Here is a 57671-nt window from a genome sequence, read left to right on the forward strand (position 1 = left end):
GGACAGTTCCTGCCTTTTCCCCTCCGCCTGAAATCCGGCCTGCGGCTTCAGGGAAGCCCCCGTCTCCGCCGCCATGGCCGCGGCACGGTCCACGAGCGCGGAAGCGCGCACAAGATCGCGGTTGTATTCCACGGCTTTTTCCTCCAGCCGGTTCAGGGTTCCGTCGTGGAAGACGAACCACCAGTTTTTCCCTACGGGGGAAGACCGGGCCGTTCCGTCCGGAATGTCCATCGCGGGCCTTTCAAATGCAGCCGGGCCGCCGCATGCCGCCAGCAGAAGGGCTGCGGCCGCCGATACGGAAGCAAGGGAGATCAGAGTATTCATGAAGCTGTGTTTCGTTCCTTTCCGGATTTCAGGCAAAGCAGCGCAAAGAGGACTCCGGCGCCCCCCACGATCACGGTGCAAAGGTAAAAGGCATCCACGGAAAATATCTGGCTCTGCAAGGCTACGGCATGGTTCAGCATGGCGTTCACGGAGGCATGGATGTCCGCCGCCGTCCCTCCCGTTTCCGAAAAATGCCGCTGCCACATGTCGAGCGTCTGCACCGTACCGGGAGAGTCGTCCCGGACCTGTTCCGCCATGTCGAAACGGTATCCCGTCTTCATGTGGGCCAGCACGGTGCTCACGCTGCCGACATACATGGAAATGAAGACGTAGCGCACCGTGTTCAGCGTCCGGGAGGAGGCCGCGGCGGATTTAGCCTCCACCCCCCGCAACGCGAGCGGCGTGGCTACATTCAGGCAGAAGGCGTACCCGACACCGAGAAGGCCCAGGGGCCACGCCACGTCCAGCCAGGAGCGGCCGGCGTCCAGCCGGGACAGAAAGAAGGCGGAGGAACCCAGCCCCAGCAGTCCCGCCATCATGCCCACCCGCAGGGCCAGCCTGCCTTTCTGCATCAGCGGCAGGACGATGGCCGCACCGGCGCAGAACCCCGCCACCAGCACCAGGAATACCCATGCAATTCCCGCGGGCTCGTAGTTCATGACGTTGCGCATGAATTGCACCGTTCCCACGCGCACCCAGCAAATACAGAAGATGTTGCACAGGGAGGCCAGCAGCCCGAACAGAAACCGCCAGTTTCCCAGCACACGGACGTCCAGCAGAGGCGTCCGGTGGGTCATGCAGGAGATGGCGGCCAGCACCAAGGAACAGAATCCGCCATACATCCAGCACAGGACTCCGGGAGCCGTCCAGCCGTCCGTTTCCCCGTAAATGAGCACCATCAGGATGCACACGCACCCCGCCGCCAGCGCCAGGAAGGAGAACCAGTCAAATTTCCCGTTTTTGGGAATCTTCGTGTTGGGGACGTACAAGGTCGTCAAAACCGCCAGCAGGGCGGCCGCCGCGCCCACGATCACAAACAGCCCCTTCCAGTGCCAATACTGGACCAGCAGGCATCCAGCCACCGGGCTTGCACAGGAAGCCAGCCCGATGGAACACAGCTTCACTCCCATCGCCGGGCTGCGGCGCTCCGGCGGCAGCGCGGCATTGACCAGGCCCGTTCCGTAAACCAGGGCCAGGCCGCCTCCCGTCCCCTGAAGGAAACGGGCCAGAACCATGATGAAGAAATGGTCCGCCGCCAGTCCCGCCAGCGTCCCGGCCAGCATCAGGAGCAGTGCCGTCCGCAGCGATCTTCTCAATCCAAGGCGCGCCCACAGGTACGCCGCCACGGTGAAGGACAGGGCCGTTCCCAGCGGACACGCCGCTCCGGACCAGGAAACGTCCAGGGTACCCACGACAAAGGTGCCGGAGAGATCGGGCGTGGCGGCCGTGATGCACCCCATGTTCAGGAACGTGAGCATGGTGCAGACGCAGGCCATTCCCAGCAGCAGCCACCGCCGCCCTCCGGTCATTTCCTTTTCATCCGCATTTCCACCCATAACGTCCCTGATCAGAAACCGATGGAAACCGTGCCCTGCATGCCGGGCCTAAACACCACGCCGTCCCCGCTTTCCGGCAGGCTTACCTTGATGGGGAAGCGCTGCATGACCTTGGTGAAGTAGCCGCTGACGTTTTCCGTGGAGATGAGGGAGAACATGGCACAGGAGGCGGCGCCTATTTCATACACCTTTCCGTAAAACACCCGGCCGTCATAGCCGTCCAGCGTGAACCGCACTTCCTGCCCCGTTCTGATGCGGCCTATTTTCGTTTCCTCCACCCGGACATTGAGCCAGATGTCATGGCTGTCCACGATGGAAAAGAGTTTCTGACCGGCGCTGACCATTTCCCCGCCATTCACCAGCTTGCGGGCAATGATTCCGTCCACGGGGGACTTGATCACGCATTCCTCGCACAGCACTTCCAGTTCATCCTGTTCCGCCCTGGCCGCCTCCAGCTGGGCCTGGGCCGACCTTTTTTCCTCTTCGCGGTAGCCTTCCAGGCGAAGGGCCAGATTTTCCCGCTCCGCCTTTTCCACGGCCTGAGCCGCCAAATAGGAGGCCCGGACGGCATCGCGGTCTGCGGAGCTGATACCCGCCTGGTCACGCACCAGTTTTTCAATGCGCTCGTAATCACGCCGCGCGTGTTCCAGATTGGCGGCCGCCTGGGCGGTTTTTGCCCGCTGGGATTCGATTTCCTGAGGGCGGAATCCCGCCAGCATCTCATCATACCTGGCCTGCATGAGCTTGACCCTGGAACGCGCGGCCAGCAGGCGCGCCTGGACGGCCCGGCCGTCCAGATGGGCGAGCGTCTGTCCCTTCTTCACCGTGTCTCCTTCCTCCACCTCCACAGCAACCACCCGTTCCGCCAGCTTGGTGCCCACGGACACGATGCTCGCCTCCACGCGGCAGTCGTCCGTACTCATGGAACGGCTTTCCCGGATATGCCAGACTCCCCAGATGATGCCGCCCGCAGCCGCCAGAGCCATGCTTCCCAGGGAAACGGCCTTCAGATGCTTGCTCATGCAGTGACGGAATTGCCGGTTTGAGAGAATCCCTGGATGAACAGGTCTATGGTCAGCTTCATGGAAGCCACCTTGTCCCCCCATGATTTGCCGTCGTCATTCAGGCAGTACATGAGCATGTACCCGTGCAGCGTGTTGACGAAGGCGCGCACCATGAGGCGCACATCCCCCGCCCTGACCTTTCCCTTTTCCTGCATGGCGGTCATGTAGTCGCACAGGAAGGCGTGAAGCTCCCGCGGATCGCGCAGAAAATCCTCTCCGTTCGTGTCCACGGAATCCAGGGCGCTCAGATAGGCCCGGAACGCGTTCCTCTTGGCCTTCGTTTCCTGAAAGTAGAGCCGCACCGCCAGTTTCAGGTCATGCTCCAGATTCCAGGTCCTGCCGTTTTCAAATTCCCTTTTCAGTTCGCTGGCGTATGCCCTGTACCGGATGATTTCATCCAGCAGGGATTTTTTCGTCGCAAAGTAGCGAAATACGGTTTTTTCACAAATGCCTGCCTTTTTACCGACCTCCTGCACACTGACCCGGTGGAATCCCCGCTCGCTCATCAATTCAATGGCCGCCTCCACAATCCTCCGCAGCGTATTTTGCTGGATTCTTGTCATCTGTTCCATAGATGTCTGTCAGGCTAACAGACATTTTCAGCCAGTCAAGCCTTCCTTTCCCTCCTGGCGGAGGCAGGAAAACCCGTACACCAGGCCACAAAAAACGGCCGCCGCGAAAAACGCAACGGCCGTATCAAACGGGAATATGCTCCTCCGCTTAGCGGCGCAGTCCAAGACGCTGAATCAGGCTCTGGTATTGGGCCAGATCTTCACGCTTGACGTAGTCAAGAAGCTTGCGGCGCAGAGCCACCATTTTCAGCAGCCCGCGGCGGGAGGAAACGTCGTGCTTGTTTTCTCCCAGGTGGGCGGTCAGGTGGGCGATGCGCTTGGTCAGAAGGGCGATCTGGAAGCTGGAGCTACCGGAGTCCTTTTCGTGCATCTTGAATTCCTGCAGATTGATTTCGTTACTCATGAGTGTTTTTCTTGAATGTGTTTAGCTCGTGGCAGCGGCTAATCGACACTGTGAGGGCGTTAACTATGCACGATCGCCCTTTAAAGGCAATTCAAATTTCACGGCATCCGGGAATTTGTCTCCGCCCGGCCGTCCACGCGCCTGTTTCCGGCATAAAATTCGCGGTCTCTTTCCGCAATGGGCCGCAGAACGCGGCAGGGATTGCCCGCGGCCACCACGCCGGGGGGAATGTCCCGGGTCACCACGCTTCCGGCTCCTATCACGGAGTTCCTGCCGATGCGCACGCCAGGAGCCACCGCCACGTGGCCGCCTATCCAGACGCCGTCTTCAATGGCGATCGGCAGTGCGAATTCCAGGCATTCCTGCCTGAGGCCGGGGTCCACGGGATGGCCCGCAGTATAAATGCCTACATTCGGGCCTATCAGCACGTCGTTTCCAATTTCCACCCGGGCGCAATCCAGAATGACCAGATTGAAATTGGCGTAAACGCGGTCCCCCAGGCTGATGTTGGAACCGTAGTCGCACCTGAACGGAGGCTCCAGATAGCACCCCTCCCCAACGCTTCCCAGGAGTTCGCGGGCCGTTTCCCGGCGCAATTCATCATCCTCCGGGTCCGCACCGTTATAACGGGCCGTCAGCCTGCGGGCCCTGAGGCGCCGCGCGGCCAGTTCCGGATCGCGGGCGTCGTACAGACGCCCGGAGAGCATATTATTCAACTGGTTTGAGTCCATGGCCGGAAGAGGGGGATGCCGCCTCCGCCGGAGAAAAGGAAGGGAGAGCGGCTTCCGCCACGGACGAAGCGCCCGAAGACGCGGAAGTCTCTTCATTTTTTCCCGCGGATTGTCCCGATTTTAAAGGAACTTCCAGTCCGGGGGAAGAAGAATTCCCGCCAGTCCCGGCCACCGCGGTTCCTCCCGACTTGCCCGGAGAGGGCCTGTGCACCGTTTTGAAATGGGAGTCCGGTTTCTTCTGCAGGTCATGAACGTTCCAGCTGCCGTATTTGACAATGACGCGCGTCCCCACCGGGGCGACCTCAAAGAGATTTGCGGCAATCAGATGGGGAATGCGTATGCACCCGTGCGAGGAAGGATGGCCGGGCAGATACCCTTCATGAATGCCTACCGCCCCGTTCACCCTCATGAAGTAGGGCATTTTGGCCGGCTCAAACCTTTCGCCCGCCCTCGGGGATTCCTTTCTGATGTCGCCGTCCCGCTGGCTTCCGTCACTTGCGACAAAGGTCCCGTAATAGGAATGATGGTCCCTGTCCTTGGAGGAGATGCGGAAATAGCCGTCCGGCGTCATGCCGTGGCTTTTTCCGGAGCTGATGGGAGCATAGGCTATGCGGTGCGTGCCGCGGTAAACGTACATCATCTGCTTTTTCTTGTCCACCACGATCAGAAGCTTTCCGGGCAGGGAAGGATCATCCTCCCACTTGAGCAGATGGCCGGGGATGGTTCCCTTCCCCTCAAAATACCCGGTCAGTTCCTCCACAGGTGTGGAGGAAGCCGGAGGAAGAGGGGCATTCCGCCCGCCAGTACCGCAGGAGGTTACCAGAACCGGGATACAGAACAACAGGGCAGACAGGGAAAAACAGGGCAATTTCATCATCTCGTGCGGCAGCATCACTCCGTTAGACAACGGAACGCCGGAAAAAAGAACCGTTTTTTGACGAAACTGTCAACCATCAATCAAAAAAACGGTTCTTTTCCTTCCCTTCACCACATTTTGGCCCTCCTGTGGCGCGGCCGGACGTCTCCGGGTCCGTGAAGCAGTCCATGGGACCAGGCTTCCGCAAAAGTGCGGGCGGCGTCCGCCGTGTGGGAATGGGCGTCATGCACGGGACTTTCCGCCAGGGAGCCGCCCGTTCCGGGCAGTCTGGACCGGTACAATTCCAGATGCTCCACACCTCCCGGCTCCTCCTCCCCGCGCAGATTGCGCGCCCGCTCCTGGGTGCGGGCATGGAAGAAACTGCGCTCCAGCAGTTCCCGGAACGTGTTGATGCCGCGCCATACATCCGTTGTCCGGGGCACCACGCGCACGTTGGCCAGCCCCAGCCTCGCCATGTTTTCCACGTAGGAAACACCGTGGGCGTCCCGGCGTGCGGCGTCATGGGGCAGCAGGTGGGCTGTTGCCGTCAGGCCGTATTCCTTTTCCCATTCCTTTATTTTTTCCGCATAGTGGGCCAGGGGCTGCTGGTTGGCGGCGTAATGGTCCAGCCAGTGGATGCTGTCCCCCATGACCTGGACCAGCCAGATAGCCGTATGGTCGCTCAGGCCCAAGTCCCACGCCGTGAATGTGGGAGCCTCCGGATCCGCCGGGAATTCCATCCCCACGCGTCCCCGCTCCCGCAGGGCCATGATGCGGCTGCCGTAAATGCTTCCCTCCTCGCCGATGGAGAATGCCTCCTGGGGAGTTCCCGGATATTCCTGCTTCATGGCCGCGCCCATCACGCGCGCCATGCGGGCATACCACCGCTTCTGCCCCGCGTCCAGCTTCACGCCCGTTTCCCGCTCCAGGGAAAGGAAGTAGGCATCCAGTTCCCTGCTCCACCTGCCGCGCCCCGGCAGGGAGTATTCTTCCTGGTCAAACCAGCTGAAGAAGAAGAACCGGAAGTCCAGCGGGGACAGCTCGCTCTTGCCCATGTTTTCCATGGCCTGCCGCGTCAGTTCGTAGTTCACGCCATAGCGGCCGCCTTCATGGGTGCTTTCCTTCAGGATAAAACCGCCGGGCGGCACGGTATTGATGGCTCCGGAACGGATTTCCCGCGCCCGCCACGGGGCATGCACGGAGACATGCGCCAGCTCGGAAACATGCAGGAACTGCATCGTGCCGCCGCGCAGGTTGGTGCCCACCCGGACATCGCTGCCGTTGGAGAAAGCCAGCCGGGTGAGAGCCGCCGTACAGGGACGCCATTCCCCCTTTTTTTCCACGCCGGACATGCGCTTGATTCTTTCCCCCAGGCGCGCCAGCGCTACATCCATGGCGGAGGGTTCCGGCGGCAGGTAGTCCAAGTGGTCCCACGCGAAGTGGAGCTTGGCCAGCTTTGCCTGGGCGTCAGGCAGGCTTTTATCAATAATGCCGCAGTGGAAGTTGGAACGGAACAGGCTCATGTCCAGCATCAGGAGGGCCACATACGTGGAGATGCCGAGCTGGCGCGCCTTCAGAATGTCGTTCCGATACCACAGCCCTTCATGCAACCGCCTCTGGGCCTTGTTCATGGAGAAGCGCTGGAGCTGGCCCGCCTTGTTTTCTATCCAGTACAGGTGTTCCAGCCGCCAGAGCTGGCTGGACAGAACAGACTGCCACGGCAGACTCCACGATTCCGTCAAATGTTCATGGTTTTTCATATTCCTGCATCAATTCCTTCAATAACACGCCCTCCCGCGTCATCGCCCTCAGGGCATCCGTTCCCCTGTCCAGCGGCAGCCGGAATGCCAGGGGATCATTCAGCACATGGGAAACGAAGCGCAGCCCCTGCACCATCACGGGATGGAACAGGTCCAGCCTGCCGCGCAGATAGTCTTCCCTCACGCCCTGTTCCTCATACAGCCTGATTACGTCTTCCATGAAGCATCCCACGGCCTGGTCCGCATTCCACCAGTACCGTTCCTGTGCGGCGGCATCACCGAAGGTCTCCAGAATCCTGCCCAGGAAACGGCCGCGGCTTTCCCGCGCCACGGCGGCGGAAGGTTCTTCACCCGCCCCCGTAAAGCATTCCAGAGGAATGTAGGATTCCCGTTCAGAGACGGCGGGGCGGCCGTTCCCGTCCAGATAGACTCCGTTCCAGGCATGCACCACGTACGGCGCACGCGCCTCCTTCATGGGGCTTTCCGGAACGCCCGGCATCAGGCGGACGGTATGCCCCGGATCATCCGGATCACGGTAAAGAACACAGGTGGCGTACATCGCATGCGCCTCTTCCGGGTCAGGCAGGAAGGGGAGCATGCCTCCACGTACTTCCTGCTGCCTCCGGTCCAGCATGTCAATCAGCACCGCCGCTTCATCCAGCGGCACCTCCCGCGTCCATGCGGACGTCACTCCCTCCGGAGCCGCTTCCGAATCCACGCGGTATTTCCTTCCCTGCCAGACGATGCCGGATTCCGCCGCTTCCGGACGGCCGGCAAAGTCACGCCTCACTGTCTCCAGCGTCTCTACCGCCCTGGCCACATCCGGACGACCGCGCCAGGCGGCGGGGGCGGAAACGCCGCGCCGTACGGAAAAGTCATCCTCCACGTAGGAGGGAGCCTCCAGAACCGGAGTGGGCAGAGAATCGTTCACCGTCCGCGGAAAGGCGTTTTTCGCGCCTCTGAACGGTTTGCGCACCAAATGCAGGTACAGGCCGGGACGGTCCGGGTCCGGCCGCCATGAGTTCAAATCCGGGAATTCCCGCAAGACGCCGGCCAGTTCCGCCATGCGCGCCGCCGCCAGACGCTCCGCCCGGCGGAGGGAACCGCCTTCATAACCATCCAGGGAAGCCAGAGCCCTTTCCAGGTCCGTCCGCACATGGACGGGCACGGAGGACAGAACATGTCCCGCCATCAAACTGTGAGCGTACCGCTCCATCATCGGAAGGCGGACTTCCTCACCCCCGTTCCCGCTCCAGGCACGTTCCGCCCGTATCCGCCCGTTCATTCCCACGGTTTCCCGCAGCATATCCAAAAATCCGGTATCCGCACCCTTTCCATCTTTCAGCATCCTGTTCAATGCAGCCGCGCGGCGGCTCAGTTCCGCGAGGGGCTGCGGGGCCCTTTCCGGACTGGCCGCGCCGTAACGCGCCCATGCGGCCACCGTTTCCGGCACGGCTTCATGGTCCAGACTGGCAAAGAAATATTCCTTGGAAAGCTGGGACAGCTCCTCGATCAGCTCCGTTTCTCCGGGGAACGTCTTGCGGCGCGGGACACGGCCCATGCGCTTGAGCATTTCCCAGGCCGCTTCCGGGGAAAGCTGTTCCGTACGCATCAGACGGTCCCAGACGACTTCCGCCTTATCCTCAATCAGGGCCAGGGGATTGGCCGTGTTATGCAGGCGCAGGCGGTGCATGACCAAACCCTTGGCAGTGGGCACGGGCTGGTTGTCCGCATCCACGCCCAGCCTTTGCACGCCGCCCACGTATTTGCCGTGGATGTCCATGCGCTCCCGCAGGGCGTCAGGGCTCATCAACTTTTCCGCGGCCACTCGGCCTGCGCCCGTCACTTCCAGCAGGTCTCCGGACCCGGAGGCTCCGCGGAAGCCGTAGCCCGCCCTCAGCATGTCGGAGACAGCCAGGGCCGTCAGACCGTCATACAGGTAGGGGAGACGCTCGCCGCGCGCATTTTCCAGACCGCCGGACAGCCTCAAATGCGTGGGGTCCCATTCCGGATGTCCGTTGACGGCATGCCACCGCCACCCGCGGATCAAATCCTTCTTGGCAACGCAGGCCGGGGAAAACATCATGGAGACATTCGCCATCAGGTCCGCCGCGGCTCCCTCCCGCGAGGAATGCCACGCCGACCATGTTCCCGAGGGATAGCGAACTCTCCACAATCCGTTCCCGCGGACGCCCGAGGACTGGAACAGGCTGGGCGTCAGGCAGGACAGGTTTTCCACGGCCTTGTCCGTACCGGGATAGATACGGGGGGCAGGCTCTTCCGGCCCGGCGGACAGCCGGTCCGCATCCAGCACGGAGGCAAATTCCGCCGTCCGTCCGGGAGAAGTTTCCAGATAGCGGGACAGCAGGCGGGAGTAACTTTCCACCGGCGTATAGCCGCGCCCCACGCAGACATCAAAGTCCGCCATGTTCGGCAGCACGTGGAACAGGCTGTTCACGTCCGCCTGGGCTCCCCATACGCAGCGGTTCATCTCCTGCAATTCGGGGCTGACGGACTGGCGCTCCCTGTCTCCCAGCCGGGACATCATCGCACTCATCCGGGACAGGGAGGAGACGAGCCCCTCCGGAGTGGAGGAATTCTCCAGCAGCTCCGGAGCGTTCAGCAGGGAGCTCCCCTCCTCCAGCCAGAGGCGCGCTCTGCCAGAACTGTATTCATCCCGGCAAAAGGACTGCCACAGCCTTCCGGCCACGTGGCCGGCTACTTCCTCCTGGGAAGCGCCGTGCACGCGCTCCATGACGCCCTCATATACATTCGCACGGGCTCTTCCGTCCATTTCCCGCGTCACGGCGTCCCAGTCCTGCCGGGAAAACTTCACCGCGGCGCCCGCTTCCTCCGGATAAGCCAGCAGAAGCATTTTGTAAGGACGGGCGGCGCCCTGTTTCAGCCTTTCCGCCACAAAGGAGCGGCGCACGTCTTCCGCCCGCATGTCGTAATCCGTCTCATTGCGCAGACGCCACGGAATTTCCAGGCCGTTCCTGTTGCGGATCAGGCCCAGGTCCTCCGCCTCCTTTCGGCACAGGAATTCATACCAGGAGGAAAGGGCCTCCTCCGCGGAAGACTTTCCGGAAACGCGCTTGAGCGGAGAGCCCGGGGCGGGGTCCATGCCGTACGCCGTCCTTCCCTCCGCGTCCAGCGATTCTCCCACGCGAGGCAGCCCGGCGCGGAGCAGCCACCGGGAACGCACTTCCGCATGGTCCGGATGCAGGGAAAGCTTCCTCAACGCTTCCGCGGATTCCGGAAAGTCAGCCATGCTCCACGGTTTGGAACGCACGGGGGAAGGCAGCTCCAGAAAATCCCGCACCTCCCGTTCCGTCCTTAAAAACGGTTCTCCGCCCTCGCCGAGGGCGCGGGACCATTCCAACGCCTTCCCGGAAATATACAGGGAGCCCCATAGCGGGGAATTGCGCAGGGATTCCTGCAAGAGATCCCCGGCCCGGTACACGTCCTTTTCCCGCAGAATGCGGGCCGCCTCATCGTCCGGAATGCCGAACACCTTGAGAGGAGTCCCATCCCCCAGAAGGGAGGACGGATGTCGGAAGTGATGCAGGGCCGCCTTTCCCGCCCCAATCAGCAGGAAAGGCATCATCATGCCGGCCTCCCTCAACTGGTCTTCCGGGGAAAGCTGCCTCTGCTTCCACCCTTCCCAGTCCACGCCGGATTCCTTTCCGGTGGCCAGGCCGACCCCTTCCTGAGCCAGCATGGGGGTCAGTTCCATCAGCTTGTTCTCCGCGGCCATCTTCACGGCATCCGCGGCAAGGGCGCCCGTTCCGGAAAGAACCGCTCCGGCGGCGGCCCCGGCACCTCCCGCGGCACGCATGGACTGGAAGGAGCGCATGCCCTGCCCCAGCATTTTCTGGCCCAGCTTCGTCATTCCGAAGGAAAGGAGGGTGTTTGCTCCACCGGACAGAACGGCCCCGTCCATCTGGGCGTCAAAGTCGCCGTCCGGATTCATGCGCCGCGCATCCGCCATATGCCGCCCCGTTTCCCCGGCCATCAGCACGCCAAGCCCCGCGGGTCCGGCAAACGCCAGCGCCGTGGATGCGCCCTGCTGGGCCATGTCCACCATCATTTCACGGAACCATGGCGCATCCTTGCCCCCGCGCAGAGGGGCGAATTCCAACCGCGCAAAATTCCTCAGCTCTTCAAAACTCCGGGAATACCGGTCCAGGGCCTCCTTCGTTTTTCCGTCCGGCATGACCCAGGCCGCACCGTTAACGGCAAACTGGCCAACATTTTCCGCCGTCTCCGCAGTCCCGCGTTTCAGCGCGGACTCCAGAGCCGTCCTGAAACCGGGCCGGGAACGCATGTACGGAGCCATCATGCGAAACACCTTCTGCCGATCGTCGCCGCCCAGCCCCGCCAGACAATCCACGGCGCGCACGACGTCCGGAATGCCTTTCACCGGATTCCAATTCACCTGCACGGCAGGGAAACCGCCTTCTGGCGGCGCTTCATTGGCCACCAGGCCTTCCAGCCCCTTCCGTATCATGTCTGCGGCTTCCGACAGGCGGTTCCGGTCATCCAGCGCGTCGGAGACGGCCCTGCTCCTCATCTTCTCCGCCACGGACCGCAAATCCTCCGGCCAGCGGGAAACGGCCTCCAGTCGCCGTTCGTCCGGCTCTTCCGAAGTCCCCGCCAGGACCCGGTCATAAGCCTCCTGGTACAGTTCAAACAGCGTTTCCCGCTGGGAAAGGCGCACCTGGTTGTGCTGGGAGACCGCCACGAACAACTCGTTGTCAGACTTTCCGGAAGCCCCGTACTGGCGCGCCACCTGTTCCCGTATCCGCCCCCACTCCTTCCGGATGCGTTCGCGCGGAATCCCTCCGGTGTCCGCCACCCAGGACTGCATCACGCAGGCGGCCACCCGCTCGCCATCCGCCATGCCGGGGGAGTACATGGCCTCCGCCTCACGCCGCACCTCCCGGGGGATGGTTGCCACATCCCCCGTCAGCACACTGTTCCAGTACTCTTCCCGCTCCGCCGCCTCGCGTCCCGCATCCTCCACAATTGAGGCAGGCGCGGCCTGTGCCGGAACCGCCTCCGTCTTCATGGTTTCCTCCGCCAGAGCCTCTTCCTGCAGGAGCGAGCTGCCCTGCCCTTCTTCCCATTCCGCCTTCATATTACTGTTTCTCCTTCCTGTTTTTCATGTCCCGGAAGCCGACCCATCCGGCATCCTGCATCCGGTTTTCCTCTTCAAAAACCCGCTCCATTTCCGCGGCGGCATTCGCCGGATTCTTCTTCACGGCATCCAGCAGGGCCCACTGCACCCGCTTCCATTCCTCCACGGCCCGCGCATCCGTCACCGGTCCCCAGGCCCCGTTCCGGAACATGGAGGACAAGCGGCGGGAAGCCGCCCGGCGCACCTCCTGCGGCACCAGCTTCATCGCCTCCCGCCTCTCGGCCAGCATCTTCACCTGTCCGGAGGGAAGTCCGGAAGTGGCCACCTCAATCACGGCGTCCGTATCCCCTTCACCGCCGCAGTCCTCGTCAATCAGGCGGGTCATCCGGCACAGCAGCCCCTCGTCCGCCGGGAAGCTGATGCCGGAAAGCTCCGCCTCCCGCATGCGGTCGCGGGCATCCGCATAACGCCTCAACTGGCCGGAACTGACCAGGCCGTATTTCTCCGCATTCGCCAGCCCTTCGTCGCGCAGCATGCCGCCGCCGGCCACGGTACGGAAAATGGAATCCGCATACCGCCGCTTCAATTCCCCGTAGGCCGCTTCAGCTTCCCGGGCCACCTTCCTTTCCATTTCATTCAGGGAGGCTCCCTCCTGTTCCGCCCGGACGACGGGCAGAGCGGCAGCCGGGTCCCGGCGTACCTCTTCCACGGCCCGGTTCAGAGCAACCCGGTCGCGCGCGTCCTCCGCCATGCGCCCGGCTTCCTCACTGGTCACAAACACGCCCGTCCCCTCTTCAATCCTGCGTTCCGCCAGTCCGGCATCCCCCTGCTCCACAGCGGACTCCACGCTTCCGGTCCAGGAACGGCGCGCCTGCTCCACCTGGCCAAGACGGGACATCTTTTCCAGGTAAATGCTTCCGGCGGCGGCCAGATTTTCCCGCGCCGCCTCCACACGCCCCTTCACCCGGCCGGACATTTTTTCCGGCAGGTAGGAAGGCAACCTGTCCGCCAGAGCCTTCTTCCACCTGGCTTGCAAATCGTCCGCGGTGCCAGCGGAATCCAGCTCCCGCATCACATCCTGTTCAAAGCGGTAGAGGCCGTCCCGGGCCTCGGCCCATTGTCCGGCGTCCCTCACCTCCTGCATCCCGGCCAGCATGTTCCCTGCCGTTCCCGCTAAATCCGCCACCCCGGCGGACAGGCGGCGAACGCCTGCGGCCTGGGCTTCCAGCGCATCCAGCGGGATCATTCCGGACAGATCCGGCCCCATGCGCGACATTCCAAAATCCTGTATTCGTATAGCCATGTTCTAATGGCTTTCAAGCTAGGGAGCGGACGGAACACCGGTCATCCATTCCAAACCGTCACTGTCTCCCTTACTTGCCTCTTGCCAAAACGGAGGCATTCCAACACAATCCCCTGCATGCCCCGCATCCGTTTCATCACCGCCTACGACGGCCGCCCCTACCTGGGCTGGCAAAGCCAGCCGGGAGGCCGCACCGTGCAGGACAAGCTGGAACGTGCCTTTTCAACCCTTTTCGGGGAAGCCGTCCGCATCCACGGGTCCGGCAGGACGGACGCCGGAGTGCACGCCCTGGGACAGGTCTTCCACGTGGATGCGCCGGACACCCACCGCATTCCCGCAGACAAATGGCCTGCTGCCATCAATACCCGCCTGCCCAGCACCATCCGGGTCATCCATGCGGAGTACACGGGCCCCGGCTTTCACGCCCGCTTCAGCGCCACGGGGAAAACGTACCGCTACTGCATTTCCAGCGAACCCATCCTGAACCCGTTTGACGCGGGCCTGGCCTGGCACCGTCCGCTGGCCTGGAGCCTGGACGCCCTGACGGAAGCCGCCGGGCTCTTTCTGGGGGAACACGACTTTACGGCCTTTGCCGCCCTGAGGGGCAACGAGCCCCGCCCCATCCCGGAAGACTACTTCCGGCGCACCATTACCCGTGCGGACGTGAGGCGGGAAGGGAACCACACCTTCATCACATTCACGGGCACGGGCTTCCTTTATAAAATGGTGCGCCTCATGGCGGGCGCGGCCCATGAGGCGGCACGCGGGAAAATCACACTGGAGGAATTAAACCGCCTCATCCGTTCCCCGCGCCCGGATGACAAAAGCCCGTTCTGCGCGCCGCCGGACGGCCTTACCCTGATGCAGGTGCATTACCCGGATTCCGTCCCGGAAAACAGGCCGGAGCAATAAAAAACGGCCTCCGGGGGTTACTTTTCCGCCATTCCCCGCGGAACGCCGTACAGCCCTTCCCTTCTGATGAAGCTTTCCACTTCCGGATTCAAATGAGGCACGGGGCATACGCCCGCGCGCAGGGCTTCCCGGATGCCGGTGGAAGATGCTGGTTCATCCCCTTCAATAAAAACGGCCCGAACTCCCTCCCTGGGATCCGGCGCGCCGCCCCGGTGGTACACGATGAACGTCGCCATGTTAGCCAGATGCCTCCAGCGGCCCCATTTCTCCAGGGAATCCCACTGGTCCTTGCCCATCAGCCAGAACAATTCCGCTCCCGGATGGCAGGCAGCCACGCTTTCCGCCACCCGCCATGACCAGGAAGGCGGGGGCAAATTCAAGTCCGTACGGTCCAATACGGCCCAGTCCAGCCCTTTCAGGGCCAGTTCAATCATCCGGCAGCGCCGGGCATCCGAAACGGAAGGGGCCTGTTCCTTCAGCGGGGAAAGGGAACAGGGCATGAACAGTACGCGATCCAGGCCACAGCACTCCCTGGCACGCGAAGCCACGCGCACATGGCCTTCGTGCACGGGATCAAACGAACCGCCGAAAATGCACAACTTCACTGTCCGTCACCTCCATGAGGCCAGGAAATCAGAGCCCCTCCGTACCTTTATAGGGGAGGAACCCCCCGATGGGAACGCGCACCATCCTCTTTTCCAAAGGCAGGCGCCGGAACCGGTTGATAAAATCCGTCAGGCGCCCGTAATTGCGTTCCGTCTTGGGAATCCCCTGATGACCGCAGTTTACGTCCGGATTGTAATGCAGCTCCACATGAAGATGGGCAGGGTACATGCCGCGGTTCGTGCCGATGGTGCCCACCTGGGTGCCGCGCAGCACCAGTTGGCCCAGCACTACGTTGATGTCATTCAAATGGGAATAAAGCGTCTGGCAGCAGAGGACCTTGCCGGACTTGGGCTCCCGGAAGGCATGGCGGACAATTACCACCTTTCCCCAGGCGCCCCGTGCGTCTGCCGCATACGTGACCACACCGTGGCCCACGGAATAAACGGGGTCTCCCAAGTCGGTATTGCCTCCGCCGTTGCCGTTCCAGTCCTCGCCCATGTGACGGGGGCTTTTCAGGCGCAGGCCGCGGGAACGGTAATAGCCCTTGCCGTCCGGCTTGCCCACCGGAAAATCAAAGCCGTCGCACAGGGGGACGAGCGCAAACTTACTGTCCCGCTTGGCCATGTAAACGGGCGCGCTCTCGCTGATGAAGGCCGTTCCGGTCAGAAAGAACAGGGCCAGCAATAAAAAACGGAAGTAGAACATAGGGGGAAAAGTTTCCATATGCTAGACAGCGCGCATGTCCGTATCAAGCGGAATTCTCTGTATGTCCCAGTTAGAAGGTTCCGGACCTTTCCCCTGCCCGGAAGAGCACGTTTCCCTTTCAACTTGACAGCAAAGTCCCTCTATGAAAGAAGGAGGGAGCATTCTGCATATTTCTGTAACACATATATTCTTCATGAACAAGCTTGCTCCCCTCTTTGTTGGAACCGCTCTTTCCTCCCTGATGCTGCCCGGACAGGCCGCAGACCCGCCCAAACCTTTCGGCGCCGTGCCTACGCCCCAGCAGGTGAACTGGCAGCGCATGGAATTCTACGGTTTCATCCACTTCGGCCTGAACACCTTTACCGGCAGGGAATGGGGATACGGAGACGAAAACCCGCAAATTTTCAACCCCACGGACTTCAATGCCTCCGAGATCGTGGAAACCTTCAAGAAAGGCGGCATGAAGGGCATGATCTATACGGCCAAGCACCACGACGGCTTCTGCGCGTGGCCCACCAAGTCCACGGAGCACAATATCACGAAAACCCCGTGGAAAAACGGCAAGGGGGATGTAGTCAAGGAATTCGCCCTGGCCTGCAAAAAACACGGCATCAAATTCGGCACCTACCTCAGTCCGTGGGACCGCAACCACGCCGAATACGGCAAGGAAGGCTACCTGAAAGCCTACTACCAGCAAATTCGGGAACTGCTGACCAACTACGGTCCCGTATTTGAAATCTGGTTTGACGGGGCCAACGGCGGCGACGGCTACTACGGCGGAGCCCGTGAAAAACGCAACATCGGCGATGCGGAGAAGTACTACGACTTTGAAAAGATTGTGGAAATAATCCGCTCCATCCAGCCCAACTGTATCATTTGGGGCGCCGGCCATTATGGAGATGCCCGCTGGGGCGGCTCTGAAAAGGGACATGTCAATTATCCCCACTGGAGCACCGTGGGACTGAATGGCGGCGGTGGCGGAACCGGCAAGCGCGGCGGCGAACGCTGGGTGCCCGCGGAAGGAGACACTACCATCAACCATTCCGGCTGGTTCTGGCACCAGGGACAGTCTTCCCGCGTCAAATCCCCGGAAGAACTTATGCAGGTCTGGTTTGACTCCGTAGGCCGCGGGGCCAACCTCATCCTGAACGTAGCCGCAGACAAAACCGGAAAACTGGACCCCGCCGATGTCAAGTCTCTGATGGAATTCAAGGAATTGCGCGACAAGCTGTATGCCAAGAACTTCGCTCTGGGAGCCACGGCCACGGCCAGCCAAACCCGCGGCAATGACAAGAAATTCTCCCCTTCCAACATGACTGACGGCAACCTGGACACGTACTGGGCCGTGGAAGACGACAACCTGACACCCTCCGCCGTCATCACGCTGCCCAAGCCCGCCACCTTTGACGTCATCCGTCTGCGCGAACAAATCCGCCTGGGCCAGCGCGTGGACTCCTTCAACATCGACGCTTTCATCAAGGGCAAATGGGTCTGCATTGATAATGGCGGAAAAACCATTGGCAACCAGGTCATGCGCCGGCTTGACCGTCCCATCACCGCCCAGAAGCTGCGCCTGCGCATCACGGGCAGTCAGGCCACGCCCTGCATCTCTGAATTCGCCCTGTTCCGCCAGCCTGCGGGAGCCGTACGCCCGTCCATCTTCCGCCGCGGCGACAACCTGGTCATCCTGGCGGACGGCAAGAACAAAATCCTCTACACGACGGACGGAAGCGAACCCAAGGCCGGGTCCTCCGTCTATTCGCAGGGAGCCAAATTCAGCGAAAGCGGAGTTGTCAAGGCACGCTGCCAGTTTGCCAACGGCAAGCTCGGCCCCGTCAGCCAGGCAAAATTCGGCATCAGCAAAACCGGATGGAAAGTGAAAAGCACCACCTCCGGCAATGCGGCCGCCGCCATTGACGACAACCCGGAAACCTCCTGGACCGCCAATGCCGGCGTTCCCCAGTCTTTCGTGGTGGACATGGGCAAGCCCTACCAAGTCACCAGTTTCTCCTACCTGCCTCGTCAGGATGGAAAAACGGAAGGCATGACGGACAAGTACCAGTTTGAAGTAAGCGCGGACGGCAAAACCTGGAAAAAGGCGGCAGAGGGGGAATTCTCCAATCTCCGCGCCAATCCCATCGAGCAAAACGTCAACCTCAAGAATGTTGACGAGCCCGTGCGTTACTTCCGCTTTACCGGAACAAATGCGCTGGACGGCGGCGGAGCTTCCGCCGCGGAAATCAATGTCTTCGGCACTCCCGCCCAGGGCTAGCGAATACAGCGCCGCTTGTTTGAACGTCCCGGCCCGAAAGGACCGGGACGTTTTTTCATGGTTACAAAAAACAGGCTCATTTATCTGCCGCCAAGAATATCTCCGTTTCAAGACTTCCAGACAAGGCCATGGCTCCTTGAAAAAAGTTCCGGATAATGGAGGCTCCCACCCTGATTCTATCACCTTAATGCGTTCTTCATCCTTCTTCTGAGGCGCATCAGGAGGGAGCCCAAACCGGAAGAGTCCACCAGAGAACAGGCACGTTCCGAAGCCACCGCATTGAATCCTTCGCATTCTCCAAGGCCTCTCTCAGCGGGGCAGATGGAAGAATCCCGCCAAGTTCTTCCGGAAAGAAAGGAACGCCAAAGAAACCTTTTCTAGATGAAATTACCTGGCGTTATCATCTTTCCCATTCTGCCATTCCGAAGCTGTTTTCCAGTCTCCCGCTCGCTTTTTACCCGTCTGAGTAGGGGCCTTTCTCCCGCAATACGCGCATACAAAAAAGGCGCGTCCCGAAGGACGCGCCACACAAAATCATGCCGACTTGGGAAAAGACTTATTCCTGGCCGCTGAAATCAGGAGTGAGAATCAGGAACTGGTCACTGATATCCTTGCCCCTTCTCTTGGGAATGAAAGTATCCTGAAGGTCGTCGTTGTCGTTCAGTTCCAGAGTTTTGGCACTCTGGGCGGTCGTGAAGATCAGTACCTTGCCGCGGAAACTTTCCGGGTCAAAGCGGACAGCATTGCCGGCAACCACTGTAGAGCCGCCATCGCCGGGAAGCACGGAGGTAACCATCAGAGGATATTCGCCAACGGAGCTGCCGATACCCACCTTCTTGTTGTTCTCACCCTTGCGCATCACGTAGGAAATGCCCACTTCACCGGGAGTCAGGGCCTTGCCGTCATAGATTTCACCGTCGGGAGTGACGGTGGAACCGCCGGAAGCAGTCTGGACCTTGGCGTAGAAGTTGCTTTCAGACACGGACTCATTGGCCAGAAGCTGGCGGAAATAGTCATTGGAGGTGTCGCCCTGCAACGGTCCCAGGCCAGCCATGTAGCTGTGCTGGGCCACCACGCGGTCAGCGGTGATGTCGTCCGGGAAATTGCCCAGCTTGCTGTTGGACTTGAATTCGTTCATCGCCACGCCCACGTTCTTCATGTTGGTCAGGGCCTGCATCTGGTCTCCCTTGTTGATCTGGTTGATGATGGGACCATACGCCACGGACGCGAGCAGCGCGATAATGGCGATAACGACCAAAAGTTCGATCAGGGTGAAACCCCGGCGTAACTGGCGTGTTGCAAAAGATACTTTCATTGTTGAATCTAATGGAATGTTTACAGTTTAAGAAAACCGCATGTGGTTATCTATGTTCGTTTCTACTATTAACGTCATTTCCTAGTCAGGACAAGCATATTCTCACAAAATTCTCGGGTCTGGAAAGGCGGTTCCGCATTCCCGGAAATGCAGGACGTTTCCCTGCCCGGAGAAATATGGAAAACGTCTTTACTTGCCCCGGCCGAAAAAGGCGCTCAAATCTTCCAGCGCTCCGGCGTCCGGTTTGTCCGCCTCCGCAATGACGCGGCGCTGGAGTTCCGCGATCTCGTCCAGACCCTTGCGCCCCAGCTCCAGCATCCTGTTCATCTGGTCCGCAGTGAAGACGGCTTCTTCTCCGGAACCCTGCACTTCCACAAACTCGCCCTGGTCGGTCATCACCAGGTTCATGTCCACTTCCGCGTCCTTGTCTTCCACGTAGCAAAGGTCCAGCAGGGCTTCCCCTTCCAGCATGCCTACGGACACGGCGGAAACGAGCCTCTTGAGGGGGGATTCCGCCAGCTTGCCCGCAGCCACCAGCTTGTTCACGGCAATCGCCAGAGCCACGGAAGCCCCGGTGATAGAAGCGGTCCGCGTTCCGCCGTCAGCCTGGAGAACATCGCAGTCCACCCAGATGGTGCGCGCGCCGATCTTGCCCAGGTCCACGGCGGCCCGGAGGGAACGGCCAATCAGACGCTGAATCTCGCTGGAACGTCCGTCCAGCTTGCCCGCCGTGATGTCGCGGCGCTTGCGGTCCAGCGTGGAATAAGGGAGCATGGAATACTCCGCCGTCAGCCAGCCGCCCTCCACGCGCTGCACCTTCATCCAGCGCGGCACATCCTCTTCAATCGTGACGGCGCAAATCACCTTCGTCCGTCCGAAAGTCACCAGCACGGAGGCCGTGGCGTTCGGAGCAATGCCCGTTTCAAAGCTGATCGGGCGCAACTGGTCCACAAGTCGTTTATCCTGACGTTCCATGCGGGGAATCATGACGGATGCGGAGCTTTTTTTCAAATGGAAAGATGGATTTCCTCCGCCGAACCGGTAATATTTCTCCCATGAAACTTCCCGCCACCCGCGTAGCCGTCCTTGATGCAGTAGCCCTTTCTCGCCAGATGATGGAACATATGCCCAGGCTTTCCTCCTGGGCGGAGCGCCAGCGCGTTTCCTCCTTCCCTCCGGCCTTTCCGGCGGTCACCTGCACGGCGCAGAGCTCCTACATCACCGGGCTCTCCCCGGAGGAGCACGCCATTCCCGGCAACGGCTGGTACAACAGGAACATGAGCGAAGTACAGTTCTGGAAGCAATCCAACAAACTGGTACAGGGGCCGCGCGTCTGGGAGAAGCTGAAAAACCTGTACGGTCCCTCCTTCACCTGCGCCAAGCTCTTCTGGTGGTACAACATGTACTCCACCGCGGACTGGAGCATCACGCCGCGCCCCATGTACCCGGCGGACGGCCGCAAAATCTTTGACATCTATACACAGCCCATGGACCTGCGGGAAATCATCAAGCGGGACCTGGGTGAATTCCCCTTCCCCACGTTCTGGGGCCCCATGGCGGGCATCGGCGCCACGCAATGGATTGCGGACTCCGTCCGGTGGATTGAGCAAAAATACCGCCCCAATCTCAACCTGGTCTATCTGCCCTACCTGGACTACGACCTCCAGAAATTTGGTCCCTCCTCCGGGGAGGCGGCCAAGGCGGCCCGGGCCATGGACGATCTTCTCTGCGATCTGATCGACTTCCTGGAACGGGAGGGAGTCACGCCGATTGTCGTGAGCGAATACGGCATTTCCGACGTCTCGCGCACGGTAGCCCTGAACCGCCTCTTCCGGAAACGCGGCTGGATCACTGTCAAACCGGAACTGGGAACGGAAATGCTGGACGGGGGAGCCTCCAGAGCCTTTGCCGTAGCCGACCACCAAGTGGCCCAGATTTACGTTAACGATCCCTCCGTCCGGGAAGAAGTAAAAGCCCTGCTCTCCGCTACCCCCGGCGTGGAGGAAATCCGGGAGACGGACTTTTCCGGCCTGAACCCTGCCGCCTGCGAGCGCCTTCCGGACTTCACCGCCGTGGCGGCCCCGGACACTTGGTTTACCTACTACTACTGGACGGACGACGCCAAGGCCCCGGACTTCGCCCGCTGCGTGGACATCCACCGCAAGCCCGGCTATGACCCTGCGGAAATGTTCTTTGACCCGGCCCTTGCCTTCCCCATGCTGCATGCCGCCTCCTTCCTGCTGAAAAAAAAGCTGGGCTTCCGCGCCCTGATGAAAGTCATCCCCCTCAACGGAGACCAGGTGAAAGGCTCCCACGGCAGGGACCGGGTGCCCGCAAACCAGCAGCCCGTATTCATCGGCCCGGCATCCCTGCCGGAAATCCGTTCCGCGCAGGACGTGCATGAGGCCATCCTCTCCGTCTTTGCGGAAAGCTGAATCCGGGAGCGGCCCCGTCAGCGGACGTCCGGCCTGGGATCGTACTCCAGACCAGGAACCTCCCGGTAATGGGTGCCGTCCCACAGGACGGGCATGCAGCAGAAAAACCAGCTTCTCTGCCCGTTGTCCCCCTTCCAGTGGCCGAATACGCTGCGTACCAGGACACGGTTCACCCCCTTGCGGAGCTTTACCTTCACGGGAGGGCGGAAAAAATACCCCTCCCAGGTCAGGGGAGCCTCCTCAATGCGCCCCTTGCCCCAATCCGTCCAGGGCAGGCTCTTGAACGGCCACTTGGGAGGATCCACGCGCTTTCCGTTCAGCCACACGTCCCCTCCGGAAAAATCCCAGCTCCCCTGCTCCGGAGCGCGCGCGCTGCGGTACCCTCCTGAATGCCCCCACATGCCATTCAGGCCAACCATCAGCCACACTTCCTGATCCTTCGGGCTACGGATGGAAGTCAGCGCGTAACAAGTCCCGCCTCCCTTCCCCACATCCTCTGACATCAGCGTGGGCCAGTGGGCCAGCCGGTACTGGTTCCGGTGCATATTGAACATCGCAAAAAGGTGCCTGATATGCACGGCCCCGCCGTAAACGGGCGTACTCTTCCATTCCAGCGTCCTGTCCCCGTCCCGGTAGGAGGCGGCAATCTTCCGTTCCGGTTCAAAGGACGTATCATTCTTTCCCCGGTGGTCAAACGGGCCTACCAGGCTCCAGGCCATATCCGCCTGTTTTACGTACGCAAAGGGAACGCCCCGGAAAAACCTGTCACGGTGGGAGACAAGACGACGTTCAAACTCCCGGAACTCCGCCCATCCGGCCGTTCCTTTGGGGGGAAGCTGAGCCATGTAATCCTTCCTCTTGGTGGCGCCTCCGCGCCAGACGCGTTCCGCAAACGTCAACACGCAGGGGTAAAGAGGATACTGTTCCAGCACCCTCTTCTCACTGCTCAGATTCCCGTCACACCACACAGGCAGGATAGCGCCCAACGCCTTTTCATCCCCTCGGGGAACTTCGCACGGCTGCTGGAAAAACACCTGGTATACGCCGGACTGGGAATCCGCCCAGTCAATGTAAAAGCCATTGCTGTCAATTCGCTTCATTCCTTTGTCCATTCGGGCTCCAGCCTCGCTCTCTCCCCAGCACATCAGCACGGAATCCTTGTCGTGAGGACCGCCCGGCGACCATACAACCACCTCCTTCCCCTTCCCTCGGAGATACTCTGCCATGCGCGGAATAAAATCCTTCATGGTAATATGCACCTCGTCGGACCCCATATGGAAATACCTCCCGGGAAAAAGGGGAACAACCTCGTCCAGCACCTCCTTCAATATGGAAACGCCTTTCTCCGTCTGCATGCCGGTCTTCATGGCCTTGGCGAACGGCTGGCTGTGCCCCGGCATGTCGATCTCCGGAATCACCTGGATATTCAGCCCGGCGCAATAATCCACCAGCTCCTTCAACTGCTCCTGCGTATAAAACTTGCCCGGCAGCCGTGACTTCCAGTGAAAGACGCGGTCCGTCAAAGCCGGAAACTTCTTCACTTCCAGCCTCCACGCGGGATCATCCGTCAAATGCAGATGGAGCGTATTAATCTTGTAGCGGGAAACCCGGCGCATCAGCTCCTTGATAAACGCGGGAGACATATAATAACGCCCCACGTCCAGCATCATGCCCCGCAGGGCGAAGGCGGGTTCGTCGCTGATCTGCACGGAGGGCATGAAAAAACCTCCCTTTCCTTTGGAAACCAGCTGCCTCAGCGTTTGCAGGGCATTAAAAAAACCGCCAAAGCTCCCTGCTCTGACAGTTGCCTTTTCCGGTGCGACGGACAGGATATATGCTTCCCCCTCAATTCCGGCGTCCAGGCTCAACTCCCATGTCAGGGAACCTTCCTCAAAAACATCCTTGCTCACGGAAGCCGGAATGCCGAACATCCCGAATACATCCTTCATTTCCCTCACCAGGTCATCCCTGCGGGGAACATCCCGGTCTAAATGCACATGAACGCTTTTAAAACGCACCCCGCCCTTACCCCTGACGACTTTGGAAGGATAAGGAATCAACGCAGGGGAGGAAAACTCCGGCACAGGCGCGGTCACGACCTCCCCGCCCATCAACCCCCACGGGGAACAAACCAGCAGGGCGGCAAAAAACCGTACAGGAATGCTGAAAACTCTGAACAAAAACATCTCCTTATATACGGCATCCTGTCTCAACTCTTGTCAAAACAGGCCTTGTGGAGTAAAAAATACCCCTTTCTTCTGGTCTTTTAACACTGCATGCCGGATACTCCACGCTGCATTTCAACGCTTGAAACGGACGGAAAGGAAAGAGCATTCCCTCCATCCCGTAAAACCGCAGCCATGCCTAGCGCAAACGTTCCAGAAGGGCGTCAATATCCATGAAATCCTGCCCGTGGATCAGTTCCCCGAGAATGGGCGCGTCGGAAAACTCCTCCACCATGCTCCTGTTCGTAACGCAAGCGGTATCCCACTCATCCTTCACGTTATTAAACACAATACCCAGGCATTCCAGACCGCGCGCCTTGATCGCATTCAGCGTCAGCAGAGCATGATTGATGGCTCCCAGCTTGTTGCCGATCACCAGAAGAATGGGAAGATGGAAATCCGCAGCCATGTCGCTGAAATTCCGGCCTGCCGCGATCGGCACCTCCCAACCGCCCACGCCTTCCACCAGCACACACTCATGCGCGGCGGCCAAAGCCTCATAAGCGCGGCGGATAGCGTCTTCATCCACCTGTGTATTCTCCAGCTTGGCAGCCACATAGGGGCAGGTGGCATTCTTCAAAAACACGGGATTCAACTCATCCAGCGTCAGGCCTTCCGGCCCTGCCTCCCGCAGAAGCCGGGCATCCTGCCTGTCTCCGCAGGCCACGGGCTTGAATCCTGCGGCGTTCACGCCCCGTTCTCTCAGGGCCTTCACAATCAGGCAGCTTACATAAGTTTTGCCTATCTCCGTATCAGTTCCGGTAACGATAAAATTCCTCATGACGGTAAGCTTCAGGGATGGGATCTTCTGATCTCCTCCAGTTGCGCGCGGGACGGTGCGGCATCATTAGTAGTCACCCAATGGTTGATGAAAGACCAGATGATGACGGCCAACACCAGGCAGAACAACTTGGCAGGCCAGTTAAGCAATAGCAGTTTTTTCATTGGAAGGAGAAATATTCAGAAGCTCTTCAAGACGGGCCTTCAACTGTTCCGGAGTCAGGTTGCGCTCCAGCTTGCCGCCCACGGCCAGGGCAATGGCTCCCGTTTCTTCGGAAACCACCACCACCACACAATCGCTTTCCTCAGACATGCCTACGCCGGCACGGTGCCGCAGCCCCAGGGTACGGTCGCTCATCTCCTTCTGGGAAACAGGGAACACGCAGGCGGCAGCAGAAATCCGGTCGCCGGAAATAACCACTCCTCCATCGTGAAGAGCGGTTTTCGTATGAAAAATAGTCAGGGCCAGTTCCGGGGAAAAAATGGCGTCCAGCTTCACGCCGGAATCTTCAATGGGCTTCATGCTGATACTCCGCTCAAAGGCGAACAGGGCGCCGAACCGCTGATTGGAAAGCTTGCTCACTGCCTTGCAGAAATTGTCCAGGAAGTCCACCCTCTGAAGCTTGGCGAAGGAGGAGAAAAACGGATGGCTACCCAGCTTCGCCAGCCCTACGCGCAATTCCGGCTGGAAAATCACCACCAGCGCCAGCGCCAGGCCCGGAGCGAAAATGCGCGTCAGGATCCATGAAATGACGTTCAACTGGAAGAAAAAGGCCAGTACCACCAGGGCCAGGAAACAGGCGAACAGCCCTACCATAATGCGGGCGCCGCGCGTCGCATGGAAGGCACGGTAAATCTGATACAGGAACACCCACAGGATGAAAATTTCAACGATCGCCCTGAGCGCATCCTTGATCACAATCCAGTCCCACATGGGCACAAGCTACACAACAACCCAGATGATTGCAACACCGATCCTTTCCTTCCCTGTTGCTACGCAAAATGAAAACTGCTATAAGCGCACCATGAAATTCCGGATATTTCCCTCTCTGCTATCCGCTGCGCTCATCCTCTCCATCTCCACGGGTTGCATCATCTCCCACTGCACCACGCCCGGGGACGAAACGGCACCAGCCTCCACCGTGCGGCCCGGACTGGAAAGAGAACTGAAAAAAGACGTCCGTTACCTGGCGAAAACCTGCCATCCCCGTCCGGCCGGCTATGAAAAAAACCAGGCCAAAGCCGTAGAATACATTGCCCGTTCCCTGGCGGACTCCGGAGCCAAAGTCACCTATCAGCCTTTCTCCGCGGACAAGCGTCCCTTCGTCAACGTCAGTGCCGTCTTCCCCGGAAAATCAGCCAAAAGAGTCATCGTAGGAGCACACTATGATACCTGCGGGGACACGCCCGGGGCGGACGACAATGCCAGCGGCGTGGCCGGGCTGCTGGCCCTGGGGCGCATGCTTAAAGGCATATCCCCCCCAATACACCATTGAGCTCATCGCCTACGCCAACGAGGAACCCCCGTACTTTGCCACGGAACACATGGGAAGCGCGCAGCACGCCCGGAAGCTTTACACGGAACAAATAGGCGTCAAAGCCATGATCTGCCTGGAAATGATCGGCTACTTCTCCGACAAGGAAAACAGCCAGACCTATCCGGGGCCCGGCATGGGGACGCTGTATCCGGACAAGGGAAACTTCATCGCCATCGTAGGCAACTGGAACAGCGTCAGGCTGGGCCGCGACATCCAGAAAAGCATGCGTCCCTTCCTTCCCACCGTCCGACTCAACCTGCCGCAGATCAAGGGCATGTGCATGGACTTCTCCGACCACCGCAACTTCTGGGCTAAAGACATGCCTGCCGTGATGATCACGGACACGTCCTTCTTCCGCAACCCGAACTACCACCAGCCCGGAGACCTTCCGGAAACGCTGGACTACCGCCGCATGGCCCAAGTGGTCTGCGGCGTCCACCAGGCCGTTCTGCATCTGGCGGCGGAAGAAAAATAAAGTCCCCGCGCCGTGCTCGGCGTCAAACGGCCTGGCCGTCCATAATCGTGATGATGCGGTCGCCCCGCCGGGCCAGGTGTTCGTCATGAGTCACGATCACCAGTGTTTTGCGGGACTCGTCCGCCAGACCGAACAAAAGATCAAGGACTTCCGCGCCATTCTTCCTGTCCAGATTCCCGGTAGGTTCATCCGCAAAAATGATGGGGGCGTCATTCGCGAGCGCACGTGCAATGGCTACACGCTGTTGTTCTCCGCCGCTCAATTCGCCCGGCAGATGATTCAGGCGGTGGGACAGGCCCACACGGTCCATCAGTTCCGTGACATACTCCATGCGCGGCCTTTTACCGATGGAGGAAGCCAGGCAGGCGTTTTCCAGGGCCGTCAATTCCGGCATGAGCAAATAGTTCTGGAAAATGAACCCCATGTTCCTGTTGCGGAAAATGGAGCGCCCCGTGGCAGACAGGGAGTAAATATCCGTGCCGTTGATCGTCACTTTGCCCTCCTGGGGTGTTTCCAGACCGGCGAGCGTATACATCAGCGTCGTCTTCCCGGCACCGCTGGGACCGCACAGGAACACCTTTTCCCCGGCGGCAATGTGCAGGTTCACCCCGTGCAGAATCTCAATGGACTTCTTGCCGATGGAATAGCTGCGGTGGAGGTTGGCGGCGGTAATCACGGAATTCAGTATAACGAAATGGCTGCCGGATTAAAGTTCTATATTGTCGATAAGACGCACGTCGCCGAAATACACGGCGGCGGCCATCAGGGCCGGCTCCCGGTTCCCCTCCAGGGGCTGCATGGTCTCCGCGTCCACAATCTCCAGGTAGTCGATCCGCGTGCCGGGAACGGCTTCAATCACCGCGGCGGCATGATCCTTCACTTCCCGGACTCCCGTCCCGTACCTGAACTCGTCCCTGGCCTGGAGCATGGCCTTCCGTATCACGACGGCCTGTTCCTTCTGCTCCGGAGACAGCCGGGCGTTCCGGGAAGAATAGGCAAGGCCGTTCTCATGCCGCACGATCTCCGCACCGTGGATGCGCACCGGAATATCCAGGTCGCGCACCATGCGGCGGATAATTGCCAGTTGCTGGTAATCCTTCTTCCCGAAGATGGCGTCCGTAGGCTGCACCAGGTTGAAAAGTTTGGCCAAAACCGTGCAAACTCCGGAAAAATGTCCCGGCCGTGACGCCCCGCACAGCGTAGTGGACAAAAAACCTTCCTCCACGCTGATGCTGCGCTCTCCAGCATACATCTCTTCCGGAGCCGGGGAAAACACGTAATCCACTCCGGCGGCTTCGCACAACTCCAGGTCCTTCTCCGGAGTGCGGGGGTAGGTCAGCAAGTCGGAAGTGTTATTGAACTGGATGGGGTTGACGAAAATGCTGGCTACCACTACGCCGTCCTCCCCGGCCAGCTTCCTGGCCTGCTCCAGCAGGGAACGGTGGCCGCTGTGGAGAGCCCCCATCGTGGGAACGAGAACAACGGGATCATTCTGCCGGCGGTGTTTGGACAGGGCTCCCTTCAACTGAGCCTTGGTCGAAAAAGTTTGCATGCGCATAAAGTGGCCTCATGATGACAAAAGTTCAATCCTGAAATATGGCTAGAAGATTGACGCATGCCATTCCACATGTAAACTGGCAAAGTCAGAAGACGCTAAAAATTATGAGATTCTTCAAAACAGCATTATGTGTATCCGCTGCAATGGCATTCAGCGCCACTGCCAACGCCGAACTGAAAGTAGCTACAGTGGACGTGCAGAAACTCTTTGCCGACTACTACAAAACGCATGAAGCCCAGGCGGAAGTGGACAAGGCGGCGCAGGCGGTCCAGCAGGATAACAACACCCGTGCGGAAAGCATCAAGAAGATGGAAGCCGATTTCACCGAAATGGTCAAAAAGCTCCAGGACCCTTCCCTGAATGAAAAGGACAAAAAAGACCTGGAACAGAAAGCCCAGATCACGCGCCAGCAGGCGATTGCCCTGGAACAGGAACGCCGCACTTTTGTGGAGCGCCAGCTCAAATCCCTTCAGGAACAAATGAAACTGCGTTCCACCAACATCATGGGTGAAATCACCAAGGTTGCGGAAGGCATCGCCACCAAGAGCAACTATGACCTTGTTCTGGACAAGAGCGCCCAGGCTCTCCGTTCCAACAACGTCTTCGTTTACACCAAGCCCAGCATGGACATCACCCCCACCGTGATGAAGGAACTCAACAAGGATGCGCCCGCGGGCTTTGATCCTACCAAGAAAAAGACACCGGCCGTTCCCGCCGCGCCTGCGGCTCCGGCCAAGTAACCCTTGACATTGCCCCCGGGAAGGCGGAATCATATCCGCATGAAGCTTTCACTTGAAGCCGTGGCCGCCCTCACCGGGGGAACAATCCTCTCCGGCGATCCCGAACTGAATGTGTTCGGGGTCGCTTCTCTTCTCGACGCCACCCCGGAGGAAGCCTCCTTCCTGGGCAACGAGAAATACTTTGAAGATTTTCTGCATACTTCCGCGGGAATTGTCCTGGTGCCTCCGGGACTGCCCAAATATCCTGAAAACGTCGCATTTGTGGAAGTAGCCAATCCTTCCATGGCCTTCAACGCCCTGGTCAAATACTTCAAGGCTTCATCCTATAAATTCGTGCCCGGCATCCATCCCTCGGCCGTCATCGACCCTTCAGCGAAAATCAATCCGGACAAGGTCCGCGTGGGGGCTTACACCTGCATCGGCGCACACTGCGAAATCGGCGACGGCACGGACATAGGCAACGGATGTCAGATCGGTGACGGTGTCACGATGGGGGAAAACTGCCGCTTGCACGCCAATGTCACCATCCGCGAACGCTGCAAGCTCGGCAGTCGCGTCACCATCCAGCCTGGCGCCGTCATCGGTTCCGACGGCTTCGGCTTCCTAATGGGAGATAATGGCCGCTATGTGGGCATCGACCAGGTAGGCATTGTGGAACTGGAGGACGATGTGGACATAGGAGCCAACACAACGATTGACCGCGCCCGGTTCGGCCGCACCGTCATCGGGGAAGGGACTAAAATAGACAATCTCGTCCAGATCGGACACAACGTCGTGGTGGGCAAGCATTGCATCATTGTCGCACTGTCCGGAATTGCCGGCAGCACGCATGTGGGGGACTACGTCACCATCGCAGCCCAGGTAGGCATTGCCGGCCATCTCAAGGTTGGTTCCAGATCCACGCTGGCGGCACAAACGGGTGTTACGGCGAACATTCCGGAAAACGCTGCCTACTGGGGTACTCCCGCCTCCCCCTTCAAGGACGCTTGCCGCCAATTTGCGGCCCTCAGGAAGCTCCCGGCCCTCGTCAAGGAAGTCCATTCCCTCAAAAGGAAACTGGACTCATCCGGAAACTAGCAGGGAACAGGACAGCCCGGGGACGGAGCCTCAGAAAAACGTCTCTGAAAACAACACTTCAGGCCTGGCCCGTTCCCCAGCGGCGGTGAAGAAACCGTTCCAAGGGAGAAAACAGAATCTTGTCCGACAGGAGTCCTATCACCACAATCACGAACATAATGCCCACTACCTGATCCATCGCGTTCAGCTCACGCCCATAATGCAGAAGCTGACCCAGGCCGAACCCGGTCAGAATGGGCACGAAAATTTCCGCAGCCATCAGGGAACGCCACGCAAAGGCCCAGCCCTGCTTCATGCCGCTCACCACAAACGGGGCGGAAGCGGGCAAGGTGACGTGGATCAGGCAGTAAATGGGCCCGGCGCCCATCGTGCGGGCGGCCCTGGCATAAATGGGCGGCACGTTCCGCATGCCGTTGGCCGTAGCTAGAATGACGGACCACAGGGTTCCCATAATCACCACAAACAGCATGGCGGACTCCGTCTGCCCGAACCACAGGGTAGCCAGAGGAACCCAGCATACGCTGGGCAGAGCCTGAAACCCCAGGGAAACCAGACCCAGCGTATTCTGCATCAACTGGAATCGGGAACACAGCATGCCGAGGGGAATCCCCATCACCAGGCCAATGCCGTACCCCAGTCCCAGCCGCTTCACCGTAATCCAGGAAGCTTCTTCCAGAGCTCCGTCCGCAAAGGACGAGCGCAGATATTCCCACACCTCCAGCGGAGAGGGAAACAAATAAGGTTTCCAAACCTGCTCGTCACTCAAATACTGCCATACCCAGATGACGACAATGAAAAACACGAGAGAACATGCGTGGGCTCCCCATTTTGACCATCTGTTCCTGTTCATTTCGCAGCTCCTTTCAAATCACGGGTGATGCGGGACGACAGCAAGGCCAGATCCTGGCTGTTGATATCCCTGGGATGAGGCAGATCCACGGAATACTCCTCGCAGATTCGTCCCGGATGCGGAGTGAACAAAATCACGCGGTCTCCCAGGCACACGGCTTCCCGCATATTGTGGGTAACAAAAATGATCGTCATGCCCCACCTGAGGTGAATATCCTGAATATCCTGATAAAGCTGTTCCCGGGTCATGGCGTCCAACGCGCCGAACGGTTCGTCCATCAGCAAAATGCGTGGATTCGTCGCCAGAGCACGGGCCAGGGCCACGCGCTGCTTCATTCCCCCGGAAAGCTCGTGAATGTGGGCGTGCATGCAATCCTGGAGCCCCACCAGCTCCAGATTCTTCTCTGCAATGGCCATGCGCGCGCCGCGCGTCAAACCGGGCACCAGCTTCAGGCCGAACATCACATTCCCCAGCACGTCCAGCCACGGAAACAGGGCGGACTCCTGAAACATCACAGTACGGTCCCGGCCCGGCCCGCTCACGGGAACACCGTCCAGTTCCACCGTGCCGGAAGAGGGGAACTCAAGCCCGGCGATAATATTCAGCAAAGTAGTCTTTCCGCAGCCGCTGGGGCCTACCAGGCAAACGAACTCCCCGGCCTTGATATTCAGGTTGATGCCCTCCAGGGCCTCCACCTTCCCCCGCCGTCCTTCAAACACCTTGGACACTCCGGCGATGCGCAGCTTGCATCCGCCCGGCCCGCAATGCTCTTCTCCCATAATCATCCCTGCGTTTCCTCCTTCATGGCCAACTGTTTCTCCTCTACCGCCTCCGGTGTCACCAGGCCGGAAACGTCGGGAACCTCCTTCATGAATCCGGCATGATAGGCGTCCTGCACAAACTGCTGCAACTTGGGGATGAAAATCTTGTCCTTCATATGAATGCTCTTCCATGCCCGGGCAATCAATTCCGGTTCAACCTTGGAATGGGTAAGCTCCTCCAATTCCTTCACCACAATGGCCTGGGCCTCCTCCGGATTCTCCCGTATCCACTGGTTCAGCTCTTCATGCGCCTTCACGACGGCCTGCGCTACTTCGGGCTTCTCCTTCAAAAAATCAGCCCCGCACACCAATACCGTTGCTATGGAATCCTCCTCGTTCACCAGCACCCTTCCTTTGGCCATCATCACTAAACGGCTCACCCAGGGCTCCACCGTCCAGACACCGTCCAGCTTCCCCTGGCGGAACAGGCTCAACTGTTCCGGATTAGGCGTAGGAAGAATCTTCACGTCTCCACCGCGCTGCGTCACGTGCAGGCCGCCTCGGGAAAACCAAGCGCGGGCGGAAACATCCTGCGTATTGCCAAGCTGGGGCGTGGCTATCACCTTGCCGCGGAAATCCTGCGGTTCCTTCAGGGAGGAATCCTCCGGCACCACCAGGGAGGCTCCTCCTTCTACAGCTCCGGCGATCATCCTGATATCCTGGCCGCGGGAGCGGACAAACGCGTTGATGGCTGGACTGGGTCCCACATACGTCAGCTCAATGGACCGGGCAAATACCGCCTCCATGGCGCTGGGTCCTGCGTTGTACACATACCAGTTGATCCTGACATCTTTCCCGGTAGCCTTCTTCACGCGCTCTTCAAACCACCCGTTCCCCTGTCGGGAAAAATGATGGGCCACCAGACCCTGCACGTGGGTCACATTCGGGAAATGACCGAAATTCAATTCAATCACATTCGCATCCTCCTCCTTCCCGTCCCGGCAGGAAACGAGAGGCAGGCAGAGGGAGGCGGCCAGAAACAACAAAGGAAATCTTGAAAAAAACATGGGATATCAAAAAAATGGTTGCAGGCTCACGGCATCTTGGCCGCACCCTTTCAGGCTCCGACTAGCAGAAAAAGACATCTGCGGCAAGTTTCCGCATGTGACGACTTTTTCACAATGGACAGCCGGATTGCCGATTCTGTTGAAAAACTCCCCCATTCTGCAACCCGCAAAATCCGGTCTATTGACAAGGACGTGCGTTCCCGCTACAAAAAAGCGCTATTTGCCCCTCTATGCCGAACAAAACGCACCAGCCGCATTTCGGAGCATGGCTCAACCTGCCTCCGCCCGGGGACGGACGGGTGCGCCCCGCCGTCAAATACAGATGCACCCTTCTGCTGCTCCTTTACTGGGGTATTCTGTCTGCTGTGCCGCAGGCAGGAAACAATGTGGTGGAAGTCGGCCCCTCCTTCTCCCCCTGGATAGCGGCTCTGGAGCTTACCCCCTTCATCCTTGTTCCGGCATTCCTGTGCCTCGTCCCTCGTACGGGGTCCCAATGGAGGGCTCTGATGATTGCCGCGTATGCGGGACTGGCGCTGTGCCTGCTGCTGGACCTGTCGCTTCCTGCGGACGGTTCATGGGGAGACCTTCCCCTGACAGGGCACTATGGCACGCTTGCATGGCCCGCAGACGGCCACTGCGAATGGCTCATTACGCTGCCCCGCTTCTCCACCTTCTGGAGCCTGCTCATCTATGTATCCCTTTCCAGCGCCGGAATTTCACCCATCCTGCGTCTGCTGGCGCTCGCCTGGTGGTTCCTGCTCTGCTTGGCCCCCATCAACACCGGAATAATTGGATACGCGGACCTTCTGGGCCCCCTGGCCATCATCGCCGCCATCCTGGCCTGCATGCACCTGGCAAACAAAAACGGCTCCTGACAATGCTTGCCGTTTCCGATGGAAAAACTCTTCCGCAGCCCGGCAAAGGGGAACACTGCCCTCATCGTCACTTCCATGCCGAGAAGACGGGAGCGGCCATGGCACGGACGGCTCAACGTCAAAGAGCTGTTTCACACCCGGTGAAACAGCTCTTTTCCAAATTCATTCCAAGTCTGAACTACTTCCAGATCACCTCAAAAATGTTCACGGAAGTATCCTTCTTGCCGGTAAGGCCGATAGCCTTGACCGGCTTCCTGACGGACTTCAAATTCAAGGTGGTCACTTTCTTGCCCTTGCCCAGGCTGCCAACGGGAACCCAGCGGCCGTCCGCTCCGCAGGCCTGGACGGTTGCTTCCCTGCCGTCCGACAGAACAATGGCTGAATTAGCGCGGGGAGAAGTACAGGGAATCTCCACCCGTTCCGGGGACAAATCCACAGACAAAAACGTAGCCAGGTTGAAATCGCCGGCCGCACCGCTGTTGCCGTCTTTCTTGCCCTTGTTGGCAAGGTTGAGCTTGAACTCTTCCAGCGTTACCTCCTGCGGGGATGATCCGGCATTCACCAGTTTCACACCTTTCACCACACCGCCGATCTCTGCGGAGCCGTCTGCTTTCAGCGGCACTTCCGTCCAGCCCTTCCCGTCCATGGAAATAAACAATTTAGCCCACTTCATGTCCGGCGTCTTCAAATTGATGGACGCGGACTCCACAGCCGCGCCGGCAGGAATTTGAAGCCCCAGAGACTTCCTGGGGGGCAACGGATGCACCTCCATGATGCGCTTCAGGGAAATATCCGTGTCGCCTGTCTCGGCCACGGCTCCCTTGAAAGCAGGAGCGTCCGTCAGAACGGAAGGAGCGGCGGGGGCATTCACCTTGAAATCACGAATGGCCGTCCACACGTCGGGCTTGCCGCCGGGAACGCCCTGCACCGTGGCGCGGTAGCGCACAAAGCGGCCTTTTTTCCCGCTGCCCTGGTACTCCACGCGCACACCGCTCGTTTCCGGCATCAGGGGCGACCATGACTGTCCGTCCATGGACACTTCCAGCTGCCCCTTGTTCACGGCATCCTTGTCTGAATCATTCCGGCCCATCACGATGGAAACGGTGCGTATCTCGCGGGGGACACCCAGGTCCACGCCGAAAAAGTCGCCCTTCTTCTGAACTTCCTTGCAGTAAAAATAGGACTCGGGATCGTCATCCAGCATCTTTTCAATACCGTTCTTTAGCTTGGTGGAAACATACGGCTTCACCCGCCCCACGGCCCGCCCGCTCACGCGGGAAAGCACCGGAGTGGACCCCAGGTCCAGCAACTCGCGGACGGCGGGAGCCATTACCAGTTCGGACGGCTTGACAGCCGTCTGCCACGGGGAATTCTTCTTGGTCACCTCCGTCACGTGTTTATTGATGGCCTTGCTGATCTCCTTGCTGTAGCGCTGCATCTCCGCCAGCAGGCAGGCGGCCTCCATGGCGTAATTCAATGCCGCGGAGGAATTCCCCGCCTCCGTGGCCTCCAGCATCTGCATGCTGTTCATCCCCGCCTTGCCGAGCGATTCAAACTGGATCAGCCAGGGCTCCACTTCCGCGACAAAAGCGGGATTGTTCGCCTTGGCCCGGATGATGTCCGGAGCCTGGGCCATCTTCGCAAACTCGGCTTTCAGGCGTTCAAATGCCTTGTTGTCCGCCACCTTCGCGCCGCGGCGGCACAGGTCCAGAACCTGTTCCACCACGGGAGCGATCTCCACGGACTCCTCCTTGCGGTAATTGTGCCCGCTCGGACCGCCGTCGCTATTGTGGTTGGCAAACGTCTGCATGGCGGAGGCGCAGCCGGGGAACAAAATGCGGATACTGTCCTTCCACGTCTTGTCGGAATCATACGCCTTGGCGTTCCAGGTCATGTTCGCCACGCTGAACAGGGAAATCTTGGAGGCCTCCGGCTTGTCCATCGGATTGGAGGCGAACCCCTGCATGTACGGCATCGCGTCCGCATCCACACCGTAGGTGCGCCCCAGGAACAGCGCGTGGCGGACGTAATCCGTCACCGGGAAATTCCACCAGATGAAAGCGGGCCTCTGCAAAAACTTGTTGATGCCCTTCAGGGCCGGGGTGCGGATATCGCTTACGATGCCGGACCCCGTCCACATAATGCCGATATCCTTATCCAAATGTTCCCCCATCACCTCGTGATAACGGCCGCCGTTGCCGGCATACGCCGTGGGACACACGATGAGCGGGGTTACGTCCGGCTTCTTGTGGATAAACTCCTTGTTCAAATAATTCAGGAACTCCACCTGACCTTCAGGCTTGGCCCCCTCTCCGCCGATGTCGTCAAAAAACACGGCAAAGGAGCGGAACCCCAAATCATACATCATCTCAAACTTCTTCACTGCCGCCTTCCGGTCCGCCTCTCCCCAATGGATATCCGCACCGGGGTGCACGGCCCAGACGAAATTCACCTTGTTTTCCTTTGCAATCTTCACCAGTTCTTTCAAATCCTTGGCCATGTCCGCCGGATAAGGCTCCCGCCATCTCTTGGAAAAACCGTGGAACACGTCGTCCTTCGGGCCGTAGATGTAGGTATTCATCTTGTACTTCCCGTAAAACTTGAACTGGCTGATGCGGCCTTCCTGCCCCCACGGCAGCCCGTAAAAGCCTTCAATGGTGCCGCGGAACGGAACATCCGGCCAGTCCAGTACCTCCACCTGCGGAACCGTCACGCCGGAAGGCGTCTTCTCCGCGAGCTGAAGCAGGGTCTGGGCCGCATAAAACAGGCCCTCGTCATCATACCCCGTCATCCGGATTCCCTGCGGCGTCACGCTCAGGGAATAGGCGCCCGCCTTCTGCGGAATATTCCCGGCAGGTTTCTTGCTCCCCTTGATGATGGACATCTGAACAGGAAACCCGTTCGGAGACAGCGCGAACATGCTCTTCAACGCGTTCATGGTGGGGGCATCCTTGACGCCGATCAGCTTCAGCGCGGGAACCGTTACGGAACCGCCGCTTCTGGTCATCTTCTGGGGAATGGGATACACTGGCATCCTGGACGCTTTTTTCGCGTGACCGGATGTGGCCGCGGATGAAGTGGAGGAGGAGGACTGGGCGAACAGAGGCAGGGCAAGCCCGGCTCCAAGCGCCGTGACCGCCATCATGGATCGGAAGGGAATCAAGTTCATAAGTGTAAAAAAAAGCCTGTACAGGACAAGTCCATGTAAATACGGACCAATCGCCTCACTTCTAGCAGGATGACCCCTGCATGTCAAATTACTTCGCCCCGGTACGGAAAGCTGCCCATCGTAACGACTGTGCCATGAAGACAGAACCCATTCCTGCGGGCATCGCTCCTGCGGCCCCGTCCCCTCCATGCGTACTCCGGTCCGTACCGCCATACACGCCGCAGAAGGAGTCAATTCCCGAAACGGAAAAAACGAAAACACATTCGAGGGAAACGAACCAGGCAGGCAGCCGCCCCGGAAAGGAATACTGAAAATGAACTCAGAAATTGTTCTTCTTCAACCCCTGGCAGGGAAAAATCCGGAAATATCGAAATAGATGACCACTTCCTTGCCTTTTTTCGTCCTGATCGTAATCACATCATAGGACTTCCCTTCATGCTGGACGAGCCCCTGCTGAAGCTTTTCATAACTCCCGTATTTTTTCTTAAGCCATTTCCCTTCGGCAGGGACACCATCCATCGAACTTGTTGCGCCAACGATCACGACGGCCTTTTCAAAGCTGGAACCGTCTCCGCCTTTATAAGTAATACGGGAGGCTGCCTCTTTTTTCCCTACCTTCGCGGGCATGGCTGGATCTTCGGTTTTGGCAACGGCGCACAGGCCGGAAACCAGCGCAAAAAATAAAACGGGCAGCAAGGCTTTCATACTCTATGAAATATAAAAAGTACTCATTCCCATGTAAAGTTTTTTAAGACAAGAACATCCGCATGGCCGCATCAGGAAACGGCATACGGGAAAACATAGCAACAAATCCCTGCATCCTTTCACCTGCGGAACCATTCCCGACTACAACCACGCCGCCACTTCGTTTAAAGTCCCGACACGGGCCGTGGCGCAAGTCGGCCCATTTCCGGAGGAAAACAGAAAATTCCGTCCCACGCCGGCGGAAAGGGCTGCCCGAATATCCCGTTCCCGGTCGCCGACGGACACGCAGGATGCCATATCCAGACCGTGCGCGGTACAGGCTTTCAAAAACAGGCCCGGATTCGGCTTCCGGTCGGGATGCCCGTCATCCACGCTGGGGCAGTGGAACACGTCCGCGATCTCCGCCCCGGCGTTGCGGAACACCCCCTTCATGTAATCCGTCAGCCGTGAAAAATCCTCTTCCGTAAACATGCCGCGGCCTATGCCGGACTGGTTGGTCGCCACGATCACCAAATACCCCTTCTCCTTCGCCCGGCGGCAAAGCTCCAAAATTCCCGGCACCAGTTGGAAATCCTCAATGCGGTGCACATACCCCCCGTCCACGTTCACCACACCGTCCCGGTCCAGAAACAGGGCTTTACCGTCCATACATTTCCTGTTCAACCAGCTCGCAGACCAGATGGCCCACGGCAATGTGCATCTCCTGAATATTATTCGTGGCATCGGAAGGAACGGCAATGCAGAAATCCGCCTGCTCCTTCATGGCGCCTCCGCCCCGCCCCGTAAGGGCTACGGTCCGAATACCCATGCTCCGCGCCAATTCCATCGCCAGCACGATATTCCGGCTGTTGCCGCTGGTAGAAAGCCCCACCAGCAGATCTCCCGCACGTCCCACGCCTTCGAGTTGCCGGGCAAACACGGTATCATACCCGTAATCATTCCCGACGGCGGTCAGAATGGACGTATCCACCGTCAGGGCCAGGGCGTTCATGGCCGGACGGTTCAACTTGTAGCGTCCCACCAGTTCCGCGGCCAGGTGCTGGGAATCCGCGGCAGACCCTCCATTGCCGCAGAACATGATCTTGTTCCCGGCCCGGAGGGTGTCCGTACAGACGCGCGCCACCGTTTCAATATCCCCGGACAAAACGGCCAGCGCCCTGAAATTGTCCGCTATCCCTAAAATCTGTTCCTTGATGTAATCGCTCATTCCGGTCTCTTCTTCATTCGGTTGATAATATCGGTGGAGGAAAAGCCCTCCAGCCGGGGCAACTCAACGGCCCTGCCCCCATAGGACACCACATACTGCCCTTCCGGCCAGCGTTCCAGAGGATACCCCTCCTTGGCGATCACGTCCGGGCGCAGCTTCTCGATCAGCGGAAGCGCGGTATCCTCGTCGAAAAGAACCACGTAATCAATGAAATCCAAAGATGCCAGCAGCAGGGAACGAAGTTCCTCGTTATTGACGGGCCTGTCCTCCCCCTTCAGCCGCTTGATGGACGCATCCGTATTCAGCCCCACAAAAAGCACGTCGCAGGCCTCGCGAGCCTTCATGAACGAATGCAGGTGGCCCAGATGCAGAAGATCGAAACAGCCATTCGTAAACCCCACCACCTTCTTTTCCTTCCGGAAGCGTTCCGCCAATTCCGCAGCGGCTTCCGCCGTCAGGATATTGTTCCGGTGATGCCAGGAGGAAACCTTGCGGGCTTTCTCCTCCAGCGCTTCTTTCAACTCCCCTCCGGTCACGCTCGCCGTGCCGAACTTGCCCACCACGATTCCGGCGGCCACGTTGGACACGACCAGCGCCTCCGGCACCGTGGCGCCCGCCGCCAGGGCCGCTCCCAGGCTGGCCAGGGACGTGTCCCCGGCGCCGGATACGTCAAACACCTCGCGCGCCTCCGTGGGAATGCATACAAAATCGGCGGGATTGGAAGAAGGAATGAAAATCATCCCGTGCTCGCTCAAAGTCACGAGCAAATTCTCAATGCCGAACTCGTCAAACAACTTCGCGGCGCCTTCCAGAGCCGCCTTCTCCCACCCCGGAGCGGAGGGATTCAAACGGACTCCCGTGGCCTCCTGAAACTCCTTCATATTCGGCTTCACCAAAGTAGCCCCGCCGTAACGGGAATAATCCGCTCCCTTGGGGTCCACGATGACGGGCTTTCCGGCCGCACGGCACCGGGCAATCACGGCGGGAGCGGTTTCCCCGTCAAACAGGCCCTTGCCATAATCAGACAAAAGGACAAGATCGGCGTCCGGCAGGCAGGCGTCCACCCGTTCCAGAAACCTCGCGGCCAATTCCGGCGCCATATTCAACTCCTGCTCCTGGTCCGCCCTCAGCAAATGATGTTTTCCCGCCACAAAACGGATCTTCACCGTCGTCTCGTAATCCCGGCACTCCACCAACTCAGGGGTGCAGCACGTATCTTCCAGAAAAGCCTTCACCTGCCGTCCGTTCGCATCGTCTCCCACCACGCTGACAAAAGTGGTCCGGCACCCCAGAGCGCACAAATTGGACACCACGTTCCCCGCGCCGCCCAGCATGCGCGTTTCCCTGTCCATCCTCATGATTGGAACGGGTGCCTCCGGAGAAATCCGGGTGACGCTGCCGTACAGAAACTTGTCCAGCATCACGTCCCCGATGCAGAGAATGCTCACCTGGGGAAATCCATCAATCAATGTATGCAGCCGGTTCATGGAGACGTTTCTTTCTACCATGCCCCGCCTGATAAGGCAAGGACAGTTGAAAACCGCCGGGAATACGGGAAAAAGGCAAAATCCCCGTCTCCCCGGGCTTCCTGCGGCATCTCCCTGCCCCCTCCGGACCGCAAAAAATGGGTCAGTCACGATAAAAATCTTGACCTCCAGGCGGGAAAGCACTACCTATTGTCTCCCGTTCCCGGACGAATAGAAAAAGGAAAATAAATCATGCGTGAAGTTACCGTAAGAAAAGGTGAACCTATCGACCGCGCTCTCAAGCGCCTCAAAACCAAGCTGGACGTCGAAGGCATTCTGGACGAAATGCGCCGCCGCCGTGCCTTTGAAACCCCAATGGACGAACGCCGCCGCAAGGCCCGTTCCGCCAGCAAGCGCAACAAGGTGAAATGGCGCTTCAACAACAAGAGCGAAGAAGCCGCCGCCGAAACCGCCGAAGCAGCTCCCGTTTCCGCTCCTGAAGCTTAAATCTCCATTGGTTCGGGAATAGAACCTCTTTCCATAAGGGCAACCCTTCTCCAAGGTTTGCCCTTTTTGCTTACCTCAGCAACATGATTCAATCCGCCCAGCTCTTCTCACGTGCACGCGCCGTCATACCGGGCGGCGTCAACTCCCCCGTCAGGGCCTTCCGCAATGTGGACGGCGATCCCTTCTTCGTCCAATCCGCCAAAGGCGCCTACATCACGGACGCGGACGGTCGCCAGCTCATCGACTACATCGGCACATGGGGCCCCGCCATTCTGGGACACGCCCCGGAATCCGTCCTGAACGCCGTACATGCCGCCGTGAACCGGGGGCTGGGCTATGGCATCCCTGCGCCGTCGGAGGTGGACATGGCGGAAATGATTGTCCGCATGGTGCCCTCCGTGGAAAAAGTGCGCATGGTCAACTCCGGTACGGAAGCCACCATGTCTGCCATCAGGCTGGCCCGCGGCTATACCGGACGCCGTAAAATCATCAAATTCATCGGCTGCTACCACGGGCATGTGGACTCCCTGCTCGTCGCGGCGGGTTCCGGCGCACTTACCTTCGGGGAACCGGACAGTGCGGGCGTTCCCCGGGAAATGACGCAGCTCACCATCACCCTGCCGTACAATGACCGGGAAGCCGTCAAAAAAGCCTTTGAATTGCATGGCCGGGACATTGCCGCCGTCATCATGGAACCCTTCCCCGCCAACGCCGGCCTCTACTTCCCTCAAAATGGTTTTCTCCACTTCCTGAGGAAAATCACCCGCCAGTATGACTCCCTGCTCATCTTCGACGAAGTCATGACAGGGTTCCGCGTTGCCCCCGGCGGCGTCCAGCAGCTTCATGGAATCATGCCGGACCTCACCTGTATGGGGAAAGTCATCGGCGGCGGACTTCCCGTAGGCGCATTCGGAGGCCGGGCTGAAATCATGGACTGCCTTTCCCCACTGGGGCCTGTGTACCAGGCCGGTACACTCTCCGGAAACCCCGTGGCCATGGCGGCAGGGCTGGCGCAGCTCCGGGAACTTCTGGAAGGAAATGCCTATGACCGCCTGGAGCAGCTGGGGGCACGGCTGGAGGCAGGTATCCGGGAAGCCATCCGGAAACACGGCAGGAACTACACCTTCCACCGCGCAGGCTCCATGTTCTGCCTCTTCTTCACGGAAGAGAAAGTCTATGACCTGGACACCGCCCAGAAAGCCTCCAAGGCTCTCTTCAAGCCCTTCTTCTGGAACATGCTGGAACAGGGCGTCTACTTTGCCCCTTCTCCCTATGAAACGGGATTCATCTCCCTGGCCCATACGGAAGAAGACATTGACCGCACGGTGGAAGCCGTGCATGCCAGCCTCTCCAGGCTCGTCTAGCGGGCCACAACTGCCTCATTCTCCGCGGAATGCGCCGTCGCCCGACGGCCGCAGTCCATGATTTGGAGTGACAGATGTCGTCCCTTCCCTTATAAGAATGGCATGAGACAGATGGCAGGTTCTGTTCTGCTCGCGTCCGTGACGGCCCTCATGGCGGTTCCGCTGGCAAACGCGGAGGAGAGAACGATGCGACTTACAGAAGAAGAAAAACAGGAACTGAGGGAAGCGAACGGACGCTTGCTTTCCCTCACTTTCCGCTTCCTGTATGACTCCTGGCCTCTGGACATCATGTCTCCCGGAAAAATGCAGGAGGAATTCAACTCCATCCTGCAATGCTACCAAATGATGGAGCAATTCCGGGAAACGGGCAGGCTCCTTCTTCAGGCTCCCGACCGCAACACGCCCTTGCATCTCTGCATCGCCATGGGCCTGAACAAGCTGGCCGTCCGGATGATAGAAGCGGGAGCCCCAGTCAATGCCCAGACCGTTTTTCCGCATAACGGCACGAAGGAACCCGGGGATACGCCCCTCATCTGGGCATGTTCGGCGGGCATTTACCAGGACTCATCAGCCGTGGACAGGCTTCCCGTAGTCCGAGCCCTCCTCAATCACGGGGCAGACCCCGATCTCCCGGGACCGGGAGGCACTACCCCCTTCATGTGGGCCGCCGCCCTGACCAACTCCGACCCTGAACAGGAAAAAATCGCCTTGGCCCTGCTGGATGCCGGCAGCCCAGACCTCAAGCGCAGGCTAAACGCCCATACGCGCGGAGTAGGGTTCTCCAGCCTTTCCACCGCCATTTTCAAACGGCTGATCCAGGCAGGCTGCGATGTGAACGAACGTTTCTTTGCCAGCAAGCAATCTCCACTCCACTTGGTCTGCGCCAGGGAAGAACCTCCGGAACGACTGATTCCTCTCATTGAACTCCTCATCAAGGCGGGTGCGGACCCCAACCAACTGGATGTGGACGGTCTGACGCCGCTGATGGCATGCAATTCCCCGGAAATAGCCGTCCGCCTCATGAACAACGGCGCCAATCCCTCTCTCCGCAACGAAGATGGCCAGACGACCTATGACTTCCACATGAAAAACGGGTATCGGGAAATTGCGGAAGCCATCAAGAAATGGCAGTCGGCACAGAAAAAAACTGCACAGGACCAGTAAAACACGGCATTTCGCGCTCATTCGCTCATACCGCAGAAAATGAAGCCGTAATCTCCCAAACGGAAAAGCTCCCGCAGACAACATTCAAACCGCCTGTCCTTCTTCCCTTCCGTTTACAGGGAAACATCCAAAAACAGGACAAATACCCATCCCCATGCGGACCTGGCTGTAAACAGGCAATCCTTGAAGCAACTTTCCGGAAAATTCAAATATTTCCAGAAAAATTTAAGAAAACATATAACGGCCCCATCCACAATGTCCATGATGCCCCGGCGGACGGCTGCTTGAACAGCCCAAAAAAAGCCGCCTCCCCGGACGGGAGACGGCTTTGAAAAGGAAAAGCGGTTCTTTATTCTTCCGCTTCAATCCCTTCACCGATCATCTTGAGATCTTCCGGCATCTTGCCTGTAGCAAAATAACCTTCAATTTCTTCAAGAGAACGGCCCTTGGTTTCAGGCAGGAAGAAAGCCACCGTGATGAAGTACAGCACCGTAATGCCGCCCAGCGTAAAGAACACGCCGGAATAGCCGCAGCTTCCCACCCACGGGAGGAAGGAACCGGCAATCACCGTGGACACAAGCTGGTTGATCAGCAGAGCAATCGCCATGCCGTTGGAACGGATGCGGGCAGGCATCAGCTCGGACAGGGCCAGCCAGACACAAACGCCCGGACCCGTCGCATAAAAGGCGATGAAGATGATGAAGAAGGCAGTGACGCCCCAGCCCACCGAGGAATCCGGCTTTTCACCCAACTCCGCCTTCAGGATGGAAACGGGCTTCATGGCATAGCCGTCCTTGCCGGCTACGACCATCTTGTTGGTGGAATCCGGCACCGCCTTGATGACGGCCAGGGAGGCTTTGTCCTCTTCCTTCTTGATATCCTTGGGATCCTTCGTCAATTCGGAAAACTCCACGACGGAAAGCTGCGTGGAAGAACCCATCAGGAACTGATACCATGCAGGATTGGCTTCCAGCTGGTCGTAAGTGATGATCAGCTGCATCCTGTTGATATCCTTGTCCGCCATGCCATTCTTGGAAAGCAGATCCTTGACGAATGTGGAATCGGGCGTACGTTCCAGCTGCAGCGTACGGATGCTGTCCACTTCCTTGCCTTCTTCAAACTGCTTCTGGACGGAGGGGCTCTGCTGCGCCAGCAGGGCAGCCACGTCGGAAGTCACGTCCTTGCGGGCCTCTTCCACATTATTGAACAGGAAACCGGTGCCAAGCAGGCCCACCACAATACCGGCCGTGCCGATCTTGAGCAGGAACTTGCGGCCCTTGCGGTCCACCAGCATCATGGCGACGATGGTCATCAGGCAGTTCACCACCTTGATGGTGAAATCCGCCCAGTTGGCGGTCGTGCCTTCCAGGCCGGCCTGCTGGAATACCTTCACGGAATAGTTCAGCACGGAGTTGATACCCGTAGCCTGCGTGAATGCCAGAACAAGAACCGCCAGAATAAAGGGATATACATACTTGCGCTGAAGAAGGGACTCGCCGGAGGAACTCTGCTTCTTCAGCTCTTCCGCCTTCAGCTTCTCTTCCTCTTCAATGTGAACCATTTCATCAAACACCTCCTGGGCGCGCACTTCCCCATAACTGCGGACGAGTACGGCCATGGCCTTATCCTTGCGGCCACGTCGGAACAAATAACGGGGGGATTCGCTCAAACGGAAGGAGCCGAAAAACAGGAACAGGCCGGGAATGGCGCACACCCAGAAAATGGCCTGCCAGGCAAACACCTTTGCGGAAGCCAGTTCTTCTTCGCTCACGCCGGAATCCTCCACGCCACCCACGTATTTGGCGGCAAACAGACCTATCACAGCGGCAAACACCAAGCCAACCGTCAGCAGGAACTGGAACATCCCCGTGCCCTTGCCCCGGGACTCCGCACTCAGACATTCCGCCAGATACAGCGGAACCACCACGCCGACGATACCGGCGCTGGCGCCCTGCAAAATGCGGCCCAGCAGCATGATGCCGAACACTTCCTGAGACAGGCAGATCACGGGAATACTCAGCGTAAACAGGGCGGCAGCGATCGTAATCAAAGCTTTGCGTCCCATCTTGTCGGCCAGATAACCCGCAAACAGGGAGGAAAGCACGCTGCCGAAAAGCACGGCGGCCACCACCTGGGAAAGCTGGGAGGGATTAAACCCGGCCGTCTGCTCAATGTAAGGGAGCGCAGCAGCAATGACGCCGACGTCCACACCGTAGAGAAGGCCGCCCAAACCGGCCATGATGAGGAGGTAGCGCATGTACCGCTTGGCCGCATCCGGGACGGCGGCCTTCATGTTTTCTTGGTCTGTCATGGTCGTTGCATTCTAGTAAAATGACTTTGCTCCGCAACCAAAAAGAGGCCATTTCCACAAAAAACTGGCTCCCGGCACTCTCCGTGTAATGGACAGCCCGCTTTCTCCCCCCCCTGCCACAGGGCCATGGTTACGGAAAAACACGTTTTCTAAGGAGTGCCCCTCCCGGATGATCCACGGCCGCATGGTTACTGTATGGCGGGAGAAGCTCCCTTCCCCAGCCGTTTTTCAATCAGGCTCACGGACAGTTCTGCGCACAGCCGCAATTCATTGTCGGCATCATGAATGAGCTCCTTGAGCGCGGCGAGAGACGGTTCCGTCCCAATTTCCCCAAGAATGCGCGCGGCGGAACGTTTCAGCACGAAATCGTCCGCCTCATTCAGTACCTGGATGACAGCGGTTTCCCCTGTGGGGCCGATGGACTTGCATTCATCCTCCCACCTCTGGGGGTCTTTCTTCCACTCACTCAAAAGCATCCCGAATGCGCTCTCCTTTTCCGGACCGCGCAGCAAAAATCTCAACAGGGAGGAAGGAACCTCGCAATCAGCCTTCTTCAACTCTTCCGTAACATAATACACCACGCGCTGGGCTTCCGCATCCTGTTCCTCCGCCCATACGACCAGGGCGGAAGCCAGGGCAGTCACATACTCGGCATCGCGCCCCCAAGGTTCCTTGAGCAATTCCACCAGCCTGGAGGAAACTTCATGGCGCAGCTTGTCGGGCTTCACGGCGGCAAGCCGCTTTGCCGCCGCAATAATGCGTCGGATATCCAGAGAGGACAGCTCCTTCAAATTCGCCAGCACGAAATACTGGTGACGTTCATCCTGAAGGGCGGCGGAAGCCGGACGAGCCTCAAACTTGTCCCGGTTCAGGATCACTTCCACAAAAGAACGTTCCTTGTCCTCCAGCGTCACCTCTCCCAGCCTGGAGACGACATCTACAAACTCCTTGAACGTAATCGGCGTGGGCGTAATGACAAACAGACCGCCTCCTGTACCCTTCCGGTCGTAAAACATCGGCTCGTCTCCGGACTGCGTCATCCGTTTCAGATAACTTTTCACCATGTCCCGGTTGGCCGCATTAACACCCACTACCCACAGACCCAGGACACCCTGGTCCTGTTTGCGGGCAATGGCGGCAAACAGGGGCCTCAGGTCCCCTTCCCCGTAATTCTGAACGGAGGCTTTCTGTACGGCATCGGAAGGCAGGGCCATGCTGTCGGCATGGTCTTGAGAAACTTCACCCTTCTGGACTTGTCCGGAACCGCTCCCGCCAAGCAGGGAAGGATGCACCTTGACAGGATAAACATAAGGCAGCGAGGCGATGCCGCCGGCAAGTAAAAGCCCCAGTACAATGAACACCGCTTTGTGCCGACGGCCTGAAAAAGCCATCAGCGTTCCGGCCAGACAGGCGAAAAACAAAGCGAAAGCCTTCTGCTGCGGCTGAAGCAGCAGGGAAAGGAAGGACGTTCCGTCCATCTCCGTAGAAGCATTGTAAAAAATCCATACGCAACCGGCTCCTATAAGCAAGGAAACGCCAAGGCACACCAGTTGAATCAGCCCCGTTTCCATCACAGCGCTCTGAAAAACAGCCCCGCGGTTCTTCCCGAAATGATCATCGGTGATCCCCTTCGCCTTGGCAAAAGGCTTTTTGGACATCAGCTTTTCCCTGTCGCAAAGAAACTCATGCCCGCACTTGCTGCAACTCACCATGGCCCCCTCCTCGGAAGATGGGACATTGATATGCTGTTTGCAATTGGGACAGTTCAGATTCACTCCCCTTTCAATATGATATTTTTGATTCTTTTGCAATACCCGTGTCGCAATCTTTTCTTCATGGTTTTCCGTGCATGAATATGAAAAAAGTTCCTTGTTAATACCATCCGCCGGGAAAACCTTGCTCCCGGACAAAAACATTGCATCTCCTTCTCAGGAAAACATAAATCATGTATTGATTTCCAACATATTATTAAAAAAATCAGAAAGACGTTACAGGCACGGATAAACCCCTCCTTCGGAGGGGAAGATCTGCTGTGTTTCCGGTTTTAAAACATGAAAATACGCATTCCCAAAGAATCCTGTATAATAACTATTCAAATATTCATATCTGCAACATAAACAAAAGATAAAAAACGCCGTACCCCGCAAATGCCTCACCCCACGTCATTCCGAGTGAACACGCTTGCAGAACGGAAGGTTTGGTAGTAGAATTTTCGCCATGTCATTGCAGTCTGCCGAACGCCGAGATTTCATCCGCGATATGATTTCTGATGACCTTGCCTCCGGCAAGCATCAGGCTCCGGTAACCCGCTTCCCTCCGGAACCCAACGGTTATCTCCATATCGGACACGCCAAATCCATTTGCCTCAACTTCGGTATAGCCCAGGAATTCCCCGGCGCGCGCTGCCACCTGCGCTTTGATGACACCAACCCCAGCAAGGAAGACCAGGAATACGTGGACAGCATCCAGGAGGATATCCACTGGCTGGGATTCGGCTGGGGGGACAACCTCTTCTTCGCCAGCGACATGTTCGACTTCTTCTACGAATGTGCCGTCTCCCTCATCAACCAGGGGCTGGCCTACGTGGACGAACAAACCGTGGAAGAAATACGCGCCCAGCGCGGCAACGTAAACGTGCCCGGCCAGGAATCCCCCTACCGCAACCGCTCCGCGGAAGAAAACCTGAAGCGCTTCCAGGCCATGAAAAACGGGGAAATCCCGGAAGGAAAGGCCATTCTGCGCGCCAAAATAGATATGGCCTCCAGCAACATGAACATGCGTGACCCGGTGCTGTACCGCATCATGTTCGCGGAACACCACAACACGGGCAACAAATGGTGCATCTACCCCATGTACGACTTCGCCCATCCCCTGGAAGACGCCTACGAACACATCACGCACTCCCTCTGCACGCTGGAATTTGAAAACCACCGCCCCCTGTACGACTGGGTCATTGAACACTGCCCCGTCCCGTCCCGTCCGCGGCAGACGGAATTCGCCCGGCTCAACCTGACGTACACCGTCATGAGCAAGCGCAAGCTGCTCCAGCTTGTCCAGGAAGGGCACGTCACCGGCTGGGACGACCCCCGCATGCCCACGGTCTCCGGCATGCGCCGCCGCGGCTACACGCCGGCGGCCATCCGCAACTTCTGCCAGACCATCGGCATTACCAAATTCAACGGATTCACGGACGTGGCCCTGCTGGAATACAGCGTCAGGGAAGACCTCAACGCCAACGCCCCGCGCCGCATGGCCGTCCTCAATCCCCTCAAGCTCACCATCACTACCCTTCCGGAAGACGCGGAAGAAATGGTGGAAGTACAAAACAACCCGGAAAAACCGGAGGAAGGCTTCCGCCAGGTGCCGCTCACCAGGGAAATCTGGATTGAACGGGACGACTTCATGCTGGACCCTCCCAAAAAATACTTCCGCCTGGCCCCCGGCCGCACGGTGCGTCTGCGCGGCGGCTACTGCGTCACCTGCACCGACTACAGGCAGGACGCAGACGGCAACATCACGGAAATCTTCTGCGAGCACATTCCGGGCACTATCGGCTCCAACCCTCCGGAAGGCATCCAGTGCCGCGCCGCCATCCACTGGGTCAGCACCCGCCACGCCATGGACGGGGAAATCCGCATCTACGACCGCCTGTTCACGGAGGAAAACCCGGACGCGGCGGAAAACGGATTCCTCTCCGTCATGAATCCCGGCTCTCTGACCGTCATCACCGGAGCCAAGCTGGAACCCGCCCTGGCCGGGGTGGAACCCGAATTCAACTGCCAGTTTGAGCGCCTGGGCTACTTTGTGGCGGACCGCAGGGACCATGTGCCCGGACAGCGCCCTGTCTTCAACCGCACGGTAGCCCTCAAGGACTCCTGGGCCAAAAAGCAAAAATAAATTCCTCTTTCATCAACCCCATACTTATGGACGATCAACTCCAATTCTGCTCCGTCGAGGAAGCCGTGGAAGAAATACGGCAGGGACGGATGATCATCGTTACGGACGATCCCGGCCGTGAAAATGAAGCGGACCTCATCATCGCCGCCGAATTCGCCACGCCGGAAGCCATCAACTTCATGGCCACCCACGCCAGGGGCCTCATCTGCGCCCCCCTTTCTCCGGAACGGGCGGACACTCTCCAGCTCCCGCTCATGACCTCCGTCAACCGGGAAAATATGTCCACCGCCTTCACCGTCTCCGTGGATGCGGCCCATGACATCACCACCGGCATCAGCGCCGGGGAACGCTCCCTGACCATACGCACCCTGGCGGACCCGAAGGCCACCGTCAACGACTTCGTGCAGCCCGGCCACGTCTTCCCGCTCCGCGCCGTTCCCGGCGGGGTGCTCCGCCGCGCCGGCCATACGGAAGCCACCATCGACCTCGTGCGCATGGCGGGGCTCCAGCCCGCCGGAGTCTGCTGTGAAATCATGAAGGACGACGGCACCATGGCCCGTATTGGCGATCTGGGGCCCTTTCAGAAAAAATACGGTCTGAAAGCCTGCACGGTGGCCCAGCTCATTGAACACCGCCGCGCCCAGGAAAAACAAATCCGCCTGGTGGAAACCGTCAAGATGCCGACCGACTATGGAGACTTCACCTGCCACCTTTACGAATCCCATCTGGACGGAGCTCTGCATCTGGCGCTCGTCCACGGAGAAATCTCCGCGGACAAGCCCACTCTGGTCCGCGTACACAGTGAATGCCTTACGGGAGACGTCTTCGGCTCCCGCCGCTGCGACTGCGGCAGCCAGCTCCACACTGCCATGCGCCGCATCGCGCAGGAAGGCGGCGTGCTCCTCTATCTGCGACAGGAAGGCCGCGGCATCGGCCTTGCGGCAAAGCTCCAAGCCTACAAGCTCCAGGAACAGGGGCTGGACACCGTGGAAGCCAACCTCAAGCTGGGCTACCCGGACGACTTGCGGGACTACGGCATCGGCGCCCAAATCCTGCATGACCTGGGGGCGGACCAGCTCCGCCTGCTCACCAACAACCCGCGCAAAATCGTGGGGCTGGAAGGCTTCGGCCTTAAAATCACGGAGCAGGTACCCATCGTCATCCCACCCAACGAACAAAACAGCAAATACCTGGCTACCAAAAAATGCAAGCTGGGCCACACCCTGTAACCCGTCCCTCCATCATCCATGTCCACGGAACTCCCCCGCCGCCAGCGCCCTACGGGAACGCGCGCCAAAATTTGCATCGTCGCTTCGGAATACAATGAGCAATACACCCAGGCCCTGGTGGACAACTGCTCGGAAGAACTGGCCGCCGTGCTCCCGTCCGTCCGGCTGGAAGTAATTCGCGTTCCGGGCGCCTTTGAAATCCCGGTCACCATCAAATCCATCCTGTCCCGCTCCCCGGAAAAACGGCCGGACGCCGTCGTGGCGCTGGGCGTCATCCTGCGCGGCAGCACGGACCACGCGGACCTCATCGGCTCCACCATCACGCAGGCCCTGATGCAATTGGCGCTGGAATTCACCACTCCCGTCATCCATGAAGTACTGCTTCTGAATGATGAAAAACAGGCATTCGCCCGCTGCATCGCCTCCCAGCTCAACCGCGGCCGAGAAGCGGCGCGCACCGCCGCACGCATGGCGGAACTCTTCATCAACTCCCTCTCCCGGCAATAAGCCACACCTCCCGACCTATCTTCCTCCCACCGTCATGCTCTCACGCAACCAAATCAGACAAACAGCCCTTCAATACCTTTACGGCGCCTCCCAATCCCCGGAAATCACCGAAGAACAGGAAGAAGGCATCTGGGACATCCTGATGGAACCCTTCCGGGCGGACTACTGCAAGCTCCGGGCGAAAGCCGTTTCCGGCCACCTTACGCGTGACTACCCGGACAAGCTGCGCCTCTTCGTCACCCGCGCCAGGGAAACGGCGGAAAAACTGCAGCATGACCCCCTCACGCTGCCCGTCCGCGACCAGCTCCACGACCTGCTGAACAAGGAAGGGGAATTCAACGCCGCCCTGCTTCAACTGAAAAAAGCCCTGCATGACGACCCCGCCAACGACAGGAAAACCCTCTCCGCCGCATGTGACACCGTGCAGGAACTCAACACGGCCCTCATGCAAATGCGCGGCCGCCTTCTGGACTCGCTCAGAGACTTCCCGGCCTACAACAGCATCTGGTCTCCCCTCATATCCTCCTGCGGCAAACTTCAGGAAATCAACGACCGTATCAACTGCATCATCCATCAGGACGGCCGCCCCTCCCTGGCGGAAGTAAAAAAAGTGGTGGAAGCGGGCCAGGATGCGGAAGAACTCTACCGGGAAGCGAAAACACTGGGAGAAGAAACGCTGCGCCGCCGGGAAGAACTGGACTCCGTCATCAACGGCATCCTGGAAAACTACTCCCCGGAACGCGTCAGCGCCATGGATCGCGCCATCCTGCGCCTGGGTGCCTGCGAACTGCTCCATCGGAAAAACCTTCCCGCTCCCGTCGTCATTTCGGAAGCCATCCGGCTGGCGGAACGCTTCTCCTCCGCGGACTCCCCCCGGTTTGTCAACGGCGTGCTTGCCGGCATTGCCAAAACGGCGCGCCCCTCCTAACCCATATTCCCTCCAGACTCATGGCCGGATTCTTCAAAAAGCTCCTAACCAAATTCTCCCGCGGCACCCGGATAGACTGGGATGAACTGGAAGCGGACCTGGTGACCGCGGACATTGGCATCAGGCGCGCCATGAACATTGTTGACCAGCTCCGGGAAAGCAGGGGGCTGGATGCGGAAAACCTGGTGGAATCCACCCGTGAAGTCATCCGCCAGGCCTTCCCGGCCACTCCGCCCACCCTGCCGGCTCCTCCGGAGGGTTATCCTCTCGTCATCCTCGTGGTTGGCGTCAACGGCACAGGAAAAACCACCTCCGCCGCCAAACTGGGCCATTTGCTGCAAAAACAGGGCGGCAAGGTGCTTCTGGCTGCCGCGGACACCTTCCGGGCCGCCGCCGTGGAACAGCTCCAAAGCTGGGCGGAAAAGCTGAACCTGCCCCTTTACAAGGGAGCGCCCGGCCAGGACCCCGCCTCCGTTTGCTATGAAGCCCATGCCCAGGCCATCCGGGAAGGCTGCCAATACCTCATCTGCGACACCGCCGGACGGCTCCATACCCGCCACAACCTTATGGAGGAACTCTCCAAAATCCGCCGGACCCTCTCCAAGCAGGACGCCTCCGCCCCCCATTACACCATGCTGGTGGTGGACGCCACCACCGGAGCGAACGCCTTGGCACAGGCCAGGGAATTCCACAAGGCCACCCCTCTGGACGCCGTCATCATCACTAAAATGGACGGCTCCGGCAAAGGCGGCGTAGCCGTAGCCATCATGGATGAAATGCAAATCTCCCCCGCCTTCCTGGGAACAGGGGAACAGGCGGACGACTTTGAAACCTTCAACCGGGACCGCTACGTGGACTCCCTTCTCTAACGGGAACTCCCCTGCCATGAACCCGCCCCCCCTGATCACCGCGCAAACGGAGGAAAAGCTGCTGGCCTTCCTCACGGAGCGCGGCCACACCAAATTCCGCGTCCAGCAAATCATGGACTGGGTCTGGCGCAAGCGCGTCGCCTCCTTTGACGCCATGACCAACCTCTCCCCGGCGCTCAGAAGCCTGCTGGCGGAAAACTTCCGCTTCCACACGCCGGAAATTGTGGAAATCAGTGGAACCCCGGGTTCCACGCGCAAATTCCTTACCCGGATGGAAGACGGCAGTTTGGTGGAATCCGTCATCATCCCCGCCGCCGTTGCGGAGGACGGAGAAAAGGCGGACCGGACCACCCTCTGCGTCTCCTCCCAGGTGGGCTGCGCCTTCGGCTGCAAATTCTGCGCTTCCGGCCTGCTGGGGCTCAGGCGCAACCTCTCCGCGGGAGAAATCACCGGACAGATACTCTCCGCGGAATCCATTGCCGGAAAAAGGATCAACAACCTCGTCTTCATGGGAATGGGAGAACCCCTCGCTAACTTTGACAACCTGCATGACGCTCTGGAAATCATCACCTCCCACCGCGGGCTGGAAATAGGCGCGCGCCATATCACCATCTCCACCTCCGGATTCGTGCCGGGTCTGAAAAAACTGGCCGCCTACCCCAGGCAGATACGGTTGGCCGTCTCCCTGCACGGAGCCACGGACGAGGTACGCAGCCAAATCATGCCGGTCAACAAAAAATGGCCTCTTTCCCAGCTCATCCCCGCTCTGGAGGAATGGGGAAGGGACCGGAACCAGATGCCCACGCTGGAATACATCCTCATCCGGGACGTGAACGACTCCTTGAAAGACGCGTCCCATCTCATGCAAATCGCCAAGCGCCTGCACGCCAAGGTCAACCTCATCCCGTACAACACCGTGGAAGGGCTTCCCTGGGAACGCCCCTCGGAAGAACGCTGCTGCACCTTCCGCGACGCCGTCCGCAAGGCCCGCATCCCCGTCACCATGCGGTATGAAAAGGGCCATGACATCAATGCCGCCTGCGGCCAGTTGAGGCTCAGGAAGCAACGGGAAGACAACGGCGGAACCTTCCTCTGACGAACTGAATCGTTACTAAAATTACTGCAAAATTGCAGTAATTATTTTGCCCGAAAGCCCTCGTTGTGCTATTCTTTTCCAGCCGGATGACGCCATCCGCCAGTATCATCATGGACACTACGGATACCAACAACGCCGCTGCCACTCTGGAACTTACCAAGGCTCCCCGGAAAGCTCCGGTTCTGGATGTCCGGGACATTCCCCAAGCTCCGGGCCCGGAAAAAGGCGTACTGGCCCTCATGGCCATGGACCCCGCCACCTATGTGGGCCAATGCGTTACCCTGGGCATGACGGAAGACTACTTCTATCTTCCGGCCCACAAGCTGCTCTGGCGTCTCTTCCAGGCCCGCTACAACAAAAACGAACCCATCGACATCGTCTCCATCACCCAGGCGCTGGAAGACATGCACCAGCTGGAAGCGGTAGGCGGGAGCGCCGGGCTGGCGGAAATCTACACCTTCACCACCACGGGAGCCTACTTTGAGCACTACCTCAACATCCTGAAGGACAAATTCATCCTGCGCTCCATCATTGACATTGCCAACCAATCCACCACGCAGGCCTTCGACAATCCCGACGATGTCGCGGAGCTTCTGGACTCCGTGGAAACACACATCTTCCAGATACGGGAACGCTACAACAGCGCCAAGGACGAACAAAGCCTGGCAAGCATCCTCAAGCAGGCCGTCACCAACTTTGAAAAATTCATCGCCAGCAAGGGTCAAATCCAGGGCTTGACCACCGGATTCGAGGAGCTGGACAAAAAAAGCAACGGCCTCAAGCCCGGGGACATGTTCATCATTGCGGCGCGTCCCTCCATGGGGAAAACCTCCTTCCTGCTCAACATCATCGAACACATCTCCCTCAACGAAAAAAAGCCCACCCTGCTCTTCTCCTGTGAAATGCCTGCCGTCCAGATCGCGGAACGCCTCCTCTTTGCCCGTTCCGGCGTGCGCCGTGCGGAAATCATCAAGCGCGGCAATCTCACCCAATTGGAAATGAAGCACTTCAAACAGGCCGTAAAAGAAGTGGGGGAATCCCAGCTCGTCATTGATGACACGGCGGCCATCTCCATCAACGAGCTCCGGGCCAAGGCTCGCCGCGTCATGCGGGACCTGGGCGCCCTGGCCGCCATCGGCGTGGACTACCTCCAGCTGATGCGCTCCCACTCCAAGCAGGCGGCCAACAGCCGCGAACGAGAAGTAGCGGAAATCTCCGCCGGCCTCAAAGCGCTTGCCAAGGAACTCAAGGTGCCTGTCATCGTTCTCGCCCAGCTCAACCGCGGCCCGGAAAGCCGCACGGGGGCCAGCCTGGGCGTTCCCCGCATCTCCGATTTGCGCGAATCCGGTTCCATTGAACAGGATGCGGACATGATCGGCCTGCTCTACCGCTCTGCCTACTATGCGGAAGACGAGGAAAAACGGCAACAGATGGCTGGCAGGGCCAACCTCCATCTGGCAAAAAACCGCAACGGCCCCACAGGCGACGTCCCGCTCCACTTTGAAGCGGAGCTCATGCGCTTCTCCACGCGGGAAGCCGACGAACACGACCAGGAAAACGAATAGAGGCCCTGCCGCCGCCCTCTCCCCGGACCATGCCACAGGCCGGAATTGCCAGCCTGCGCCTCTCCACCTCTGGCGGTGTACGTGAAATCAAAGAAAAACAGCAAATCTCACGGGCTGCGCGCACATGCGTGCAGCCCTTTTCAATATCCGCGATATTTCTTTGTGACGAAAACGTTACAGAAAAGGCTTTTCCACATTTCCATGCAAATATAGCATCTTCCCTATCTCCATTCATCCAGCTTATGAATCCCCATGCCAAATCACTCAATGAACGTCTGCGCACGCTCATCTCCCTTATCTTTGGACTGGTTATCGGTTGTGCCCTACTCTTCGGGGAAACGCGCTGGGAACATACCCCGTCGTTGAGGAAAGCCTCATGCTTATTGCCTGCTTTATGGCCGGCATCGGCGCCTTCGGACGCATCTGGTGTTCCCTCTACATCGCAGGCTATAAAAACAATGCCCTGGTGATAGAAGGGCGTACTCCATGTTCCGCAACCCGCTTTACTTCTTCAGCTTCATCGGGGGCATGGGGTGGCGTGCGCTACGGAAACCTTCCCTATCCCCCTCCTTACGGCACTGGCATTCGGTATTTTACTATCCTGCCATCATCAGAAGGGAGCAGGAACGTCTCATCTCCCTATTCGGAAACGCCTACCGAGACTACTGCCGGACGGGACCTTCCTTCATCCCCTCCCTTTCCCTGCTGAAACCGGCGCCCGCCACCTACTCAGTCAATCCGGCCACATTCACGCACAACATCTTTGATGCCCTGTGGTTCATCGGTATCTTTGAATTCATCAGCGGGCTGCATGATGCGGGAATCCTCCCCGTATGGTTCTTCATTCCGTGACCGCCTGCGGCTTCCTGGCAGCCAGCATCCCGATCAGGGCTTTCTGGGAAACCATCTGCCGGAAAGACTCCCGGTCCCTGGGATAAAACATCATCTCCGTAACCGTTCCTCCGTTCCTGAACGCCCAGGCAAACCACACGGTGCCCACGGGCTTCTCCGGCGTACCGCCGTCCGGTCCGGCAAATCCGCTGACGGCGACAGCGACATCCGCGCCGGAACGTTCCAACGCACCTTCCGCCATGGCCTTCACCACGGGTTCGCTCACCGCTCCGTGCTCTTCCAGCACCTCTGCCGGAACACCCAGCATCTCCGTCTTCGCCCAGTCCGCATAAGTCACCCAGCCAAACTCAAACACTCCTGAAGCACCGGGAACATCCGTAATCCTCTTGGCAATCAGGCCACCCGTGCAGCTCTCCGCCGTAGCCGCTTTCAATCCGAGCCCTGCCAGATGAAGCACTACGGCCTGCTCCAGAGTAGCTCCCAGGGGCCTCAGCACATACGCTCCGGCCAGGGTCAGCAGACGCGCCTCTCCCTGCTTCAGCGCCACTTCATTGCCAACCAGCCTTACATCCACCTCTCCGATGCGGGCGCAATAAGCCATTTCCAATCCCTGCACCTGGTGCAGGGAATCGTCCACCAGATCCTGAAGATCGCTCTCTCCAATCCCCACCAGGCGGAACACGCGCAAACGGGGAATATCGCAGTCCACCATGGACTCCAGCAAGGGCATTACGGACCTCTCCACCATCGGCTTTAGCTCCGGGGGCGGTCCGGGCAGCAAAATAAACATGGGCAGGCGGTCGGTAGCGGGCATCACCAGCCCCGGAGCCGTGCCGTTGGGATTCTCCAGCACGGCGGCGCCGTCAGGCACCATGGCCTGTCTGAAATTGCACTCCGCAATGGAAATGCCCCTCCGCTTGAAATAATCCCTCAAT

Annotated in this window: 51 protein-coding genes (2 of these 51 only partly in view); 20 read left to right on the forward strand and 31 right to left on the reverse strand. The window is 59.1% G+C overall.

The window, feature by feature from the left end; translation table 11 throughout:
- The 10 genes from V3C20_RS02375 to V3C20_RS02420 all read right to left on the reverse strand — a co-directional run.
- A protein-coding gene (locus V3C20_RS02375; RefSeq protein ID WP_130083904.1) for an efflux transporter outer membrane subunit crosses the window boundary here: on the reverse strand, window positions 1-324 show its start. It extends 1092 nt beyond the left edge of the window; 324 of the gene's 1416 nt are visible here — the first part of the coding sequence; it begins with the start codon at window positions 322-324; its stop codon lies off the left edge, out of view.
- A complete protein-coding gene (locus tag V3C20_RS02380; RefSeq protein ID WP_130083905.1) occupies window positions 321-1880 on the reverse strand; it encodes an MFS transporter in 1560 nt (519 codons plus the stop codon). Before V3C20_RS02380 ends, V3C20_RS02375 begins: the two co-directional genes overlap by 4 nt.
- A gap of 11 nt (window positions 1881-1891) precedes the next feature.
- Window positions 1892-2902: an HlyD family secretion protein gene (locus tag V3C20_RS02385; protein ID WP_161981297.1), complete on the reverse strand. Its 1011-nt coding sequence runs from the start codon at window positions 2900-2902 to the stop codon at window positions 1892-1894.
- Window positions 2899-3516: a TetR/AcrR family transcriptional regulator gene (locus tag V3C20_RS02390; RefSeq protein ID WP_130083907.1), complete on the reverse strand. Its 618-nt coding sequence runs from the start codon at window positions 3514-3516 to the stop codon at window positions 2899-2901. Before V3C20_RS02390 ends, V3C20_RS02385 begins: the two co-directional genes overlap by 4 nt.
- 148 nt (window positions 3517-3664) lie before the next feature.
- Complete coding sequence (gene rpsO, locus V3C20_RS02395; protein ID WP_067573867.1) at window positions 3665-3919, reverse strand: 30S ribosomal protein S15; 255 nt, start codon at window positions 3917-3919, stop codon at window positions 3665-3667.
- Between the two features lie 98 nt (window positions 3920-4017).
- Entirely contained in the window at window positions 4018-4650 is a 633-nt protein-coding gene (locus V3C20_RS02400) for a sugar O-acetyltransferase (RefSeq protein WP_202975660.1), read from the reverse strand.
- A complete protein-coding gene (locus tag V3C20_RS02405) occupies window positions 4628-5527 on the reverse strand; it encodes a L,D-transpeptidase family protein (protein ID WP_161981298.1) in 900 nt (299 codons plus the stop codon). Before V3C20_RS02405 ends, V3C20_RS02400 begins: the two co-directional genes overlap by 23 nt.
- Before the next feature lie 107 nt (window positions 5528-5634).
- A complete protein-coding gene (locus V3C20_RS02410; RefSeq protein ID WP_130083909.1) occupies window positions 5635-7266 on the reverse strand; it encodes a hypothetical protein in 1632 nt (543 codons plus the stop codon).
- Window positions 7253-12406, reverse strand: a complete 5154-nt coding sequence (locus V3C20_RS02415; protein ID WP_130083910.1) for a hypothetical protein — start codon at window positions 12404-12406, stop codon at window positions 7253-7255. The genes V3C20_RS02410 and V3C20_RS02415 overlap by 14 nt, the downstream gene beginning before the upstream one ends.
- Window position 12407: 1 nt before the next feature.
- Window positions 12408-13709, reverse strand: a complete 1302-nt coding sequence (locus V3C20_RS02420; protein ID WP_130083911.1) for a hypothetical protein — start codon at window positions 13707-13709, stop codon at window positions 12408-12410.
- A gap of 117 nt (window positions 13710-13826) precedes the next feature.
- Between V3C20_RS02420 and truA the strand changes: the two genes are divergently transcribed.
- Entirely contained in the window at window positions 13827-14621 is a 795-nt protein-coding gene (truA, locus tag V3C20_RS02425; protein WP_130083912.1) for a tRNA pseudouridine(38-40) synthase TruA, read from the forward strand.
- Window positions 14622-14638: 17 nt separating this feature from the next.
- Here the strand turns inward: truA and nadD are convergent, their stop codons facing one another.
- Complete coding sequence (gene nadD, locus V3C20_RS02430) at window positions 14639-15226, reverse strand: nicotinate (nicotinamide) nucleotide adenylyltransferase (RefSeq protein WP_130083913.1); 588 nt, start codon at window positions 15224-15226, stop codon at window positions 14639-14641.
- Window positions 15227-15254: 28 nt separating this feature from the next.
- Entirely contained in the window at window positions 15255-15932 is a 678-nt protein-coding gene (locus tag V3C20_RS02435) for a M23 family metallopeptidase (protein WP_067573881.1), read from the reverse strand.
- A 193-nt stretch (window positions 15933-16125) separates the two neighbouring features.
- On the opposite strand from V3C20_RS02435, the gene V3C20_RS02440 reads away from it, so the two are divergent.
- A complete protein-coding gene (locus tag V3C20_RS02440; protein WP_161981299.1) occupies window positions 16126-18204 on the forward strand; it encodes an alpha-L-fucosidase in 2079 nt (692 codons plus the stop codon).
- A gap of 556 nt (window positions 18205-18760) precedes the next feature.
- Here V3C20_RS02440 and V3C20_RS02445 read toward each other — a convergent pair.
- On the reverse strand, window positions 18761-19519 hold the full coding sequence (locus V3C20_RS02445) for a type II secretion system protein (protein WP_130083915.1): 759 nt from the start codon (window positions 19517-19519) through the stop codon (window positions 18761-18763).
- 189 nt (window positions 19520-19708) lie between these two features.
- Window positions 19709-20494: a ribonuclease PH gene (gene rph, locus V3C20_RS02450; protein ID WP_130083916.1), complete on the reverse strand. Its 786-nt coding sequence runs from the start codon at window positions 20492-20494 to the stop codon at window positions 19709-19711.
- 80 nt (window positions 20495-20574) lie between these two features.
- Between rph and V3C20_RS02455 the strand changes: the two genes are divergently transcribed.
- Window positions 20575-21954 (forward strand): nucleotide pyrophosphatase/phosphodiesterase family protein, encoded by a 1380-nt coding sequence (locus V3C20_RS02455; protein WP_238623815.1) that lies wholly within the window; start codon window positions 20575-20577, stop codon window positions 21952-21954.
- Between the two features lie 17 nt (window positions 21955-21971).
- On the opposite strand, the gene V3C20_RS02460 is transcribed toward V3C20_RS02455, so the two are convergent.
- The 4 genes from V3C20_RS02460 to cdaA all read right to left on the reverse strand — a co-directional run bounded on the left by V3C20_RS02460 (window position 21972) and on the right by cdaA (window position 25893).
- Window positions 21972-24140, reverse strand: a complete 2169-nt coding sequence (locus V3C20_RS02460; protein WP_130083918.1) for a family 20 glycosylhydrolase — start codon at window positions 24138-24140, stop codon at window positions 21972-21974.
- Window positions 24141-24318: 178 nt separating this feature from the next.
- Entirely contained in the window at window positions 24319-24960 is a 642-nt protein-coding gene (gene bioD, locus V3C20_RS02465) for a dethiobiotin synthase (RefSeq protein ID WP_130083919.1), read from the reverse strand.
- An 11-nt stretch (window positions 24961-24971) separates the two neighbouring features.
- A complete protein-coding gene (locus V3C20_RS02470; protein ID WP_153812535.1) occupies window positions 24972-25124 on the reverse strand; it encodes a hypothetical protein in 153 nt (50 codons plus the stop codon).
- A complete protein-coding gene (cdaA, locus tag V3C20_RS02475; protein WP_067573885.1) occupies window positions 25102-25893 on the reverse strand; it encodes a diadenylate cyclase CdaA in 792 nt (263 codons plus the stop codon). Before cdaA ends, V3C20_RS02470 begins: the two co-directional genes overlap by 23 nt.
- A 91-nt stretch (window positions 25894-25984) precedes the next feature.
- On the opposite strand from cdaA, the gene V3C20_RS02480 reads away from it, so the two are divergent.
- Both V3C20_RS02480 and V3C20_RS02485 read left to right on the forward strand, forming a co-directional pair.
- Window positions 25985-26455 (forward strand): M28 family peptidase, encoded by a 471-nt coding sequence (locus V3C20_RS02480; protein ID WP_330935414.1) that lies wholly within the window; start codon window positions 25985-25987, stop codon window positions 26453-26455.
- Entirely contained in the window at window positions 26382-26972 is a 591-nt protein-coding gene (locus V3C20_RS02485; protein WP_330935415.1) for a M28 family peptidase, read from the forward strand. Before V3C20_RS02480 ends, V3C20_RS02485 begins: the two co-directional genes overlap by 74 nt.
- Before the next feature lie 22 nt (window positions 26973-26994).
- On the opposite strand, the gene V3C20_RS02490 is transcribed toward V3C20_RS02485, so the two are convergent.
- The gene (locus tag V3C20_RS02490) at window positions 26995-27648 is read right to left on the reverse strand and encodes an ABC transporter ATP-binding protein (RefSeq protein ID WP_130083921.1); all 654 of its coding nucleotides are present in this window, start codon (window positions 27646-27648) and stop codon (window positions 26995-26997) included.
- Window positions 27649-27678: 30 nt separating this feature from the next.
- A complete protein-coding gene (gene panC, locus V3C20_RS02495; RefSeq protein ID WP_130083922.1) occupies window positions 27679-28524 on the reverse strand; it encodes a pantoate--beta-alanine ligase in 846 nt (281 codons plus the stop codon).
- A 149-nt stretch (window positions 28525-28673) separates the two neighbouring features.
- Here panC and V3C20_RS02500 point away from each other — a divergent pair, with 149 nt between their 5' ends.
- Both V3C20_RS02500 and lpxD read left to right on the forward strand, forming a co-directional pair.
- On the forward strand, window positions 28674-29270 hold the full coding sequence (locus tag V3C20_RS02500; RefSeq protein WP_161981301.1) for an OmpH family outer membrane protein: 597 nt from the start codon (window positions 28674-28676) through the stop codon (window positions 29268-29270).
- A gap of 39 nt (window positions 29271-29309) precedes the next feature.
- Window positions 29310-30347: a UDP-3-O-(3-hydroxymyristoyl)glucosamine N-acyltransferase gene (gene lpxD / locus V3C20_RS02505; RefSeq protein ID WP_130083924.1), complete on the forward strand. Its 1038-nt coding sequence runs from the start codon at window positions 29310-29312 to the stop codon at window positions 30345-30347.
- A gap of 58 nt (window positions 30348-30405) precedes the next feature.
- Here the strand turns inward: lpxD and V3C20_RS02510 are convergent, their stop codons facing one another.
- The 3 genes from V3C20_RS02510 to V3C20_RS02520 are packed head-to-tail and all read right to left on the reverse strand — an operon-like array spanning window position 30406 to window position 33025.
- Window positions 30406-31197, reverse strand: a complete 792-nt coding sequence (locus V3C20_RS02510) for an ABC transporter permease (protein ID WP_130083925.1) — start codon at window positions 31195-31197, stop codon at window positions 30406-30408.
- On the reverse strand, window positions 31194-31982 hold the full coding sequence (locus V3C20_RS02515) for an ABC transporter ATP-binding protein (protein WP_130083926.1): 789 nt from the start codon (window positions 31980-31982) through the stop codon (window positions 31194-31196). Before V3C20_RS02515 ends, V3C20_RS02510 begins: the two co-directional genes overlap by 4 nt.
- Entirely contained in the window at window positions 31979-33025 is a 1047-nt protein-coding gene (locus V3C20_RS02520; protein WP_130083927.1) for an ABC transporter substrate-binding protein, read from the reverse strand. Before V3C20_RS02520 ends, V3C20_RS02515 begins: the two co-directional genes overlap by 4 nt.
- A gap of 230 nt (window positions 33026-33255) precedes the next feature.
- Between V3C20_RS02520 and V3C20_RS02525 the strand changes: the two genes are divergently transcribed.
- Window positions 33256-33900: a hypothetical protein gene (locus V3C20_RS02525; protein ID WP_130083928.1), complete on the forward strand. Its 645-nt coding sequence runs from the start codon at window positions 33256-33258 to the stop codon at window positions 33898-33900.
- A 178-nt stretch (window positions 33901-34078) separates the two neighbouring features.
- Here V3C20_RS02525 and V3C20_RS02530 read toward each other — a convergent pair whose 3' ends face one another.
- The 5 genes from V3C20_RS02530 to V3C20_RS02550 form a co-directional block, all read right to left on the reverse strand.
- Window positions 34079-37069, reverse strand: a complete 2991-nt coding sequence (locus V3C20_RS02530) for a beta-N-acetylglucosaminidase domain-containing protein (RefSeq protein ID WP_161981302.1) — start codon at window positions 37067-37069, stop codon at window positions 34079-34081.
- A gap of 336 nt (window positions 37070-37405) precedes the next feature.
- Complete coding sequence (locus V3C20_RS02535) at window positions 37406-37774, reverse strand: hypothetical protein (protein ID WP_130083930.1); 369 nt, start codon at window positions 37772-37774, stop codon at window positions 37406-37408.
- A 141-nt stretch (window positions 37775-37915) separates the two neighbouring features.
- The gene (locus V3C20_RS02540; protein WP_130083931.1) at window positions 37916-38422 is read right to left on the reverse strand and encodes an HAD family hydrolase; all 507 of its coding nucleotides are present in this window, start codon (window positions 38420-38422) and stop codon (window positions 37916-37918) included.
- On the reverse strand, window positions 38412-38981 hold the full coding sequence (gene gmhA / locus V3C20_RS02545; RefSeq protein ID WP_130083932.1) for a D-sedoheptulose 7-phosphate isomerase: 570 nt from the start codon (window positions 38979-38981) through the stop codon (window positions 38412-38414). The genes V3C20_RS02540 and gmhA overlap by 11 nt, the downstream gene beginning before the upstream one ends.
- Window positions 38978-40468 carry a bifunctional heptose 7-phosphate kinase/heptose 1-phosphate adenyltransferase gene (locus V3C20_RS02550; protein WP_130083933.1) on the reverse strand — a complete coding sequence of 497 codons (1491 nt, stop codon included), beginning with the start codon at window positions 40466-40468 and terminating at the stop codon, window positions 38978-38980. The genes gmhA and V3C20_RS02550 overlap by 4 nt, the downstream gene beginning before the upstream one ends.
- Before the next feature lie 231 nt (window positions 40469-40699).
- Between V3C20_RS02550 and rpsU the strand changes: the two genes are divergently transcribed.
- From rpsU to V3C20_RS02565, 3 genes are all read left to right on the forward strand, one after another.
- Window positions 40700-40954 carry a 30S ribosomal protein S21 gene (gene rpsU, locus V3C20_RS02555; protein ID WP_130083934.1) on the forward strand — a complete coding sequence of 85 codons (255 nt, stop codon included), beginning with the start codon at window positions 40700-40702 and terminating at the stop codon, window positions 40952-40954.
- Between the two features lie 83 nt (window positions 40955-41037).
- On the forward strand, window positions 41038-42318 hold the full coding sequence (hemL, locus tag V3C20_RS02560; RefSeq protein ID WP_130083935.1) for a glutamate-1-semialdehyde 2,1-aminomutase: 1281 nt from the start codon (window positions 41038-41040) through the stop codon (window positions 42316-42318).
- A 102-nt stretch (window positions 42319-42420) separates the two neighbouring features.
- A complete protein-coding gene (locus V3C20_RS02565) occupies window positions 42421-43482 on the forward strand; it encodes an ankyrin repeat domain-containing protein (RefSeq protein ID WP_161981303.1) in 1062 nt (353 codons plus the stop codon).
- Between the two features lie 349 nt (window positions 43483-43831).
- On the opposite strand, the gene V3C20_RS02570 is transcribed toward V3C20_RS02565, so the two are convergent.
- Together V3C20_RS02570 and V3C20_RS02575 are read right to left on the reverse strand one after the other, a co-directional pair.
- Entirely contained in the window at window positions 43832-45793 is a 1962-nt protein-coding gene (locus V3C20_RS02570; RefSeq protein WP_149873759.1) for an MFS transporter, read from the reverse strand.
- A gap of 188 nt (window positions 45794-45981) precedes the next feature.
- Window positions 45982-47505, reverse strand: a complete 1524-nt coding sequence (locus V3C20_RS02575; RefSeq protein ID WP_130083937.1) for a HEAT repeat domain-containing protein — start codon at window positions 47503-47505, stop codon at window positions 45982-45984.
- A 505-nt stretch (window positions 47506-48010) separates the two neighbouring features.
- On the opposite strand from V3C20_RS02575, the gene V3C20_RS02580 reads away from it, so the two are divergent.
- The 9 genes from V3C20_RS02580 (at window position 48011) to V3C20_RS02620 (ending at window position 56736) form a co-directional block, all read left to right on the forward strand.
- Entirely contained in the window at window positions 48011-49690 is a 1680-nt protein-coding gene (locus V3C20_RS02580; protein WP_130083938.1) for a glutamine--tRNA ligase/YqeY domain fusion protein, read from the forward strand.
- Between the two features lie 26 nt (window positions 49691-49716).
- The gene (locus tag V3C20_RS02585; RefSeq protein WP_130083939.1) at window positions 49717-50919 is read left to right on the forward strand and encodes a bifunctional 3,4-dihydroxy-2-butanone-4-phosphate synthase/GTP cyclohydrolase II; all 1203 of its coding nucleotides are present in this window, start codon (window positions 49717-49719) and stop codon (window positions 50917-50919) included.
- An 18-nt stretch (window positions 50920-50937) separates the two neighbouring features.
- Window positions 50938-51426, forward strand: a complete 489-nt coding sequence (ribH, locus tag V3C20_RS02590) for a 6,7-dimethyl-8-ribityllumazine synthase (RefSeq protein ID WP_130083940.1) — start codon at window positions 50938-50940, stop codon at window positions 51424-51426.
- Window positions 51427-51460: 34 nt separating this feature from the next.
- Window positions 51461-52354 carry a transcription antitermination factor NusB gene (gene nusB, locus V3C20_RS02595; protein ID WP_161981304.1) on the forward strand — a complete coding sequence of 298 codons (894 nt, stop codon included), beginning with the start codon at window positions 51461-51463 and terminating at the stop codon, window positions 52352-52354.
- A 20-nt stretch (window positions 52355-52374) separates the two neighbouring features.
- The gene (gene ftsY, locus V3C20_RS02600) at window positions 52375-53223 is read left to right on the forward strand and encodes a signal recognition particle-docking protein FtsY (protein ID WP_130083942.1); all 849 of its coding nucleotides are present in this window, start codon (window positions 52375-52377) and stop codon (window positions 53221-53223) included.
- Window positions 53224-53239: 16 nt separating this feature from the next.
- Window positions 53240-54319 (forward strand): 23S rRNA (adenine(2503)-C(2))-methyltransferase RlmN, encoded by a 1080-nt coding sequence (gene rlmN, locus V3C20_RS02605; protein WP_130083943.1) that lies wholly within the window; start codon window positions 53240-53242, stop codon window positions 54317-54319.
- A 110-nt stretch (window positions 54320-54429) separates the two neighbouring features.
- Complete coding sequence (gene dnaB / locus V3C20_RS02610) at window positions 54430-55884, forward strand: replicative DNA helicase (protein ID WP_130084024.1); 1455 nt, start codon at window positions 54430-54432, stop codon at window positions 55882-55884.
- 29 nt (window positions 55885-55913) lie between these two features.
- A complete protein-coding gene (locus V3C20_RS02615; protein ID WP_130083944.1) occupies window positions 55914-56354 on the forward strand; it encodes a hypothetical protein in 441 nt (146 codons plus the stop codon).
- Between the two features lie 16 nt (window positions 56355-56370).
- Window positions 56371-56736, forward strand: coding sequence for a hypothetical protein (locus V3C20_RS02620; protein ID WP_130083945.1), 366 nt, complete (start codon window positions 56371-56373; stop codon window positions 56734-56736).
- Here V3C20_RS02620 and V3C20_RS02625 read toward each other — a convergent pair.
- On the reverse strand, window positions 56726-57671 hold the 3' portion of the coding sequence (locus tag V3C20_RS02625; protein ID WP_161981305.1) for a competence/damage-inducible protein A. 299 nt of this gene lie beyond the right edge of the window; 946 of the gene's 1245 nt are visible here — the last part of the coding sequence; its start codon lies beyond the right edge, outside the window — the gene reads right to left on this strand; it ends in the stop codon at window positions 56726-56728. The genes V3C20_RS02620 and V3C20_RS02625 overlap by 11 nt on opposite strands.

It is taken from the genome of Akkermansia sp. RCC_12PD (assembly GCF_036417355.1).
In the GTDB taxonomy this organism is placed as follows: domain Bacteria; phylum Verrucomicrobiota; class Verrucomicrobiia; order Verrucomicrobiales; family Akkermansiaceae; genus Akkermansia.

Coding starts and splice junctions, on each gene's coding strand:
- V3C20_RS02380 (WP_130083905.1), bottom strand. CDS start 1,880: ATGGGTGGAAATGCGGATGAAAAGGAAATGACCGGAGGGCGGCGGTGG.
- V3C20_RS02460 (WP_130083918.1), bottom strand. CDS start 24,140: ATGTTTTTGTTCAGAGTTTTCAGCATTCCTGTACGGTTTTTTGCCGCC.
- bioD (WP_130083919.1), bottom strand. CDS start 24,960: ATGAGGAATTTTATCGTTACCGGAACTGATACGGAGATAGGCAAAACT.
- V3C20_RS02410 (WP_130083909.1), bottom strand. CDS start 7,266: ATGAAAAACCATGAACATTTGACGGAATCGTGGAGTCTGCCGTGGCAG.
- V3C20_RS02485 (WP_330935415.1), top strand. CDS start 26,382: ATGCCAGCGGCGTGGCCGGGCTGCTGGCCCTGGGGCGCATGCTTAAAG.
- V3C20_RS02550 (WP_130083933.1), bottom strand. CDS start 40,468: ATGAACCGGCTGCATACATTGATTGATGGATTTCCCCAGGTGAGCATT.
- V3C20_RS02440 (WP_161981299.1), top strand. CDS start 16,126: ATGAACAAGCTTGCTCCCCTCTTTGTTGGAACCGCTCTTTCCTCCCTG.
- nusB (WP_161981304.1), top strand. CDS start 51,461: ATGCTCTCACGCAACCAAATCAGACAAACAGCCCTTCAATACCTTTAC.
- hemL (WP_130083935.1), top strand. CDS start 41,038: ATGATTCAATCCGCCCAGCTCTTCTCACGTGCACGCGCCGTCATACCG.
- V3C20_RS02480 (WP_330935414.1), top strand. CDS start 25,985: ATGAAATTCCGGATATTTCCCTCTCTGCTATCCGCTGCGCTCATCCTC.
- V3C20_RS02575 (WP_130083937.1), bottom strand. CDS start 47,505: ATGGTGAGTTGCAGCAAGTGCGGGCATGAGTTTCTTTGCGACAGGGAA.
- ftsY (WP_130083942.1), top strand. CDS start 52,375: ATGGCCGGATTCTTCAAAAAGCTCCTAACCAAATTCTCCCGCGGCACC.
- V3C20_RS02515 (WP_130083926.1), bottom strand. CDS start 31,982: ATGATTATGGGAGAAGAGCATTGCGGGCCGGGCGGATGCAAGCTGCGC.
- V3C20_RS02500 (WP_161981301.1), top strand. CDS start 28,674: ATGGCATTCAGCGCCACTGCCAACGCCGAACTGAAAGTAGCTACAGTG.
- rph (WP_130083916.1), bottom strand. CDS start 20,494: ATGGAACGTCAGGATAAACGACTTGTGGACCAGTTGCGCCCGATCAGC.
- V3C20_RS02540 (WP_130083931.1), bottom strand. CDS start 38,422: ATGGACGGTAAAGCCCTGTTTCTGGACCGGGACGGTGTGGTGAACGTG.
- rpsO (WP_067573867.1), bottom strand. CDS start 3,919: ATGAGTAACGAAATCAATCTGCAGGAATTCAAGATGCACGAAAAGGAC.
- V3C20_RS02615 (WP_130083944.1), top strand. CDS start 55,914: ATGCCACAGGCCGGAATTGCCAGCCTGCGCCTCTCCACCTCTGGCGGT.
- cdaA (WP_067573885.1), bottom strand. CDS start 25,893: ATGTGGGACTGGATTGTGATCAAGGATGCGCTCAGGGCGATCGTTGAA.
- V3C20_RS02585 (WP_130083939.1), top strand. CDS start 49,717: ATGGACGATCAACTCCAATTCTGCTCCGTCGAGGAAGCCGTGGAAGAA.
- V3C20_RS02400 (WP_202975660.1), bottom strand. CDS start 4,650: ATGGACTCAAACCAGTTGAATAATATGCTCTCCGGGCGTCTGTACGAC.
- ribH (WP_130083940.1), top strand. CDS start 50,938: ATGTCCACGGAACTCCCCCGCCGCCAGCGCCCTACGGGAACGCGCGCC.
- V3C20_RS02570 (WP_149873759.1), bottom strand. CDS start 45,793: ATGACAGACCAAGAAAACATGAAGGCCGCCGTCCCGGATGCGGCCAAG.
- V3C20_RS02390 (WP_130083907.1), bottom strand. CDS start 3,516: ATGGAACAGATGACAAGAATCCAGCAAAATACGCTGCGGAGGATTGTG.
- V3C20_RS02415 (WP_130083910.1), bottom strand. CDS start 12,406: ATGAAGGCGGAATGGGAAGAAGGGCAGGGCAGCTCGCTCCTGCAGGAA.
- V3C20_RS02530 (WP_161981302.1), bottom strand. CDS start 37,069: ATGAACTTGATTCCCTTCCGATCCATGATGGCGGTCACGGCGCTTGGA.
- lpxD (WP_130083924.1), top strand. CDS start 29,310: ATGAAGCTTTCACTTGAAGCCGTGGCCGCCCTCACCGGGGGAACAATC.
- V3C20_RS02445 (WP_130083915.1), bottom strand. CDS start 19,519: ATGAAAGTATCTTTTGCAACACGCCAGTTACGCCGGGGTTTCACCCTG.
- rpsU (WP_130083934.1), top strand. CDS start 40,700: ATGCGTGAAGTTACCGTAAGAAAAGGTGAACCTATCGACCGCGCTCTC.
- V3C20_RS02435 (WP_067573881.1), bottom strand. CDS start 15,932: ATGTTCTACTTCCGTTTTTTATTGCTGGCCCTGTTCTTTCTGACCGGA.
- V3C20_RS02565 (WP_161981303.1), top strand. CDS start 42,421: ATGAGACAGATGGCAGGTTCTGTTCTGCTCGCGTCCGTGACGGCCCTC.
- V3C20_RS02405 (WP_161981298.1), bottom strand. CDS start 5,527: ATGATGAAATTGCCCTGTTTTTCCCTGTCTGCCCTGTTGTTCTGTATC.
- truA (WP_130083912.1), top strand. CDS start 13,827: ATGCCCCGCATCCGTTTCATCACCGCCTACGACGGCCGCCCCTACCTG.
- V3C20_RS02385 (WP_161981297.1), bottom strand. CDS start 2,902: ATGAGCAAGCATCTGAAGGCCGTTTCCCTGGGAAGCATGGCTCTGGCG.
- dnaB (WP_130084024.1), top strand. CDS start 54,430: ATGGACACTACGGATACCAACAACGCCGCTGCCACTCTGGAACTTACC.
- V3C20_RS02620 (WP_130083945.1), top strand. CDS start 56,371: ATGTTCCGCAACCCGCTTTACTTCTTCAGCTTCATCGGGGGCATGGGG.
- V3C20_RS02455 (WP_238623815.1), top strand. CDS start 20,575: ATGAAACTTCCCGCCACCCGCGTAGCCGTCCTTGATGCAGTAGCCCTT.
- V3C20_RS02520 (WP_130083927.1), bottom strand. CDS start 33,025: ATGTTTTTTTCAAGATTTCCTTTGTTGTTTCTGGCCGCCTCCCTCTGC.
- panC (WP_130083922.1), bottom strand. CDS start 28,524: ATGCAAACTTTTTCGACCAAGGCTCAGTTGAAGGGAGCCCTGTCCAAA.
- V3C20_RS02580 (WP_130083938.1), top strand. CDS start 48,011: ATGTCATTGCAGTCTGCCGAACGCCGAGATTTCATCCGCGATATGATT.
- gmhA (WP_130083932.1), bottom strand. CDS start 38,981: ATGAGCGATTACATCAAGGAACAGATTTTAGGGATAGCGGACAATTTC.
- V3C20_RS02510 (WP_130083925.1), bottom strand. CDS start 31,197: ATGAACAGGAACAGATGGTCAAAATGGGGAGCCCACGCATGTTCTCTC.
- V3C20_RS02470 (WP_153812535.1), bottom strand. CDS start 25,124: ATGAAAAAACTGCTATTGCTTAACTGGCCTGCCAAGTTGTTCTGCCTG.
- rlmN (WP_130083943.1), top strand. CDS start 53,240: ATGAACCCGCCCCCCCTGATCACCGCGCAAACGGAGGAAAAGCTGCTG.
- V3C20_RS02525 (WP_130083928.1), top strand. CDS start 33,256: ATGCCGAACAAAACGCACCAGCCGCATTTCGGAGCATGGCTCAACCTG.
- V3C20_RS02420 (WP_130083911.1), bottom strand. CDS start 13,709: ATGGCTATACGAATACAGGATTTTGGAATGTCGCGCATGGGGCCGGAT.
- V3C20_RS02535 (WP_130083930.1), bottom strand. CDS start 37,774: ATGAAAGCCTTGCTGCCCGTTTTATTTTTTGCGCTGGTTTCCGGCCTG.